The sequence below is a fragment of the Streptomyces sp. NPDC002588 genome (assembly GCF_040295925.1).
GTDB lineage: Bacteria > Actinomycetota > Actinomycetes > Streptomycetales > Streptomycetaceae > Streptomyces.
The window spans coordinates 114,528-169,264 of sequence record NZ_JBEOWF010000013.1 but is presented as its reverse complement, the minus strand read 5'-3'; the positions used below and the strand labels follow the sequence as shown (position 1 = coordinate 169,264).

57 protein-coding genes, 1 tRNA gene and 2 pseudogenes (1 of these 60 only partly in view) are annotated in these 54,737 nt (G+C 70.0%); 29 read left to right on the top strand and 31 right to left on the bottom strand.

Annotated features, from left to right (window positions below):
* Positions 1-138: 138 nt before the first annotated feature.
* Positions 139-987 carry a helix-turn-helix domain-containing protein gene (locus ABT057_RS17305; RefSeq protein WP_352343893.1) on the top strand — a complete coding sequence of 283 codons (849 nt, stop codon included), beginning with the start codon at positions 139-141 and terminating at the stop codon, positions 985-987.
* Positions 984-1,187, top strand: a complete 204-nt coding sequence (locus ABT057_RS17300) for a DUF397 domain-containing protein (RefSeq protein WP_352343892.1) — start codon at positions 984-986, stop codon at positions 1,185-1,187. The genes ABT057_RS17305 and ABT057_RS17300 overlap by 4 nt, the downstream gene beginning before the upstream one ends.
* On the opposite strand, the gene ABT057_RS17295 is transcribed toward ABT057_RS17300, so the two are convergent.
* On the bottom strand, positions 1,184-1,759 hold the full coding sequence (locus tag ABT057_RS17295; protein ID WP_352343891.1) for a hypothetical protein: 576 nt from the start codon (positions 1,757-1,759) through the stop codon (positions 1,184-1,186). The two genes, ABT057_RS17300 and ABT057_RS17295, sit on opposite strands and share 4 nt — an antisense overlap.
* A 103-nt stretch (positions 1,760-1,862) precedes the next feature.
* On the opposite strand from ABT057_RS17295, the gene ABT057_RS17290 reads away from it, so the two are divergent.
* Both ABT057_RS17290 and ABT057_RS17285 read left to right on the top strand, forming a co-directional pair.
* Positions 1,863-2,897: an SRA domain-containing endonuclease gene (locus tag ABT057_RS17290; RefSeq protein ID WP_352343890.1), complete on the top strand. Its 1,035-nt coding sequence runs from the start codon at positions 1,863-1,865 to the stop codon at positions 2,895-2,897.
* Positions 2,898-3,041: 144 nt separating this feature from the next.
* Entirely contained in the window at positions 3,042-3,611 is a 570-nt protein-coding gene (locus ABT057_RS17285) for a GNAT family N-acetyltransferase (protein WP_352343889.1), read from the top strand.
* 191 nt (positions 3,612-3,802) lie between these two features.
* Here ABT057_RS17285 and ABT057_RS17280 read toward each other — a convergent pair whose 3' ends face one another.
* A complete protein-coding gene (locus tag ABT057_RS17280) occupies positions 3,803-4,264 on the bottom strand; it encodes a hypothetical protein (RefSeq protein WP_352343888.1) in 462 nt (153 codons plus the stop codon).
* Positions 4,265-4,789: 525 nt separating this feature from the next.
* Between ABT057_RS17280 and ABT057_RS17275 the strand changes: the two genes are divergently transcribed.
* The 5 genes from ABT057_RS17275 to ABT057_RS17255 all read left to right on the top strand — a co-directional run bounded on the left by ABT057_RS17275 (position 4,790) and on the right by ABT057_RS17255 (position 9,606).
* Positions 4,790-5,695: a helix-turn-helix transcriptional regulator gene (locus tag ABT057_RS17275; RefSeq protein WP_352343887.1), complete on the top strand. Its 906-nt coding sequence runs from the start codon at positions 4,790-4,792 to the stop codon at positions 5,693-5,695.
* Positions 5,696-5,830: 135 nt separating this feature from the next.
* On the top strand, positions 5,831-6,472 hold the full coding sequence (locus ABT057_RS17270; RefSeq protein WP_352343954.1) for an RNA polymerase sigma factor: 642 nt from the start codon (positions 5,831-5,833) through the stop codon (positions 6,470-6,472).
* Positions 6,469-7,569 carry a CU044_5270 family protein gene (locus tag ABT057_RS17265; protein ID WP_352343886.1) on the top strand — a complete coding sequence of 367 codons (1,101 nt, stop codon included), beginning with the start codon at positions 6,469-6,471 and terminating at the stop codon, positions 7,567-7,569. The genes ABT057_RS17270 and ABT057_RS17265 overlap by 4 nt, the downstream gene beginning before the upstream one ends.
* Before the next feature lie 90 nt (positions 7,570-7,659).
* A complete protein-coding gene (locus ABT057_RS17260; RefSeq protein WP_352343885.1) occupies positions 7,660-7,962 on the top strand; it encodes a hypothetical protein in 303 nt (100 codons plus the stop codon).
* A gap of 156 nt (positions 7,963-8,118) precedes the next feature.
* Positions 8,119-9,606 carry an alginate lyase family protein gene (locus ABT057_RS17255; protein ID WP_352343884.1) on the top strand — a complete coding sequence of 496 codons (1,488 nt, stop codon included), beginning with the start codon at positions 8,119-8,121 and terminating at the stop codon, positions 9,604-9,606.
* A gap of 103 nt (positions 9,607-9,709) precedes the next feature.
* Here the strand turns inward: ABT057_RS17255 and ABT057_RS17250 are convergent, their stop codons facing one another.
* Both ABT057_RS17250 and ABT057_RS17245 read right to left on the bottom strand, forming a co-directional pair.
* A complete protein-coding gene (locus ABT057_RS17250; RefSeq protein ID WP_352343883.1) occupies positions 9,710-11,227 on the bottom strand; it encodes an MFS transporter in 1,518 nt (505 codons plus the stop codon).
* 39 nt (positions 11,228-11,266) lie between these two features.
* Positions 11,267-12,577: a DUF445 domain-containing protein gene (locus tag ABT057_RS17245; protein ID WP_352343953.1), complete on the bottom strand. Its 1,311-nt coding sequence runs from the start codon at positions 12,575-12,577 to the stop codon at positions 11,267-11,269.
* Between the two features lie 174 nt (positions 12,578-12,751).
* Here ABT057_RS17245 and ABT057_RS17240 point away from each other — a divergent pair, with 174 nt between their 5' ends.
* Positions 12,752-14,086, top strand: coding sequence for an SGNH/GDSL hydrolase family protein (locus ABT057_RS17240; protein WP_352343952.1), 1,335 nt, complete (start codon positions 12,752-12,754; stop codon positions 14,084-14,086).
* A 70-nt stretch (positions 14,087-14,156) separates the two neighbouring features.
* Here ABT057_RS17240 and ABT057_RS17235 read toward each other — a convergent pair.
* The 4 genes and pseudogenes from ABT057_RS17235 to ABT057_RS17220 all read right to left on the bottom strand — a co-directional run.
* Positions 14,157-14,828: pseudogene (locus tag ABT057_RS17235) on the bottom strand (DUF1707 SHOCT-like domain-containing protein); the annotation flags it as partial.
* A gap of 9 nt (positions 14,829-14,837) precedes the next feature.
* Entirely contained in the window at positions 14,838-15,839 is a 1,002-nt protein-coding gene (locus ABT057_RS17230; RefSeq protein ID WP_352343882.1) for an ABC transporter ATP-binding protein, read from the bottom strand.
* 11 nt (positions 15,840-15,850) lie between these two features.
* Entirely contained in the window at positions 15,851-16,516 is a 666-nt protein-coding gene (locus ABT057_RS17225; protein ID WP_502973930.1) for an ABC transporter permease, read from the bottom strand.
* A gap of 148 nt (positions 16,517-16,664) precedes the next feature.
* Positions 16,665-17,465: an ABC transporter permease gene (locus tag ABT057_RS17220; protein WP_352343880.1), complete on the bottom strand. Its 801-nt coding sequence runs from the start codon at positions 17,463-17,465 to the stop codon at positions 16,665-16,667.
* Between the two features lie 247 nt (positions 17,466-17,712).
* Between ABT057_RS17220 and ABT057_RS17215 the strand changes: the two genes are divergently transcribed.
* Positions 17,713-20,079 carry a transglycosylase domain-containing protein gene (locus ABT057_RS17215; protein ID WP_352343878.1) on the top strand — a complete coding sequence of 789 codons (2,367 nt, stop codon included), beginning with the start codon at positions 17,713-17,715 and terminating at the stop codon, positions 20,077-20,079.
* A gap of 56 nt (positions 20,080-20,135) precedes the next feature.
* Here ABT057_RS17215 and ABT057_RS17210 read toward each other — a convergent pair whose 3' ends face one another.
* Positions 20,136-20,438, bottom strand: a complete 303-nt coding sequence (locus tag ABT057_RS17210; protein WP_179123375.1) for a GroES family chaperonin — start codon at positions 20,436-20,438, stop codon at positions 20,136-20,138.
* Positions 20,439-20,557: 119 nt separating this feature from the next.
* Positions 20,558-20,890, bottom strand: a complete 333-nt coding sequence (locus ABT057_RS17205) for a DUF3618 domain-containing protein (protein WP_352343876.1) — start codon at positions 20,888-20,890, stop codon at positions 20,558-20,560.
* A gap of 93 nt (positions 20,891-20,983) precedes the next feature.
* On the opposite strand from ABT057_RS17205, the gene bcp reads away from it, so the two are divergent.
* The 4 genes from bcp to ABT057_RS17185 all read left to right on the top strand — a co-directional run bounded on the left by bcp (position 20,984) and on the right by ABT057_RS17185 (position 23,024).
* Positions 20,984-21,451, top strand: coding sequence for a thioredoxin-dependent thiol peroxidase (bcp, locus tag ABT057_RS17200; protein ID WP_352343874.1), 468 nt, complete (start codon positions 20,984-20,986; stop codon positions 21,449-21,451).
* Between the two features lie 147 nt (positions 21,452-21,598).
* Entirely contained in the window at positions 21,599-22,240 is a 642-nt protein-coding gene (locus tag ABT057_RS17195) for an HNH endonuclease signature motif containing protein (RefSeq protein WP_352343872.1), read from the top strand.
* Positions 22,237-22,920, top strand: a complete 684-nt coding sequence (locus ABT057_RS17190) for an HNH endonuclease signature motif containing protein (protein WP_352343871.1) — start codon at positions 22,237-22,239, stop codon at positions 22,918-22,920. The genes ABT057_RS17195 and ABT057_RS17190 overlap by 4 nt, the downstream gene beginning before the upstream one ends.
* Before the next feature lie 20 nt (positions 22,921-22,940).
* Positions 22,941-23,024: transfer RNA gene (locus ABT057_RS17185), tRNA-Leu, on the top strand.
* A 43-nt stretch (positions 23,025-23,067) separates the two neighbouring features.
* On the opposite strand, the gene rdgB is transcribed toward ABT057_RS17185, so the two are convergent.
* The 4 genes from rdgB to ABT057_RS17165 all read right to left on the bottom strand — a co-directional run bounded on the left by rdgB (position 23,068) and on the right by ABT057_RS17165 (position 25,270).
* Complete coding sequence (rdgB, locus tag ABT057_RS17180) at positions 23,068-23,670, bottom strand: RdgB/HAM1 family non-canonical purine NTP pyrophosphatase (protein WP_352343870.1); 603 nt, start codon at positions 23,668-23,670, stop codon at positions 23,068-23,070.
* A 34-nt stretch (positions 23,671-23,704) separates the two neighbouring features.
* A complete protein-coding gene (locus tag ABT057_RS17175) occupies positions 23,705-24,118 on the bottom strand; it encodes a hypothetical protein (RefSeq protein WP_352343951.1) in 414 nt (137 codons plus the stop codon).
* Positions 24,119-24,220: 102 nt separating this feature from the next.
* On the bottom strand, positions 24,221-24,958 hold the full coding sequence (rph, locus tag ABT057_RS17170; RefSeq protein WP_352343868.1) for a ribonuclease PH: 738 nt from the start codon (positions 24,956-24,958) through the stop codon (positions 24,221-24,223).
* A 78-nt stretch (positions 24,959-25,036) separates the two neighbouring features.
* Positions 25,037-25,270, bottom strand: a complete 234-nt coding sequence (locus tag ABT057_RS17165) for a PTS sugar transporter subunit IIB (protein ID WP_352343867.1) — start codon at positions 25,268-25,270, stop codon at positions 25,037-25,039.
* 129 nt (positions 25,271-25,399) lie between these two features.
* Between ABT057_RS17165 and ABT057_RS17160 the strand changes: the two are divergent.
* Positions 25,400-25,615: pseudogene (locus ABT057_RS17160) on the top strand (PTS transporter subunit EIIC); the annotation flags it as partial.
* 196 nt (positions 25,616-25,811) lie between these two features.
* Entirely contained in the window at positions 25,812-27,062 is a 1,251-nt protein-coding gene (locus tag ABT057_RS17155; RefSeq protein ID WP_352343865.1) for a PTS transporter subunit EIIC, read from the top strand.
* Positions 27,063-27,175: 113 nt separating this feature from the next.
* Here ABT057_RS17155 and ABT057_RS17150 read toward each other — a convergent pair whose 3' ends face one another.
* Positions 27,176-27,928 (bottom strand): MBL fold metallo-hydrolase, encoded by a 753-nt coding sequence (locus tag ABT057_RS17150; RefSeq protein ID WP_352343864.1) that lies wholly within the window; start codon positions 27,926-27,928, stop codon positions 27,176-27,178.
* Positions 27,929-28,200: 272 nt separating this feature from the next.
* Between ABT057_RS17150 and ABT057_RS17145 the strand changes: the two genes are divergently transcribed.
* Positions 28,201-28,659 (top strand): type II toxin-antitoxin system PemK/MazF family toxin, encoded by a 459-nt coding sequence (locus tag ABT057_RS17145; RefSeq protein WP_352343862.1) that lies wholly within the window; start codon positions 28,201-28,203, stop codon positions 28,657-28,659.
* A 102-nt stretch (positions 28,660-28,761) separates the two neighbouring features.
* Here the strand turns inward: ABT057_RS17145 and ABT057_RS17140 are convergent, their stop codons facing one another.
* The 10 genes from ABT057_RS17140 to clpS form a co-directional block, all read right to left on the bottom strand.
* Positions 28,762-29,244 (bottom strand): hypothetical protein, encoded by a 483-nt coding sequence (locus ABT057_RS17140; RefSeq protein WP_352343861.1) that lies wholly within the window; start codon positions 29,242-29,244, stop codon positions 28,762-28,764.
* A gap of 79 nt (positions 29,245-29,323) precedes the next feature.
* On the bottom strand, positions 29,324-31,381 hold the full coding sequence (locus tag ABT057_RS17135) for a putative Ig domain-containing protein (RefSeq protein WP_352343859.1): 2,058 nt from the start codon (positions 31,379-31,381) through the stop codon (positions 29,324-29,326).
* Between the two features lie 261 nt (positions 31,382-31,642).
* Complete coding sequence (locus ABT057_RS17130; protein ID WP_352343858.1) at positions 31,643-32,593, bottom strand: PLP-dependent cysteine synthase family protein; 951 nt, start codon at positions 32,591-32,593, stop codon at positions 31,643-31,645.
* Between the two features lie 15 nt (positions 32,594-32,608).
* The gene (locus ABT057_RS17125; protein ID WP_352343857.1) at positions 32,609-32,887 is read right to left on the bottom strand and encodes a MoaD/ThiS family protein; all 279 of its coding nucleotides are present in this window, start codon (positions 32,885-32,887) and stop codon (positions 32,609-32,611) included.
* A 101-nt stretch (positions 32,888-32,988) separates the two neighbouring features.
* Positions 32,989-33,084 carry a putative leader peptide gene (locus ABT057_RS17120; protein ID WP_020132206.1) on the bottom strand — a complete coding sequence of 32 codons (96 nt, stop codon included), beginning with the start codon at positions 33,082-33,084 and terminating at the stop codon, positions 32,989-32,991.
* Between the two features lie 87 nt (positions 33,085-33,171).
* Entirely contained in the window at positions 33,172-34,206 is a 1,035-nt protein-coding gene (locus ABT057_RS17115; RefSeq protein ID WP_352343855.1) for a LacI family DNA-binding transcriptional regulator, read from the bottom strand.
* A gap of 28 nt (positions 34,207-34,234) precedes the next feature.
* Positions 34,235-34,657, bottom strand: a complete 423-nt coding sequence (locus tag ABT057_RS17110; RefSeq protein WP_352343854.1) for a M67 family metallopeptidase — start codon at positions 34,655-34,657, stop codon at positions 34,235-34,237.
* Positions 34,658-34,794: 137 nt separating this feature from the next.
* Complete coding sequence (locus ABT057_RS17105) at positions 34,795-36,225, bottom strand: amino acid permease (protein WP_352343853.1); 1,431 nt, start codon at positions 36,223-36,225, stop codon at positions 34,795-34,797.
* 345 nt (positions 36,226-36,570) lie between these two features.
* A complete protein-coding gene (locus ABT057_RS17100) occupies positions 36,571-37,179 on the bottom strand; it encodes a DUF2017 domain-containing protein (RefSeq protein ID WP_352343852.1) in 609 nt (202 codons plus the stop codon).
* 11 nt (positions 37,180-37,190) lie between these two features.
* Positions 37,191-37,508, bottom strand: coding sequence for an ATP-dependent Clp protease adapter ClpS (gene clpS / locus ABT057_RS17095; protein WP_352343950.1), 318 nt, complete (start codon positions 37,506-37,508; stop codon positions 37,191-37,193).
* A 57-nt stretch (positions 37,509-37,565) separates the two neighbouring features.
* On the opposite strand from clpS, the gene ABT057_RS17090 reads away from it, so the two are divergent.
* Both ABT057_RS17090 and ABT057_RS17085 read left to right on the top strand, forming a co-directional pair.
* Positions 37,566-38,912, top strand: a complete 1,347-nt coding sequence (locus ABT057_RS17090; protein ID WP_352343851.1) for a nicotinate phosphoribosyltransferase — start codon at positions 37,566-37,568, stop codon at positions 38,910-38,912.
* Between the two features lie 115 nt (positions 38,913-39,027).
* Positions 39,028-39,615, top strand: coding sequence for an isochorismatase family protein (locus ABT057_RS17085; protein WP_352343850.1), 588 nt, complete (start codon positions 39,028-39,030; stop codon positions 39,613-39,615).
* Positions 39,616-39,634: 19 nt separating this feature from the next.
* On the opposite strand, the gene ABT057_RS17080 is transcribed toward ABT057_RS17085, so the two are convergent.
* Together ABT057_RS17080 and ABT057_RS17075 are read right to left on the bottom strand one after the other, a co-directional pair.
* The gene (locus ABT057_RS17080) at positions 39,635-39,952 is read right to left on the bottom strand and encodes a hypothetical protein (protein ID WP_352343849.1); all 318 of its coding nucleotides are present in this window, start codon (positions 39,950-39,952) and stop codon (positions 39,635-39,637) included.
* Positions 39,953-40,085: 133 nt separating this feature from the next.
* Complete coding sequence (locus tag ABT057_RS17075) at positions 40,086-42,434, bottom strand: immune inhibitor A domain-containing protein (protein WP_352343847.1); 2,349 nt, start codon at positions 42,432-42,434, stop codon at positions 40,086-40,088.
* A 431-nt stretch (positions 42,435-42,865) separates the two neighbouring features.
* Here ABT057_RS17075 and ABT057_RS17070 point away from each other — a divergent pair, with 431 nt between their 5' ends.
* Positions 42,866-43,165, top strand: a complete 300-nt coding sequence (locus tag ABT057_RS17070; RefSeq protein ID WP_352343845.1) for a hypothetical protein — start codon at positions 42,866-42,868, stop codon at positions 43,163-43,165.
* Between the two features lie 64 nt (positions 43,166-43,229).
* On the opposite strand, the gene ABT057_RS17065 is transcribed toward ABT057_RS17070, so the two are convergent.
* The gene (locus ABT057_RS17065) at positions 43,230-43,886 is read right to left on the bottom strand and encodes an RDD family protein (protein ID WP_352343844.1); all 657 of its coding nucleotides are present in this window, start codon (positions 43,884-43,886) and stop codon (positions 43,230-43,232) included.
* Positions 43,887-43,962: 76 nt separating this feature from the next.
* The gene (locus ABT057_RS17060; RefSeq protein WP_352343842.1) at positions 43,963-45,405 is read right to left on the bottom strand and encodes an RDD family protein; all 1,443 of its coding nucleotides are present in this window, start codon (positions 45,403-45,405) and stop codon (positions 43,963-43,965) included.
* 232 nt (positions 45,406-45,637) lie between these two features.
* Here ABT057_RS17060 and ABT057_RS17055 point away from each other — a divergent pair, with 232 nt between their 5' ends.
* Positions 45,638-46,114 (top strand): SsgA family sporulation/cell division regulator, encoded by a 477-nt coding sequence (locus ABT057_RS17055; protein ID WP_352343840.1) that lies wholly within the window; start codon positions 45,638-45,640, stop codon positions 46,112-46,114.
* A gap of 11 nt (positions 46,115-46,125) precedes the next feature.
* On the opposite strand, the gene ABT057_RS17050 is transcribed toward ABT057_RS17055, so the two are convergent.
* Positions 46,126-47,532: an FAD-binding oxidoreductase gene (locus ABT057_RS17050; protein ID WP_352343838.1), complete on the bottom strand. Its 1,407-nt coding sequence runs from the start codon at positions 47,530-47,532 to the stop codon at positions 46,126-46,128.
* Between the two features lie 92 nt (positions 47,533-47,624).
* On the opposite strand from ABT057_RS17050, the gene ABT057_RS17045 reads away from it, so the two are divergent.
* On the top strand, positions 47,625-49,025 hold the full coding sequence (locus ABT057_RS17045; protein WP_352343836.1) for a tetratricopeptide repeat protein: 1,401 nt from the start codon (positions 47,625-47,627) through the stop codon (positions 49,023-49,025).
* A gap of 2 nt (positions 49,026-49,027) precedes the next feature.
* On the opposite strand, the gene hppD is transcribed toward ABT057_RS17045, so the two are convergent.
* Entirely contained in the window at positions 49,028-50,176 is a 1,149-nt protein-coding gene (gene hppD / locus ABT057_RS17040; RefSeq protein WP_352343834.1) for a 4-hydroxyphenylpyruvate dioxygenase, read from the bottom strand.
* A 123-nt stretch (positions 50,177-50,299) separates the two neighbouring features.
* Between hppD and ABT057_RS17035 the strand changes: the two genes are divergently transcribed.
* The 6 genes from ABT057_RS17035 to ABT057_RS17010 all read left to right on the top strand — a co-directional run.
* Positions 50,300-50,776, top strand: coding sequence for an Lrp/AsnC family transcriptional regulator (locus tag ABT057_RS17035; protein WP_352343832.1), 477 nt, complete (start codon positions 50,300-50,302; stop codon positions 50,774-50,776).
* Between the two features lie 14 nt (positions 50,777-50,790).
* Positions 50,791-51,438 (top strand): ABC transporter permease, encoded by a 648-nt coding sequence (locus ABT057_RS17030; protein ID WP_352343830.1) that lies wholly within the window; start codon positions 50,791-50,793, stop codon positions 51,436-51,438.
* Positions 51,431-52,600, top strand: coding sequence for an ATP-binding cassette domain-containing protein (locus ABT057_RS17025; RefSeq protein ID WP_352343828.1), 1,170 nt, complete (start codon positions 51,431-51,433; stop codon positions 52,598-52,600). Before ABT057_RS17030 ends, ABT057_RS17025 begins: the two co-directional genes overlap by 8 nt.
* Positions 52,597-53,409, top strand: coding sequence for an ABC transporter permease (locus ABT057_RS17020; protein ID WP_502973929.1), 813 nt, complete (start codon positions 52,597-52,599; stop codon positions 53,407-53,409). The genes ABT057_RS17025 and ABT057_RS17020 overlap by 4 nt, the downstream gene beginning before the upstream one ends.
* Before the next feature lie 30 nt (positions 53,410-53,439).
* Positions 53,440-54,390 carry a glycine betaine ABC transporter substrate-binding protein gene (locus ABT057_RS17015; protein ID WP_352343826.1) on the top strand — a complete coding sequence of 317 codons (951 nt, stop codon included), beginning with the start codon at positions 53,440-53,442 and terminating at the stop codon, positions 54,388-54,390.
* 64 nt (positions 54,391-54,454) lie between these two features.
* Positions 54,455-54,737 carry the start of an ArsR/SmtB family transcription factor gene (locus tag ABT057_RS17010; protein WP_352343824.1) on the top strand. Its footprint extends 311 nt past the window's final position, so the window shows 283 of its 594 coding nt (coding positions 1-283); it begins with the start codon at positions 54,455-54,457; the stop codon falls past the right edge of the window.

Sequence of the window (54,737 nt, the reverse complement as noted above, 5' to 3'; positions counted from 1 at the left end):
AGTGGTGACTGCCAGTGACAGAGTTGCAGCGACTGTCCCTTCCTGCAACATGCACGAAGGGATTCCCTCGTTAGGGTGATTGGTCTTTCGTGCCCCTTCCGATGGGATGGACCTGCCACCAATCCCCGAGGAGTTGACATGGCTGGATCCCCCACGGCTCGCCGTCGCCGGCTTGCGATTGAGCTCAAGCGACTACGCGAGGAGAGTGGCCTAACCTGCAGCCAAGTAGGCAAGGAGCTGGACTGGAGCAGCTCCAAGGTCAGCCGCATGGAGACGGGACAGGGGCGAGTCCAAGCCTCAGACGTCGACGCTCTAAGCCGCTTCTACGGCATCCCTGAACAGCTACGCGACCTCCTGAAGTCGCTGGCCAAGGACTCCAAGACGAAGGGATGGTGGCATGCCCACAGCCATGCAATCCCCGCCTGGTTCTCTGTGTATGTCGGCCTCGAGCAGGCCGCTTCCACCTTGCGCAACTACCAAGCAGAGTTCATCCCAGGCCTGCTTCAGACCGATGAGTACGCAGCCGAGCAGTGCCGCGCCTGGGTCGACCACACCCCAGAGGATATCCAGCGCATGGTCGACGTCCGGATGCGTCGCCAAGAGCTGCTCACCAGGGAGGGCGCACCCGATCTGTGGGCCGTTATGCATCAAAGTGCACTACAGCACCTGGTCGGCAGCCGCCAGGTCATGTCCCGCCAGCTCGAACGTATGCTGGAAATCAGTAAGTTGAAGAACGTGACCGTCCAGGTCCTGCCGCTCGACGCAGGCGCCTACCCCACCACCGGGTCATACACGATCCTCGGCTTTCCGGAGCAGGAGGCCCCTGACGTGGTCTATCGAGAGGGGCTTACCGATTCGGTCTACCTCGAAGAGCCCAAAGATGTGACCCTCTACACGAAGGCGTTCGACCATCTCAGAGCCTTGGCGCTGAGCCCCCAACGCTCAACCCTGCTGATCACGAAACTCTTGGAGGAGCACTCCCGATGATGCCGTCATCCAGCGTCCAGTGGCGTAAGAGCAGCTATAGCAACGGCATGGGGGGTGAGTGCTTGGAGGTAGCGATACTCACCGAGGCAATCGCGGTGCGCGACTCCAAAGTTGCCCCGGGGCCCCAAGTTACGTTGAGCAATGCGGCGTGGCAGAGCTTCATAGGGGCTCTTGCCTCAATACAGGCAGGAACCTGCTAGCTGACCGGCTGTCGCGGATCGCGGATGATCTCACCAGCTCGCTGGAGGAAGGCGGCGTGCGCCTCCATCATCTCGCCTCTTATCCGACTGAAACTGGACCAATCCATGCTCGGACCCGAAGAGCTCACATCCTCAACATGTAGCAGGGCCCGCACCGCCTCGACCGACTTTCCCGTGAGCGCATAAGCCAGCGAACTTGCCTCACTCGGTCCCCATAGTGCTAATTGACTAGTTTTTTCCTGAAGTTCGAGGGTGCGCTCTCGCACCTCACTCCCCGTTGACCCATCAAGTCGGCGCCCATTTCGGACCTCGGGCGTGATACGGGAAAATACCTCATCCAGAGCCGCATACGCCGCGATGAGGGCAGCAAAGGACTGATGCCGCTGGCTACGCACCCATTGCCAGTGCTCCGCCGCCGCCTGACCGTGCACCTGCGCCAGTGCTGCCTCAACCGCTTTATGCCCGCCGACCTCTGCTCCATGCTTGGCGTACCTACCAGCGATCACAGCCCCGATAACCGCGGCCACGAAAGCGATAACGCCCGAGACGACTGTGCCAGTTGCATCGCTCATCGGGCCATCCTCGCCTGGGCCCAGCACAGACACAACATCCCTCTCGGCCGCCTCTGCCGCTCCCCCCGCACGCCGTGAGCACCGCAACCATTAATCTCGACTCATGACAACGCCCACGCCCGGGTTTCAGCCCGGCGCCATCCTCACGCGTGACGAAATCCATCCCGTACTCGGCGGAAGCAGCTACGCCGGAATCTGCCCAGCAGTGGAGAAACGGAACGTTCTCCTGTTCTCGGACAGCAAGATTGGCGAGCGCTATGGATATCGCGATGGATGGCTCGCCGAGGACGACACCATGGGCCCAATATTTACCTACACCGGAGTCGGCAAGCGGGGCGATCAGGTCCTTAGCGGTGGAAATGCCGCAATCCTAGAACATGCCGACAAGAGGCGCACTCTACATCTTTTCATCGCGGTAGGAAAGGTCCCGGGAAGCGACACGCGAACGCATAGATATATAGGAAGATTCAAGGTTGACGAACGCAAGCCATTCGAGATACGGGAGGCCAAAGACGAATTAGGCCAAGACCGCAATGTCATCGTCTTTCGATTGCGCCCCATTGGCCCTCACATACGTGAAACTTCCGACACTCTCCCACCGGCACCCAGCTCGAGGTTTCGATTCCATCGCACTGCAGGTCGCCTCGCCCGGACATACCGCCGCCAGAGGCGCCAGCACCAGCAGCCAACCGACGTCGACCAGGTAGAAGCGACCCGCGACGCTCTGGCAGACGCCTTCGAGGAGCGAGAAACCACAACTGGAGAAAATATAGTTCAAATGGAGTTGTCAATGCGAAATTCGACGACTCGACTCTTATTCGACCTATACAACCAAACGAACAATACACTGTATGAGCCGACGGGTAGTGCAGCAAGCGAGTCGATCACCCAGGCCCTTGCTCAACTCCTCCACGCCCGGCACCACTTGAGAAATCTCATCCACGATCAGCCTCTCCACCTTATGGTGCTCACACCAACGCTGCCCGGCGAAGATCTCCGTGATCTGCTCGCTGAACACGGGATTGGCATCGTGTATCAAAACGACACCGGCGGTTTCTCCGAGTTCGAGGGAAACCCCGCCGCCTCGAACGGCACTCCCCGAAGCTTTCGCTGCGCGGATTGCCCTGTGCCTGCCTAGAACTCCAGTTGGTGCGCTGCTGACCGTTGAGCATCACCCTGCTGTTGGCAACGCCCTTGCTCCCTGTGAGAGTTGGGCATGATGGGCAACGCATGATGAAGAGTCATGAAATGTAGCTCGGCTGGGACTTGAAACGGAGCTTCTGTGACCCTTGAGCTGCGGCATTACGACGACCTCGAGCGGGTGCGGCAGACGCTCGTGGACATTCATGTCGAGGTCCGGCGGCGGGACTTCGGGCTCACCGGCCCGTTCCACTCCGCCGAACGCTTCGACGAGCGGCTGGGCAGGCACAGGGGGGTGTCCGGCTGGGAGGCGGTCGTCGCGTACGACGGGGTCGAGCCCGCCGGCTTCGTGTACGCCACTCCGCTTCTGCCCGGCACACGCTGGTGGACGACGATGACCGCCCCGCTGCCCGACGGGTACACCGCGGAGACGGGCGAGCGCACGCTCGCGCTGAACGAGATCGTGGTCCGGCGGCCCTGGCGCGGGACCGGGCTCGCGCGGCGCATCCACGACGATCTCCTGGCGGGCAGGTCGGAATCCCGGGTCACCCTGCTGGTCAACCCCAAGGCGGGCGACGGCAGAGTCCAGGCCGTCTACGAGCGTTGGGGGTACGAGAAGATCGGCGAACAGCAGCCGTTCCCGGACTCTCCGGTCTTCGCCGCGATGATGCGCGACCCACTCGTCCTCGACGGACCAGGAAGTCCTGCGTGATCCGGGGGGGGGGACGGTGGGTCCTACGCCAACGAGCGTCCCATCGCCTCCCCCGCTCCCTCGCCCGGGGGTTCTCCGCGCCCTCGATGATGTGGTTCATGAGGTAGCCGGAGGCGCGGTCGTGGTCCGGGGCGGCGAAGGCCAGGGAGCCGCCTCGGCCGGAGTGGCCGAGGGCGGCCGGGTCGGCCCGGTCAGTCGATCCGGGCGGAGCCGCCCAGGTTCCAGGCGGGGAGTGCGCCCTTGCCGTCACGGTCGATGTCGTACGTGACGGTCCCGTCGGCGCTCCAGGTGAGCGCTCTGCTGTGGCTGTACCACTTCCCGCAGGTGCCGCTCCAGGCGCTTGACGTGTTGATGTCGTATCTCAGGTCACAGACACGCGACGCCTTGACGATGTCGCCGAGGTCGGGGTCGTGCTGTTCGACCCGCACCTGGAGGTCGAACTGGTCGAACTTCCGGTTGTCGTCGAGATCCGTGCCGCCGCCTCCCGACCACGTGTAGTAGGCGGTGGCCTCGTACCCGCCCTCGGAGTAGTGCTCGATGCACAGATTGACCGCGAAGTGCACGTCGCTGCCAGGGGTGGAGAAGGTCTTGTCCTGGTAGCCGCTGCAGGCGGAGTCCACCGCGTAGGCGGGGCCGACCGTCAAGGCGGTCATTCCTCCGAAGGCGAGCAGGAACGCCGCCCCCGCTGTTGCTGCACGCCGGACGTCAACCATCATGCGAGTGCCTTCCGTTGTTGCGATATCGAGGTGGGACTCGGGAGGTTCCGGCCGATGGGGCGCTTCGCGCTCGGATCGTGTTCCGGTCCGGCGAGAGGCAGCCGCTTCGAGGGCATCGCCGTCTTCTCGGTGTGGCACCGCTGACGGTCACCGCGGCAAGGCCCGCCATAGCCGGCGGGGCAGGTCGCGTACGGGAATGTCCCGCCGACGGAATCCGGCCTTCGTGCTGTTCCTCGGTTCCTCTCCGGGCAACTGGTCCAACGCGCCGCCGACCCGCATCCCCCGAACGGGCCGCGCGGCGCGTGGACCCAGCCTCCCGGGTCGTCCGGGCGGATGGGAGGGGTCCAGCGGGCCCCTGGCTCACGGTGTTGCGCCGTGCCTCCGCCCTCGGTCACGCGGTCACAGCCGGCCTGTCTACGATTCCAGCCAAACTGAATTCGGCCAGAAGGGCCATGACCGGCCATGAACAGACGCACCGAACTCCGCGCCTTTCTCCAGTCCAGACGCGCCCGGCTGAGCCCGTCCGAGGTGGGTCTGCCGACGTTCGGAGGGGTTCGCCGGGTGCCGGGGTTGCGACGTGAGGAACTGGCACAGCTGGCCGGGGTCGGGATCGACTACTACGTCCGACTGGAACAGGGACGCAACGACAAGGTCTCCGCTTCCGTACTCGACGCGGTAGCCCGCGCGCTGCGTCTGGACGAGCTGGAGCGTGTCCATCTGCACAATCTCGCCCGCCCCGACCGGAACCGGAGACATCCGCCCGCCGCGGACAGCGTCTCGGAGGGCACCCAATGGCTGCTGGACAACATGCCGGACACCGCGGTGTTCGCCATGGGGCGCCGGACGCAGGTACTGGCGTGGAACCGCCCCGCCTCGAAGATCTTCCTCGACTTCGACCCCGTACCGGAGCGCAACCTGGCCCTCCTGGTGTACCGGCAACCCGCCATCCGGCAGCTGGTGCTCGACTGGCAGGTCATGGCACGGCACATCGTCGCCTGGCTGCGTCTGGAAGTGGGCCGCCATCCCGAGAACCCGGAGACGAACGCGTTCATCGCGGAACTCGCCGCGACTGACCCCGACTTCCTGCGGCTGTGGAACGAACAGGACGTCGTCGACCCCATGCACGGCACCTACCGCCTCCGGCACCCGCTGCTCGGTTCGCTCACCTCCACCTTCCGGACGCTGCTGCTTCCCGAGGACCCGGACCAGCTGCTGATCGTCTACGCCCTCGAGCCGACCCCTTCCGGACCGGGGGAAGCGGAGAGCGCGATCTGGAGCACACCACCGGATCACGGACCGGTCCTGCAGGGGTGCTGCCCCACCCACGACATCGCCACTTTCATCGTGCGCGGCAGCGGTCTGACATGACCTGACGTGACGGGAGGTGTGAGCCAGGCCACGGGAACTCCTCCGAGGGGGCGGAGAGGTAGGGGTGTGAGGTCCAACGAGAACCGTGCCGACGGCGGCGATGACGGAGATGACGGCGACGGCCGCGACAGGCTGCTGCGGGGGCGGGTGCGGGATGGGGAGCGGGCGGCGTTCGGTGAGCTGTACGAGCTCTACGCCACGGCCGTCTATCACCATGCCCTGCGGCTGACCGGCGACTGGTCGGTGGCGGAGGAGGTCATGTCGGAGACGTTCCTCGCCGCTTGGCGGGGGCGGGGGGACGTGGAGGGTGAAGGGGGGTCGCTGCGGCCCTGGTTGTTCGGGATCGCCACCAACAAGGCACGCAACGCCGATCGGAGTCTGCGGCGGCGGCTGGCCTTCCTGGCCCGGCGGACGCAGGACGAGGAGGTCGGTGACTTCGCCGAGGAGGTCGCCGGGCGGGTCGACGACGCGCGACGGCTGGCGGAGGTACGGCGGGTGCTCGGCCGGCTGAGACGGCACGAGCGGGAGGTCATCGCGCTGTGCGTGTGGGCGGGGCTCGACTACGCGCAGGCTGCGGAGGCGCTCGGGGTGCCCGTCGGGACCGTACGGTCGCGGTTGTCGCGGGCGCGGGCCCGGCTGCGGGGGTTCGTCGAGGAGGGCGAGGAGCGTGGTGCGCATAACTCGCCTATGGGATTTATGGAACCGCGTGCCCGTCGCGGAGAGGTAGGGAGTGAGGCCGCGTTCGTGGCCCTGCCCATTCAGGAGGAAGCCCGATGAACCCCAACCCGACGGCAGGTGCCGAGCAGGAGGGTCATGACGAACTCGGGGAACTGGCGGAACTGGCGCGGTTGCTGCCGGCCGGTTCGCTCGGGACGGGGCTGCCTTCCGGGCGTCACTCCCAGCACAAGGATGTTCTGATGCAGCTCATCGACCGTGACAGCGGCCGTGGCGGAGAGAACAGTCGCTCCATGCCCCGGGTCCGCAGGTATCTGCGGCCCGCGCTCGTCGTCGGTGCCGCCGCCGTCGCCGTCTCACTGGCCGTCGGGGTGACCGTGGGGGTCGGTACGGGGGACGGCGGTACGGCGGCCCGGGGCGGCGCGAGCGGCACGCCCACGGGAGGCAGCCCCAGCGCGGCCGTCACGCTCGACCGGATCGCCGCCGTCGCGATGCGCACCGATGTCGCGGCGGTGCAGGACGGCCAGTGGGTGTACGTGCGCACCCGGTCCGTCGACAACGAGGCGGACTGGGGGCAGCCGGTGAAGCACAGCGCGCCGCAGGACCGGGAGGTGTGGTTCTCGCAGGAACCCGGGCCGCTGATCAAGTACGGGCTGATCCGCGACGAGAACGGCGACAGCCCGATCAGGATCCTGGTGCCGAAGGGCTCCCCCGGCGAACGCGCCGGGATCGACCGGCCCACCTACGCCTGGCTGGCCTCCCTGCCCACCGATCCGGACGCGCTGCTGAAGCGGCTCTACGCCGAGACGCCAGTCTCCGACGGGGACGACAAGGACCAGGCCGTCTTCGAGCGGATCGGCGAACTCGTCCAGGAGCAGATCCTGCCGTCCGCCACCGCCTCGGCGATCTACCGGGCCACCGCGCGGATTCCCGGCGTGGCCGAGGTGGACGACGCGGTGGACGCCGTGGGGCGGCGCGGCATCGCCATCGCCCGCACCAACACGGCGATGGGCCTGCGCACCGAGTGGATCTTCGATCCGGAGACCCTCGGTTATCTCGGCGAACGGTCCGTCCTCACCCGGGACTCCGCGATGGGCGAGGCGGGGACCGTGTTCGACACCCGTGCCGTACTGGAGCGTGCCGTCGTCGACAAGCAGGGGGAGGAGCCGGGCGGGCGGCGGCGGACGGAGCGGAGTTAGACGACGGCTCCCCCCTTCCCCCCTGCTTTCCCGTGATCGTCGCCACGCTAGCCTCGTAGGTGAGCGACAGGTCAGGGCGAGGAGGCAGGCATGCGCAAGGTGCCCAGTTCGGTGGTTGCGGCGAGTGGGCTCGTCGGCGGGTACGGCGTGGCCCGGTGGACGAGGAGGCGGGAGCTCGGCGGGGCCGTGCTGGCCGTCGCGGGGGCCGCGGCCGCGCAGCAGTGGCGGCAGCGGGCGGGCGGGAAGGCCGCGGGGGCGCTGAGCGCCGCGTACGTCGCCGCCTTCGCCGGGTCGCACCCGCTGGCCAAGAAGGTGGGCGCCTGGCCGGCCGTCTTCGGGGTGGCGGGTGCCGTCGCGCTGGCCTCCTGGGCGGTGGCCGACCGGCGGGGCTGAGCCGCCCCGGCAGGAGGTACCGGGCGGGGGCGGGGGCGCGCACCGGACCACCGTCCCCCATGATCGTGCGGCCGGGGTCGACGACCGGAGCGTGGGCGGCCGGAGCGCCGGGGCCGGGTTTTCGTTATCCCCGTGGTCCCCGGCCGTCTCCGGTGCATGCACCTGACTCGACCTCGACAGATCAGCCGGCGGAGTGTGCTGAAGGCGGCGGGCGTGACGGCCGGAGCCGTCGGTGTGGCCGCCGCCGTCCCCACGACCCCCGCCGCCGCGGCCGGATACGCCCACCCCGGCCTCCTGCACGCCCGCGCCGACCTGGACCGGATGGCCGCCAAGGTGAAGGCGGGCGCAGCGCCCTACACGGCCGGGTACGCCAGGCTGACCGCCAACCGGCACGCCCAGAGCGGGTGGACGGCGAACCCGCAGCAGACCGTGGTCCGGGGCGGCGCCGGGCAGAACTACGCGATCCTCTACAACGACCTGCACGCCGCCTACCAGAACGGCCTGCGCTACCACGTCGGCGGCGACACCGCGCACGCCGACACCGCCGTCGCGATCCTCAACGCCTGGTCGGCGAAGCTGACTTCGCTCGCGGGCAACGCCGACCGGTTCCTGGCCGCCGGGCTGTACGGCTACCAGGCCGCCAACGCCGCCGAACTCGTCCGCGACCGGCCGGACTTCGAGCTCGAACGCTTCCAGAAGATGCTGAGCACCGTCTTCTCCCCGCTCAGCGAGAGCTTCCTGGTCAAGCACAACGACGCCGTCGTCACCAACTACTGGCCCAACTGGGACCTCACCGCCCTGGCCTGCGTCCTCGCCACCGGCATCTTCTGCGACGACACCGCGAAGGTCGAGCAGGCCGTCGAGTACTTCAAGAACGGCTCCGGGCTCGGTGCGGTGAAGCACGCCATACCCGTCGTCCAGGACGACGGCCTCGCCGAGTGGCTGGAGGCCGGGCGCGACCAGGGGCACGCGCTGCTCGGGGTCGGGCTGATGGGCACGGTCTGCGAGATGGCGTGGAACCAGGGCATCGACCTGTACGGCTACGACGACAGCCGTTTCCTCAAGGGCGCCCAGTACGTGGCCAAGTGGAGCCTGGGCGGCGAGGTGTCCTACACCGCCAACACCCGTAAGAAGGGGGCGATCGGGGGCTGGTCCGGGACCGAGACGGCGTCCGACGCGGCCGGGGTCGATCCGACGATGACCCGGCCCATCTGGGCGATGATCGCCAACCACTACACCAAGCGGCGGGGACTGTCGGCGCCCTACCTCACCCGGATCGCCGCGAAGGCGGCACCCGAGGGCGGGGGCGGGGACTACGGACCCGACAGCGGGGGGTACGACCAGCTGGGGTTCGGGACGCTGGCGTTCACGCGGGACAAGGTTTCGGCGGCGGCCGGTTCCGCGGCGGCGGGCTCTTCCGCGGCGCCGTCCCCCGCCGGGGGGCGTTCGGCCACGGCAGTGGATCCGTCGGCCACGCCCTCCGCCGGTGCGACTGCGGCCTCCGCCAGGAGTGACGATCTCGCGGCCACCGGGTCCACCGACCTCGTCGCCTGGTCTGCGGCGACGGGGCTCACGGCGCTTGCGGGGGGTTTGCTGTTGCTGCGGCGGCGGGACCGGGCGGGGCGGAAGGTGTCGGCGGAATAGGCGGGCTCGCCGGGGCCGGCCGGGGTGGGTCGAGGCGCTGCCCGCTGAGGGGTGCCGCCGCGCCCACCCTCCCCCATCGCCCCGGCGGCACGACTGCCCGCAGCTACGCGGGTTTCGCGGGTGACGACTGCTTCAGTTTGCCTGTTGTTGCTCCCCTTGCCTTTGATGCCGCCGCCGTCAGTGGGCGGGCGATGTCCTCCAGGGAGCGGCGTTCCGCGTTCACCGCCAGGAATGCCGCCACCAGGCCCGCCGCGCACATCAGGGTCGCGCCGATGGAGAAGGCGAGGACCGTGTCGCCGACCTTGCCCGTGTCGGTGAGGTCGGCGAACAGCAGGGGGCCGCTGATGCCGCCGGCCGCGGTGCCGAGGGCGTAGAAGAAGGCGATGGACATGGCGCGGGTCTCCATCGGGAAGACCTCGGAGACCGTGAGGTACGCGCTGGAGGCGCCGGCCGACGCGAAGAACAGGACCGCGCACCAGCAGGCCGTCATCGTGGTCGCGCTCAGCGAACCCCGGTCGAACAGCCAGGCCGTGCCGAACAGCAGCAGACCTGACAGCAGGTACGTCGACGAGATCATCACCCTGCGGCCGACCGTGTCGAACAGCCTGCCCAGCAGCAGCGGGCCGCAGAAGTTGCCGATCGCGATGACGGCGAAGTAGTAGCCGGTGTCGCCGCTCGGCACGTCGAAGAACGTGGTCAGGATCGCGCCGAAGCCGAAGGTGATCGCGTTGTAGAGGAAGGCCTGGCCGATGAAGAGGGCGAAGCCGAGGATCGAGCGGCGGCGGTATTGGGAGAACACCGTGCGGGCGATCTCGACGAAGGAGACGCTGCGGCGCTGGTGGATGGTGAGTTCGCCCTCCGGGCGGGCCAGCTCGGTATCGCCGTTCTCGGCCTCGATGCGGCGCTCGATCGACGTCACGATGTCCTCCGCCTCCCGGTCCCGGCCGTGGATCAGCAGCCACCGCGGGCTCTCGGGGACATGGCGGCGGACGAGGAGGATGACCAGGGCGAGGACCGCGCCGAGCGCGAAGGTCAGCCGCCAGCCGACGTCCGCGGCGAAGATGTCCGTGTTCAGCGCGACGATCGACAGCAGTGAACCGGCGACGGCGCCCAGCCAGAAGCTGCCGTTGATGATCAGGTCGACCCGGCCCCGGTACTGGGCCGGGATCAGCTCGTCGATCGCCGAGTTGATCGCCGCGTACTCGCCGCCGATGCCGAAGCCGGTGAGGAAGCGGAAGAGCAGGAACCACCAGGTGTCGAAGGAGACCGCGGTGAGGGCGGTGGCTGCCAGATAGACCGCGAGGGTGATCATGAAGAGCCGTTTACGGCCCCAGCGGTCGGTCAGCCGGCCCCAGAAGAGGGCTCCGGCGCAGGCACCCGCGACATAGAGGGCGGCCGCGACACCGGTGACCTGGCCGGAGGTGATCGGCAGGCCGGAACCGGGCTCGGAGAGGCGGCTCGCGATGTTGCCGACGACCGTGACCTCGAGGCCGTCCAGGATCCACACCGTGCCGAGCCCGATGACGATCGTCCAGTGCCAGCGCGACCAGGGCAGCCGGTCCAGGCGCGCGGGGATGTTGCTGGTGATGGTGCGGCCGGTCGCCGCCTGAGCGGTGGTCATGGCGCTGCGGGTTCCCCCGGCCTTCCCGATTACGCCCGCTCACGCCCCCAGCGCCCTCGCCACCGTGTAGATCAGCAGGCCCGCCAGCGAACCCACCACCGTGCCGTTGATCCGGATGAACTGCAGGTCACGGCCGATGTTCGCCTCGATCTTGCGGGTGGTGTGCTCGGCGTCCCAGCTCGCGACGGTGTCCGTGATCAGGGAAGTGATCTCCTTGCGGTAGGTGGTCACGACGTGCACCGCCGCGCCCTCGACCCAGCTGTCGACCTTCTGCTGCACCTTGGGCTCGGTGGCCATCCGGGCGCCCAGCGAGAGCAGCGAGGCCCGTACGCGCAGCCGCAGCTCGCTGCGCTCGTCCTCCGCAGCCGCGACGATCATGGAGCGGACGGCGGTCCAGGCGGACGCGATCAGGTCCTGCACCTCGCCCCGGCCCAGCACCTCGCCCTTGAGCCGCTCCACCCGCACCCGTGTGTCGGTGTCGGACTGCAGGTCGGAGGCGAAGTCGGTGAGGAAGCGGTCGAGGGCGCCGCGCGCCGGGTGGGAGGGCATGTCCCGGATCTCGGCGCAGAAGCGCAGCAGTTCCTTGTAGACGCGCTCACCGATCCGCTTGTCGACGAAGCGCGGGGTCCAGCCGGGCGCGCCGCCCTCCACCGCGTCCATCACGGATTCGGCGTGCAGCACCAGCCAGTCGTAGGCCCGGGCCACCACCAGGTCCACGGCCCGCCGGTGGCCGCCGTCCGCGACGATCTTCTCCAGCAGTTTGCCCATGCCGGGCGCGATCTCCTGGGCGTCGGCCCGCCGGGTGATCGCCTCCCCGACCACCGCCTGGACGTCCGAGTCGCGCAGCACGGTCAGGGCGCCGCGCAGCGCGGTCGCCAGCTCCGCCGTCACCCGGTCGGCGTGGGCCGGTTCGGCCAGCCAGGCACCGAGCCGGGTGCCGATGCCGACGGCCCGCAGCCGCTGCCGTACGACGTCCTCGGAGAGGAAGTTCTCCCCGACGAACTCGCCGAGCGAGACGCCCAGCTGGTCCTTCTTGTGCGGGATGATCGCGGTGTGCGGGATGGGCAGGCCGAGAGGGTGGCGGAAGAGGGCGGTGACCGCGAACCAGTCGGCGAGCGCGCCCACCATGCCCGCCTCCGCGGCCGCCGCCACATACCCCGCCCAGGCCCCCGCGCCGCGGTGGCCGGCCCACTCGGCCAGCACGTACACCACGGCCACGAACAGCAGCAGACCGGCCGCGGTGAGCTTCATGCGCCGCACCCCGCGCTGCTTCTCCTCGTCGGCGGCGCTGAAGACGGTCATCTGCCGCGCCGGACCCTGCCCGCTCGGTACTGCTTCCGTACGATCCATCAACTCCACCCGTTCCCCGTCCCCCGAGTCCCGCACGCAGACATTGTCCCTACTTGACCGACTCCTGGAACGAAACAAGAGTTCCCGGCGTCCTACGAACGGGGGAGCTCAACGGTGAGACTCCTGCATGATCCGGAGCCGCACGGCTCCCTCACCGAGGAGAAACACACCCGCATGACCGTCAAGCGTCGTGGTTATGCCCTGCTCTGCGCCGTCGCCGCGCTGATCGTGAGCCTGTCCGCCCTGCTGTACGCGGGAGTCGCGGCCGATCACGGAGCCGCGCACGGCGAGCGCAGCGCCCTCGCCGCGTCCCAGGACCGGGCCGGTTCCGCCGCCCCCGTCTCCACCGGCGTCTGGGTCGGCACCTGGGCCGCCGCCCCGGCCGGCGCCGAGCCCGGCACCGCCGCCACCGGCACGGCGGGCCGCACGGTCCGCAACGTCGTGCACACCAGCGTCGGCGGTACGAGTGCCCGGATCACGCTCTCCAACCTCTACGGCACCCGCCCGCTGACCGTCACCCACGCCACGCTCGCCGTCGCCGCGCACGACGGCGGCCCGGCCGCGGTCACCGGCACCCTGCGCCGGCTCACGTTCGGCGGCGCCACCGCGGTCACGGTCCCGGCCGGCGGACAGACGGTCAGCGACGCCGCCGCCCTGGCCGTCCCGCCCGACACCGACCTCCTGGTCAGCGCCTTCACCCCCACCTCCGCGGGGCCCGTCACCTTCCACACCCACGCCCAGCAGACCAGCTACCTCGCCGTCGGCGAGTACGCCGAGGACGTCACCGGCACCGCGTACACCGGGACCAGCCGGTCCTGGCGCTATCTCACGGCCGTCGACGTGCTCAGCGACGAGGCGAACGGCACGGTCGTCGCCTTCGGCGACTCGATCACCGACGGGTACGCCTCCACCCCGGGTGCCGACCGCCGCTGGCCCGATGTCCTCGCCGACCGTCTCCGCGACGCCGTACGGCCGGGGACGGACACACCCCGCTACAGCGTCGTCAACGCCGGCATCAGCGGCAACCGGCTCCTCTCCGACGGCCCCCTGCGCGGCGCCGCCGGCCTGAACCGCTTCGAGGGGGACGTCCTCTCCCGCCCGGACGTCCGGGTCGTCGTCCTCGACCTCGGCATCAACGACATCCTGCGCGCCCCGCGGCTCGCCGACCCCGACGCGATCATCGCGGGCCTGCGCACCCTCGCCGACCGCGCCCACGCCCGCGGTGTCAGGGTCGTCGGCGCCACCCTCATGCCGTTCGGCGGCCACCCCGGCTACAGCGCGGGCCGCGAGGCGGTAAGGCAGCGGATCAACGCGGCGATCAGGACGGGCAAGGTGTTCGACGCCGTCGTCGACTTCGACAAGGCGCTGCGCGACCCGTACGACCCGCGCAGTCTCGCCCCTGACTACGACTCCGGCGACCACCTCCACCCGAGCGACCGCGGGTACCGGGAGATGGCGGAAACGCTCGACCTGGCGGACCTGAAGGGCTCGACACCGGCACGGCTGTAGCACCGCTCCAACAGCCCCGGGCAGCATGGCTCCAACGGCCGCGGGCAGCACCGCTTCAGCTGCCCCCGTCGCGGAGTTCCCGCCTGGCCTCCCGCCGTTCCAGCTTCTCCCGCTGCCGCGCCGCCCGGGTCTGCTTGCGCTCCACCCCGACCCCGCCCCAGAACGCGAACCCGCTCACCACCACCCGGGGCGCCCCCGGATCACCCGGCACCCCCGTCTCCCGCTGGTCGAACCCGCCCATGATCCCGACCCCCCGCACCACGACCTCGACCCCGGGCGGCACCACGATCTGCACCCCGCCCATGATCGCCACACAGTTGATCTCGACCTCGGCCGCCGCGAAGTCCGCCTCGCGCAGATCGATCTCCCCGCCGCCCCAGAACGCGACGCAGTGCAAGCGCCGCGGCACGATCCAGCGGCCCCTGCGCTGGAAGCCGGACATCACCGCCACGGCCCGGTCCGACGAACCCTCGCCGCCCACGATCCGCCCCGCCCACGGCCCGTCCACCGCCGGGTCCTTGCGCAGTGACACGACGGGCGGCGGCGCCACCCCGGCGACCGGCAGATCGCGGGTGATCGGCGTCAACTCGCCGTACGTCCGCGCCGCGTACGTCTGCTCCAGCCGCTCCTCGAACTCCGCCATGTCGAGCCGGCCCTCGGCGAGGGCGTCCCGCAGGACCTCGGCGACCCGCTCACGATCGGCGTCGGAGGCTCGCAGGTCCGGGACTGCGTCGTCGGTCATACCGGCAGCCTACGAGCTCTGGGCGCCGGGCACTACGGTCTCCCGGACCTCCCGCTCGCCGTACATCTCCGCGATGACGGCCTCGATGTCCGGCTCACGGACGGAGAGGTCCACCAACGGATACTCCGCCGCGATCCGCGCCACCAGCGGAGCCGCCGACTCCGACGCCGGGAACGCCAGCCACTGCCGCGGCCCCTCCACCCGCACCACCCGCGCCGCCGGACCCGCCTCGATCGGCGGCAGCTCCCGCTCCAGGTCCACGACCAGGGTGCGCTCACTGCCACCCGCCTCGTGCAGACCGGCGAGCGCACCGTCGTAGACCAGACGCCCGTGGTCGATCACCATCACCCGGGAACACAACTGCTCGATGTCCTGCAGATCATGGGTGGTGAGCAGGACCGTCGTACCGCGCTCGGTGTTCAGCTCGCGCAGGAACTCCCGCACCCGCGCCTTCGACACGACGTCCAGGCCGATCGTCGGCTCGTCGAGGTAGAGCACCTCCGGGTCGTGCAGCAGGGCCGCCGCGATGTCGCCGCGCATCCGCTGCCCCAGGGAGAGCTGCCGCACCGGCACATCCAACAGGTCGGCCAAATCGAGGAGTTCGACGAGACGATCGAGGTTCTCGCGGTAACGGGCGTCCGGGATGCGGTACATGCGGTGCATCAACCGGTAGGAGTCGATCAGAGGCAGGTCCCACCAGAGCGTCGTGCGCTGCCCGAACACGACCCCGATGCGGTGCGCGAGACGGGTGCGCTCGCGGGACGGATCGATGCCCGCGACCCTCAGCCTGCCCCCGCTCGGCGTCAGAATGCCGGTCAGCATCTTGATCGTCGTCGACTTCCCCGCCCCGTTCGGCCCGATGTAGCCGACCATCTCGCCACGCGCCACGGTGAAGGAGATCGCGTCGACCGCCCGCACCCGCCGCACCTCCCGCTTCAGGAACCCGGTCTTCTTCCGCACCTCGAAGACCTTCTCGACACGCTCAAGTTCGATGAAAGCAGTCACATCCATGTCGGCCACGCTCAACTCCCGGTACTCCGATACGACCTGAGACCCGCCCGCCACGCCAGCCCCGCCAGCACACAGCACACCGCCGCCACCAGCGGCGGCGCGAACGCCGTCCACACCGGCAGATCGAGCGGATACGGGCGCCCCAGCACATAGGACGCCGGAACCCAGTTGACGAAGGCCAGCGGGAACACGAACGTCACCCCGCGCACCAGGTCCCTGCCGAACACCGTCGGCGGATACTGCAACAGCGTCTGGCCACCGAACGTGAAAGCGTTCTGCACCTCCGCCGCGTCCTGCGTCACGAACTGGAACGCCGCGCCCACCACGAACACCGCCGAAAAGATCACCCCGCCGGACAACACCGTCACCGGCACCAGCAGCACCTTCAGCGGCGTCCAGGCGACGTCGAGGGCGACCAGCGCATAGCCCAGCACCAGCGTCCCCTGCGTGATGCGGCTGATCCGGCGCAGCGCGAAACGGTCCGCGGCGGCCTGGGCCAGCACCGGCGCGGGACGCACCAGCAGCGTGTCCAGCGTGCCGTCACGCACCCGCGTGCCGAGCCGCCCTGCCGAGCCCATGGTCAGATCCGCGATCCCGAAGGCCGTCGCCGACAGGCCGTACAGGAACGCCACCTCGGGCAACCGGTAGCCGCCGAGCGTGTCGACCTGCGAGAACATGAGCAAGATCGCGACAAAGTCCAGACCCGTGACCACCACACCGCCCAACGCCGTCATCGCGAAGGACATCCGGTACGCGAGCGTGGAGCGGATCCACATCGCGGAGATCAGGACGTAGGCCCGCAGACCCTCCGCCAGACGGCCCCGATCACCCACCCTGAACCACCACCCGGCGCATCGCGGCCGACTGCACCAGCCGCCCCGCCCCCAACAGCACCACCGCCCACACCGCCTGGAAAGCGAACACCGGCAGCGGATCGGCCCGCCCGAACAGCAGATCCGCGGGCATCTGGAGCTGCGCCGCCCACGGCAGCGCACTCACGACATCGCCGTACGGCTCCGGAAACGCGTTCAACGGCAGCGTCATCCCCGAACAGAAGATCCCCGTGACCATCATGACCTGCAGCGCGCCCGTGCCGTCCAGCAGCCAGAACCCGCTCAGCGCCACCAGGAACCGGATCCCGAAGCTCACCAGCATCGCCAACACCAGCGCCACCAGGAAGGTCAGCCAGACCACCGGATCGGACGGCAGCGCCGTGGGGAAGAACAGCGCCCCGAAGACGAACGGAACCACCCCCCGCCCGAGCAACTGGAACATCGCCCGCCCCATGTCGTTCGCCAGCCACCACACCTGCAGATCCGCCGGCCGGTACAGATCGATCGCCACCGCACCACTGCGGATCCGCTCCATGAACTCCATCTCGAAACCGCCGCCCTGGATCGCCAGCGTCGCGTAGAACGCCTGCCCCAGCCACACGAACGTCACCGCCTGCGCCTGGTCGTAACCCCCCAGGTGCGGCCGCTCGTCCCACAACGCCAGGTATGTGTAGACGAGGATCAGGCCGAAAACGGTATTGGTGAACACCCCCGCGGCAGTGGCCGCCCGATACGTCGCGTACCGTCTGAAACCCCCCGCTGCGACGGCCGCGTACAACCGCGCCGATCCCACGGCAACCTTCCTCCTCGCCCGTTCGTCTCCCACTGCGACCACTTCGGCACCGAAGCGCGATGGGAAGCGCGACACCGAAGCGCAGGAGCCTAGTGCGCGAGCACAGTGACCTGCCACGCGTTTTCCCCCGCAACGCGTGCCGATTGCCGGGAACGGAACGCTCGGTGCGAGAGTCTTCGACAGAGGGCGCAGAAGGCGTACGAGGCGTACGGAAACGTACGACGCGAAACAGGAGTCCGAGCAACACATGAGTAGCGAGCCACAGCCCCAGCAGCCGAACGACGGCTGGGCACCGAGCGAACCCCTGGGGGACGGCCCCGTGCCGAAGCGACCCAAACGCACCGGCTGGCGGCGCCTGGTCCCCACCTGGAAGATGGTGCTCGCCACATTCGTCGTCGGCGGCGCGCTCCTCGTCGGCCTGTTCTTCCTCGGCTACTCGATGGTCAAGATCCCGCCGGCCAACGCCCTCGCCACCAAGCAGTCCAACGTCTACCTGTACGCCGACGGCACCGAGATCGCCCGCGACGGCGAGATCAACCGGGAGAACGTCACCCTCGCGCAGATCTCCAAGGACGCCCAGCACGCCGTCCTGGCCGCCGAGGACCGCGACTTCTACAACGAGTCCGCCATCGACCCCAAGGCGATGCTGCGCGCCGGCTGGAACACCGCCACCGGCAAGGGCAAGCAGTCCGGCTCCACGATCACCCAGCAGTACGTCAAGAACTACTACCTCGCGCAGGAACAGACCGCCAAGCGCAAGGTGAAGGAGTTCTTCATCTCGATCAAGCTCGACCGCGAGAAGTCCAAGGACGCCATCCTCGAGGGCTACCTCAACACCAGCTTCTTCGGCCGCAACGCCTACGGCATCCAGGCCGCCGCCAAGGCCTACTACGGCATCGACGCCGCCGAACTCAGCCCCGAACAGGGCGCCTACCTCGCCGCACTGGTCAACGCGCCCAGCGAGTACGACGTGATCGCCCACCCCGAGAACAAGAAGGCCGCCGAAGCCCGCTGGAACTACGTCCTCGACGGCATGGTCACCAAGGGCTGGCTCACCGAGTCCAAACGCGAGGGCATGAAGTTCCCCACGCCCAGGGAGAACTCCGGCGCCTCCACCGGCATGTCCGGACAGCGCGGCTACCTCGTCAACGCGATCAAGGACTACCTGCGCGAGAACAAGATCGTCACCTCGGACGAGCTCGACACCGGCGGCTACCGCATCACCACCACCCTGCAGAAGAAGAAGCAGGACGCCTTCGTCGACGCCGTCAACGACAACCTGATGGACAAGCTCGACAAGAAGAACCGCAAGGTCGACACCTACGTCCGCGCAGGCGGCGCCGCCGTCGACCCCAAGACCGGCGAAGTCCTCGCCCTCTACGGCGGCATCGACTACGTCAAGCAGTACACCAACAACGCCACCCGCCGGGACTTCCAGGTCGGCTCCACCTTCAAACCGTTCGTCCTCGCCTCCGCCATCCAGAACGACTCCAACACCCAGGACGGCCGCGAGATCACCCCGAACACCGTCTACGACGGCACCAACAAACGCCCCGTACAAGGCTGGAGCGGCGGCACCTACGCCCCCGAGAACGAGGACTACGCCAGCTACGGCAACATCACCGTGCGCGAGGCCACCGACAAGTCGGTGAACTCCGTGTACGCACAGATGGCCGTCGACGTCGGCCCCACCAAGGTCAAGCAGACCGCGATCAACCTCGGCCTGCCCTCCAACACCCCCGACCTCCAGCCCTACCCGTCCATCGCCCTCGGCACGGCCACCGCAAGCGTCCTCGACATGGCCGAGGCCTACGCCACCCTCGCCAACCACGGCAAACACGGCACGTACACGATCGTCCAGAAGATCACCAAGAACGGCAAGACCATCATCGACCTGCCCAAACCCAAAGCAGAGCAGGCCGTCAGCCGCACCGCCGCCGACACCACCACCTCCGTCCTGCGCAGCGTCGTCCAGAACGGCACCGCCACCGCCGCCCTCAACGCCGGCCGCCCCGCCGCCGGCAAGACCGGCACGGCCGAGGAGGACCAGGCCGCCTGGTTCGCCGGCTACACCCCCGACCTCGCCACCGTCGTCGCCGTCATGGGCCAGGACCCCGAGACCGCCAAGCACAAGTCACTCAAGGGCGCCCTGGGCCTCCCCCGCATCAACGGCGGCGGCGCGCCCACCGAGATCTGGGCCCAGTTCACCAAGGAAGCCCTGAAGGGCACCCCCGCCCACGACTTCGACCTCAACGTCCGCGAGGGCTCCGTGGAGGCCGCGCCCCCGTCCAGCTCCTCCTCGGACGAACCCACCGGCAGCCCCGACGACGACACCTCGGGCAGCCCGGACGACCAGGCCACCACACAGGGCCAGACCCAGGGCACCGACGGCGGCACACCGACCGGCAGCACGCCCACCAGCGGCACGTCCGCCGGCAACACCGACGCCGGCACCACCGACGCCGGCACCACCGCGGGCAACACCGACGCCGGCAACACCAACGCCGGCACCACCGCGGGCAACACCGACGCCGGGAACACCGACGCCGGCACCGGAGACGGCAGCACCCCGGGCAGCGGCTCCGCGGGCACGACGACGGGCACCGGCACCTAGAACGGACGAGAGAGGGGCCCGGCGACCGTCGTCACCGGGCCCCTCTCACCGTCCTCCTACAGATACAGGCCCGTCGTGTCCTCAGAACCCTCGAACCGGTCCGCGGCCACCGCGTGCAGATCACGCTCACGCATCAGCACATAGGCCACGCCCCGCACCTCCACCTCGGCCCGGTCCTCCGGGTCGTACAGGACCCGGTCACCCGGCTCCACGGTCCGTACGTTCTGCCCCACCGCGACGACCTCCGCCCACGCCAGCCGACGGCCCACGGCCGCCGTCGCCGGGATCAGAATGCCTCCACCGGAACGCCGCTCACCCTCGCTCGCGTCCTGCCGCACGAGGACTCGGTCGTGGAGCATCCGGATGGGCAGCTTGTCGTGCTGGGGACCGCTGTGGTCGCTTCTGTTACCGCTCACGCCTCGAACCTACCTGCCATAGCCGTACGGGGCAGCCGCCGGGTGGGCCCTCACGACCCGCCCTACGCCTTCCGGCGCCTGGAGGAGCCGAACGCGAGCAGCCCCACCAACCCGACCACGACGACCACCACGGGCACGACCCGCTCCAGCCGCGGCGCCCCCTCCTCGTCCACGAACTGCGCCTTCACATCGGTCACGACCCGGTTGACCTGGACATAGGCCTTCCCGAGGGTGTGGTCGACATTGGCGACGACCTTTGCCTTGGCGTCACCGACGATGGTCTTCGGGTGCACCCGCACCCCGATCTCGTCCAGCGTCTCGGCCAGGACTGCACGGCGGGCCTTGATGTCCGCCTCGATCTGCGCCGGGGTTCTGGTGTCCGACGTGTCCGCCACGGTGAGGCCTCCGAAGTCAACTGTGTCTGTTCTGGACAGTCTGTCAGTTCCGCTCGCCGCCGCACTGCCAGGACCCCCCGTTACGCTGGACCGATGAGCGAGCGACTCCAGCCCGGGGACGTGGCCCCCGCCTTCACCCTCCCGGACGCCGACGGCAACGAGGTGTCCCTTTCCTCCCACAAGGGCCGCAAGGTCATCGTGTACTTCTACCCGGCGGCCCTGACACCCGGCTGCACCAAGCAGGCCTGCGACTTCACGGACAACCTCGACCTCCTGGCCGGCGCGGGGTACGACGTCATCGGCATCTCCCCGGACTCCCCCGAGAAGCTCGGCAAATTCCGCGAGAAGGAGTCCCTGAAGGTCACCCTCCTGGCCGACCAGGACAAGTCCGTCCTCGACGCGTACGGCGCCTTCGGCGAGAAGAAGAACTACGGCAAGACGTACATGGGCGTCATCCGCTCCACGATCGTTGTCGACGAGGAGGGCAAGGTCGAACACGCCCTGTACAACGTCCGCGCGACCGGCCACGTAGCCAAGATCATCAAGGACCTGGGCATCTGAGGACCCCCTCTTCCGCTCTTCCGCGGCCTGTGCCGGGGGTGACCCCCGCCACAGGCCGCTTTCACATTCCGGGCGTGACTGTCCGATAAACGGTTCGTTACTCCGTACGAAGCCACGAACGGGTGGGCGGGGACGGAGGGGGTTTGCGTGGGCGCGAGTGCGTACACGAGGGAGCGGCTGGAAGAGGCGGCCCGGGGAGCTCGGACACTGTCCGAGGCACTGGAGAGGCTGGGGGTGGAGCCGGAGAGTTCGACGCGGGGCTACATCCGGGAGCGGATGAGGAAGCTGGGCGTGGACACGTCGCACTTCGAGCGGGAGGGGGTGAAGTGGACGAAGGAGATCCTGGAGTCGGCGGTGGCGTCCTCGACGAACATGTGCGAGGTGTTGCGGCGGCTCGGAGTGGAGGTTGTCGGGGGACAGCACACGCACATCAGCCGCCGGATCAGGGCGTACGGGATCGACACGTCGCATTTTCAGGTACCGACCCGGAGGGGCAAACCGTGGCGGCCTCGGACACCTGAGGGCCTGCTCGTGGAGCAGCCGGCCGGTCAGGCCAGACGCATCCCGAGCGACCGCCTGAGGTGGGCGATGACAGTCTCGGGGATGTCCGAGCAGTGCGCCCTCTGCGGGATCGGCGCCGCCTGGCGAGGACATCCGCTGCCGATGGAAGTCGACCACATCGACGGCAACTGGCGCGACAACCGGATCGAGAACCTGCGATTCTTGTGCCCAAACTGCCACTCAACCACGGACAGTTATCGAGGTCGCGGCAAGGGGCGCAGGCCGTGAGCCGCGGGGAGCCGTACACCCGGGAGCGACTTGCCCAGGCCGCCGCACAGTGTTCCGGTATCGACGAGGTTATCGCCTTCTTCGGTACACGGCCTTACGGCAACCTCCGCCAGCACCTCTTCCGGCGCTTTGACCACTTCGGAATCGACGTCTCTCATATGCCCCGCAGGAGGCGGACGACGGTGGCGCCCACCAGACCCGCCACGGACGAGTTGCGCCGCGCAGTCGAGGACGCGACTTCCGTCGCGGACACGCTCCGCGCCCTGGGAATGGAGCCGTACAACAGCAGACTGCGCAGCCTGCTCGGCCAATGGGTCGCGGAGGTCGGCCTCGACACCTCCCACTTCCTGGGACAGGCGCATCAGAGGGGCAGACAAGGCACAACCCCGCTGAAGCGCGCAGCGGACATTCTCATCCAGCACGATGGCGAGCGACGGACGAGAACACATCTGCTGCGCAGGGCGCTCCTGGAAGTGGGCGAACCGGAACTGTGCGCCGGCTGCGGCGTCGGCCCCGAGTGGCTCGGCAAGCCCATGACCCTGGAGGTCGATCACATCAACGGGGACCGGAGCGACGACCGGCGGGAGAATTTGCGGTTGCTGTGTCCCAACTGTCATGCGGTCACAAGTACCTGGTGCCGAGGGGGCCGCCGACGTTCCCCTCAGGCAAACGCAACATGACCGGTAGCATGGCCGTACACGCGGCCGTGTTGTAACTGGCAGCCAAGCGGCGCTTAGAACGCCGTGGGCGAAAGCCCGTGTGGGTTCGAGTCCCACCGGCCGCACGCAAAGAGGGGTCGCCCAGCCGGGCGGCCCCTCCTTCTTGGTTCAGCCCACCAACTCCCGAATCACCGCCACCAACCCCCTGAACGCCTGCCCCCGATGACTGATCGCGTTTTTCTCGTCGGCGCTCAGCTCGGCGCAGGTGCGCGTCTCGCCCTTCGGCTGGAGGATCGGGTCGTAGCCGAAGCCGTTCGTGCCCGAAGGGGTGTGGCGGAGGACGCCGGTCAGGCGGCCCTCGACCACGCGTTCCGTGCCGTCCGGGAGGGCCAGGGCGGCGGCGCAGGCGAAGTGGGCGCCGCGGTGTTCGTCGGCGATGTCCGAGAGCTGGGCCAGGAGGAGTTCCAGGTTGGCGCGGTCGTCGCCGTGTCTGCCCGCCCAGCGGGCCGAGAAGATGCCCGGGGCGCCGTTGAGGACGTCGACGCAGAGGCCGGAGTCGTCGGCCACCGCGGGGAGGCCCGTGGCCTGGGCGAGGGCGTGGGCCTTGAGGAGGGCGTTCTCGGCGAAGGTGACGCCGGTTTCCTTGACGTCGGGGATGTCGGGGTAGGCGTCCGCGCCGAGCAGGTCGTGGGGGAGCCCTGCGTCGGCGAGGATCGACCTCAGTTCGGTGATCTTTCCGGTGTTGCGGGTGGCGAGGATCAGGCGGGTCATGCCCATCAGTATCCCGAGTCCCTCAACCGGCTGCTTACGGCGTGCAGACCTTGGTCAGTTCGCCCGCCGCGTCGGTGACGGGGCTGAGGTCGGGTGTGTTGTCGCCGTTGTCGACCGCCGTACGGACGTTGGTGACGGCTTTCTGGAGGTCGTCGACGGCCTTGTTGACGTCGGCGTTGTCGGTCTTGTCGCCGATCTTGTCGAGGTTGTTGTCGATGGAGGTGAGGGACTCGTCCAGTTGCGTCGGGTCGTTCGAGGCGTTCTCCACGGCCTGTTGGAGGTCGGTGACGCTGTCGGCGATGGCGTCGGCGGTCTGGACGCAGTCCAGTGCCTTGTTCACGGCGTCGCAGCCGGTGGCCGTGAGGCCGATGGTGAGGGCGACGGCCGCGGTGCCGGCGGTGATGGTGATACGGCGGCCCAGGCCTCGGTGTCGGCGGCTCGCGGACATGGCCATTGCTGTGTTCCTCCCCGTTGGTGTCCTGCGTACTGGCGAAGACGCCGGGGCGCGCGGTGGGGTTGCCACCGCGCGCCGTCGTTCTTGGCGTGCTCTTTACTTTTCGAGGACCGTATCAAGTGCGGCGCGCTGGATGCGCGCGAGTTCCGTGCAGCCGGAAACGGCCAGGTCCAGCAGGGAGTTGAGTTCTTCGCGGGCGAAGGGTTCGGCTTCCGCGGTGCCCTGGACCTCGACGAAGCGGCCGTCGCCGGTGCAGACGACGTTCATGTCGGTGTCGGCTTTGACGTCTTCCTCGTAGCAGAGGTCGAGGAGGGGGATGCCGCCGACGATGCCGACGGAGACGGCGGAGACGGTGCCGGTCAGGGGCTGGCGGCCGGCCTTGATCAGTTTCTTGCCCTGGGCCCAGGTGATGGCGTCGGCGAGGGCGACGTAGGCGCCGGTGATGGCCGCGGTGCGGGTGCCGCCGTCGGCCTGGAGGACGTCGCAGTCGAGGACGATGGTGTTCTCGCCGAGCGCCTTGTAGTCGATGACGGCGCGGAGGGAGCGGCCGATGAGGCGGGAGATCTCGTGGGTGCGGCCGCCGATCTTGCCGCGGACGGACTCGCGGTCGCCGCGGGTGTTGGTGGCGCGGGGCAGCATGGAGTATTCGGCGGTGACCCAGCCCTCGCCGCTTCCCTTGCGCCAGCGGGGGACGCCTTCGGTGACGGAGGCGGTGCAGAAGACCCTGGTGTCGCCGAAGGAGACGAGGACGGAGCCTTCGGCGTGCTTGCTCCAGCCGCGTTCGATGGTTACGGGGCGGAGCTGGGCGGGGGTGCGGCCGTCGATGCGTGACATGGCGCCGAGCCTAGCGGGACATGCGGGAGGGGCTCCTCCCGCATGGGGAGGAGCCTCTGCCGGGGGGAGCCGGGCGGTTCACATCATGTCTTCGATTTCCGCGGCGATCGGGTCGGCGTCGGTGCCGATGACGACCTGGATGGCGGTGCCCATCTTGACGACGCCGTGGGCGCCGGCGGCCTTGAGGGCGGCGTCGTCGACGAGTGTGGGGTCGGAGACCTCGGTGCGGAGGCGGGTGATGCAGCCCTCGATCTCTTCGATGTTCTCGATGCCGCCGAGCCCTGCGACGATCTTCTCTGCCTTGGTGGCCATGTCGGTCTCCTCACGCACGGTTGGCCCAGTTTCGCGAGCGATTGTGTCGTGCGTACCGAAGGATGACGTCACAGCAACCCAATCGTCGGTAACTGGTCTACACCACATGGCAGGCGGTCGCCAACCCTCGATCCGGGTGCGGGGCGGTTCACCTCGGGTTTCTTCTCGATCATGATGTCCGCGCGGCCGGCCCGTCGTAAGGAGGTCGGGGGTCTGATGCTCTCTGTCGCACTGACCGCGTTCGCCATCGGGATCGCCGAGCCGATCGAGTACGCGTTCCTGTTCGTCGCTCCCCTCCTCCATGCGGTGCACGCGCTGTTGACGGGTGCGTCTATGTCGTCAACTGGAATCCGGCGACGACCGCGGATTCCGGGCGGGGAGCCGGAGGAGGAGCACGAGGACGTCACCCAGGCGTAGTTCAGGCCATAGCCGAAAGTAGCCCTACGATTACTGGAACCGCGGGTTCCTTATGCCATCTTCATCTGCTACAACATGGTCTACACCACTGAGTGGTGTAGACCATCACCCAGATGGAGGAACCATGAGCACCGCCACCGCGCCTACGGCGGCCCCCGCGAAGAAGTGGGGATCCAGCCTGATCCAAGGCCTGCAGAAGGTCGGCCGCAGCCTTCAGCTTCCCATCGCCGTCCTGCCGGCGGCGGGCATTCTGCTCCGCCTCGGCCAGCAGGACGTGCAGGACAAACTCCACCTGCCGGCCAAGGTCACGGCGGTGTTCGCCACCGCCGGCGGCGCCCTCTTCGACAACCTGCCGATGCTGTTCTGCATCGGCGTCGCGATCGGCTTCGCCAAGAAGGCGGACGGTTCGACGGCCCTCGCCGCGCTGGTCGGCTTCCTGGTCTACAGCAACGTCCTGAAGGCGTTCCCGGTCACCGAGGCCAAGGTCCAGGCCGGCGCAGACATAGCCGCGACCTACAACAACCCGGGCGTCCTCGGCGGCATCCTGATGGGTCTGCTGTCCGCCGTACTGTGGCAGCGCTACCACCGCAAGAAGCTGGTGGACTGGCTCGGCTTCTTCAACGGCCGCCGTCTGGTGCCGATCGTCATGGCCTTCGTCGGCACGCTCATGGGCGTCTTCTTCGGCCTGGTCTGGAAGCCGATCGGCGAGGGCATCTCCAACCTCGGCGAGTGGATCACCGGCCTCGGGGCCTTCGGAGCCGCTCTGTTCGGTCTGATCAACCGTGGTCTCATCCCGGTCGGCATGCACCAGTTCGTGAACTCCGTCGCCTGGTTCCAGATCGGCGACTTCAAGGAGGCCTCCGGTGACATCGTCCACGGCGACCTGACCCGCTTCTTCGCCGGTGACCCGACCGCCGGACAGTTCATGTCGGGCTTCTTCCCGATCATGATGTTCGGCCTGCCGGCCGCCGCGCTCGCCATCGCCCACACCGCCCGCCCGGAGCGCCGCAAGGCCGTGATGGGCATGATGATCTCGGTGGCACTGACCTCCTTCGTGACCGGTGTGACCGAGCCGATCGAGTTCTCGTTCATGTTCATCGCCCCGCTGCTGTACGTCATCCACATGGTGCTCACCGCGCTCTCCATGGCGGTCACCTGGGCGCTCGGGGTGCACGCGGGCTTCACCTTCTCCGCCGGCTTCATCGACTACGCCCTGAACTGGAACCTCGCCACCAAGCCCTGGCTGATCATCCCCATCGGCCTGGCGTTCGGCGCGATCTACTACTTCGTGTTCCGCTTCGCGATCACCAAGTTCAACCTCGCCACCCCGGGCCGTGAGCCCGAGGAGGAGATCGAGGACCTCACCAAGGCGTAGCCACCCGCGCCGAGCACGACGAAGGCCCCCGGAGGACTCCGGGGGCCTTTCGTGTGCCGGGCTCTCGCACGCCGTCCGCCTGAACCTCGTACGGCAGTGCTGTGCGGGCGCGGTCAGATCTCGTACGACACTCTCGGCGCCGCCAGTTCCACCGGTCCGGCGTAGGCGGCGCGGGCGTCGGCGAGGTTGGCCCGCGGGTCGGTCCACGGCGGGATGTGGGTCAGCACGAGCCTGCGCACGCCGGCCCGGCTGGCCGTCTCGCCCGCCTCGCGGCCGTTGAGGTGCAGGTCGGGGATGTTCTCCTTGCCGTGGGTGAAGGCGGCCTCGCACAGGAAGAGATCGGAGTCCCGGGCGAGTTCCTCCAGCACCGGGGTGACACCGGTGTCGCCGGAGTAGGTGAGCGACCGGCCGCCGTGCTCGATCCGGATGCCGTAGGCCTCCACCGGGTGCGCGACCCGTTCGGTGTGGACGGTGAACGGGCCGATGTCGAAGGTGGAGGGCTTGACCGTGTGGAAGTCGAAGACCTCGCTCATCGAGGAGGCGGAGGGGGTGTCGGCGTAGGCCGTGGTGAGCCGGTGTTCGGTGCCTTCGGGGCCGTAGACCGGGATGGGGTCGCAGCGCCCGCCGTCGTGGCGGTAGTAGCGTGCGACGAAGTAGGCGCACATGTCGATGCAGTGGTCGGCGTGCAGATGGCTGAGGAAGATCGCGTCGAGGTCGTAGAGACCGCAGTGGCGCTGCAGCTCGCCCAGGGCGCCGTTGCCCATGTCGAGAAGCAGCCGGAAGCCGTCGGCCTCGACGAGGTAGCTCGAGCAGGCCGATTCCGCGGACGGGAACGACCCCGAGCAGCCGACGACGGTGAGCTTCATAAAGCAGAAACCTCCGCTGGCGGGAACCGAATCGAGAGATTCGGGAGAATCGGGAAACAGGGGGCGACGGGGGTCGTGCGGTTTGTCGAGCGTAAGGCGCAAAACCTCGGGTCGCTCCTCCACCAGGGGCCGTTGTGGGCGAACTCACCTGCGCTGTCACCGGTTCGGCTGGAAGGTGGGGTGTGTGCGCCCGCGACCCGGCCGCTGACTGATAGTGGACGGACATGCGCAGAGGGCGCGCGTTGTCGTGCGCGCGCCGGTAACGTCTTCGTATGGACACGTCCTGGTGGCTGGCGCTCGCCGCGGTGGTACTGCTGGCGCTCGTCGCCACGCTCGTGGACGGCTGGGGGCGCGGCCACCGTCCGGCGGGGCGCAGGTCCCGGCCGCCGGGGCGGCCGGCCCGGGTGCGCGGCGCCGGGGCGAAGCCGCGGCCCGCGGAGATCTGGTGGGCCGACGTGCCGTTCGAGGACGGGCCGGGTGCAAAGGACCGGCCCTGTCTGGTGCTGGGGGTGCGGGGGAACCGGGTGACCGTCGCGAAGATCACCAGCAGGTACCGCGACGAGCGGGCCGGGGTGATCCCGCTGCCGCCGGGCGCGGTCGGGGACGCGCAGGGGCGGCCGAGCTTCCTGGAGACGGACGAGCTGCGGCAGGTCCCGGTGTGGGACTTCCGGCGCCGGGTGGGCGTGGTGGACCCGGTCCTGTGGGACCAGGTCCGCCATCTCGCGGGCTGAGTCCCGTCAACCCGTCACCCTGTCACTCCTTCGTCCCGTCACCCTTTCGCCCTGTCACCCTTTCGTCCTGTCACCCCTTCACTTCTTCGTCGTGTCTCCCTTTCATCCCGTCACGCGGACGGTGACCGTCCACTCCTGGATGGCCTTGCAGGAGACCTGGCCGGGGGCGGTGGGCTGGGCGCACAGCGGGCGGGTGGCGGTCAGGCGGGCGGTGCCGGCCGCGACCGCGTCGTAGGCGGCGACGGCGTCACCGGGCAGGAGGACCGCGCCGGCGTTGGTGGCCTTCAGGGCGTCGTCGCCCGTGGTGGCGACGGTCGACCAGGGGCGGGCGGTGGTGCCGTCGAGTTTCAGCCGGAGCTGTCCGCCCACGGCCAGACAGACGGTGCGGCCGCTGTCCGCGGCGGTGAGTTCGCCGGGTGCGGAGCAGGTCGTGCCGGTGGCGGACGGGGACGCGGGGAGGGACGAGGACGAGGGCGGGGACGGTGCTTCCTTGGCGCTGTCGCTGTCGTTTTCGGTGCCGCAGGCGGTGAGGGCGAGTGTGAGCACCGCGAGGGCGAGGGTCGTGGAACGGGTCGTACGGCGCATGGGGGCCTCCTCTCCCCCTTCGACGTACCACCCGTACGTCCGGATCCGTGCCCGGACGTACGGGTGGCACACGGGTGGATCAGCTGGTCGTCACGGCGGTGTCGTCGAGGACGAAGCTGGTCTGGAGCGAGGAGTCCTCGACCCCGCTGAACTTCAGGGTGACCGTGGAGCCCGCGTAGGAGGACAGGTCGAAGGACTTCTGGGTGTAGCCGGTGGCGGCGTTGAGGTTGGAGTAGGTGGCCAGGGTGGTCGAGCCCGCGGTGACCGTCAGCTTGTCGTAGGCGGTGCTGGTGGAGGTCTCGGCGGTGTCGACGTGCAGGTAGAAGGTGAAGGTCGCCTTGCAGCCGCTCGGGACGGTCACCGACTGGGACAGGGTGTCGGTGTGCGAGGAGCCGTAGCCGTCCAGCCAGGCGTAGTAGGAGCCGGCGTGCGCGGTCTCGTCACTGCCGTTGGTGATGACGCCCGAGCTGGCGGTCCAGGTGGTGTTGCCGGACTCGAAGCCGGGGTTGCCGAGCAGCTGGGCGGAGGTGCAGGTGCTGCTGGACGAGCCGACGGTCCAGGTGAAGGACGCCGAGCCGGAGGCGCCGGTCGAGTCCGTCGCGGTGACGGTGACCTGGTAGGTGCCCGCGGTGGACGCCGTGCCGGAGATCAGGCCGGTGGAGGCGGCGATCGACAGGCCGGTGGGCAGGCCGGAGGCGCTGTAGGTGAGGGTGGCGCCCGCGCTGTCGGTGGCCTTGATCTGCAGGCTGGCCGAGCCGCCGGTCGTCGTCGACTGGCTGCCGGGGTTGGTGACGGTCACCGTGTTGCCGGTGCTGGTGCCGGAGGTGAAGGCGGTGGTGCCGTTGGGGGTGCCCCAGCCGGTCGGGCCGTCGTAGCCGGTGGTCGCGGTGCAGAAGTAGGAGGTGGAGCAGGAGCCGTTGTTGCCGCTGGTGACGTCGTACAGGTTGCCGGTGTGGCTGTAGGGGTACTTCGCCGGGTAGTCGCTGGAGCCGGGGGTGCCGGCGAGGGCGTAGACGCCGGCGATGATCGGCGCCGAGGCGCTCGTGCCGCCGTAGACCGCCCAGCCGGAGCCGCCGTAGGTGTCGTAGACCGCGACGCCGGTGGCGGGGTCGGCGACCGCGGAGACGTCGGCCTCCATGCGCTTGGTGCAGCCGGTGTCGGTCTGCCAGCTCGGCTTGGGGTCGTAGGCGGAGCAGCCGGAGCCGGTGCCCTCGGTGCTGGAGGTCTTCCAGACGGACTCGGTCCAGCCGCGGGAGTTGGAGGAGGTGGAGAGGGCGGTGCCGCCGACGGCGGTCACGTACTGGGAGGTCGCCGGGTACTCGGCGCCGTACGCGGAGTCGCCGGAGGAGACGGTGATGGCGACGCCGGGGTGCTTGAAGTAGGACGTGTCCTCGCTGGTCTGGGAGGAGGACTCGTCGCCGCCCCAGCTGTTGGAGACGAACTTGGCGCCGAGGGCGACCGCCTCGTTCTCGGCGGTGCCGAGGTCGGAGTCGGTGGCGGAGTTGGCCTCGACGAGGGTGATGTTGCAGTTGGGGCAGACGGCGCTGACCATGTCGATGTCGAGCGCCTCTTCGCCGGCCCAGCCGCTGTCGTTGGTGGGCAGCGAGGTGGTGGAGCCGGTCTGGCTGACCTGCTTGAAGCAGCCGTTGGCCTTGGTGCAGGCGGACAGGCCGTAGGTGGAGCGGTAGGTGGCGAGGTCGGACTCGGCGTTGGGGTCGTTGTAGGCGTCGACGACGGCGACGGTCAGTCCGGAGCCGCCGGTGGAGGGCAGGTTGTAGGCGCTGTGCAGGTTGGCCGGGCTCAGGCCGGAGGGTGCGGCGGCCGCGGCCGCGAGGGCGGAGGCGAGGCGCTGCTTGATGTCGGTGCGGCGCTGGGCGAAGCAGGAGACGTGGCCGGGGGTGGCGTCGCCGCAGAGGTGGGTGGTGGGGACCTTCTCGCCGGCCTTGCCGGTGGAGTGGAAGGTCTGCCGGTCGGGGGCGGTGAGGGCGTGGGCGTTCTGGGTGGTGCGGGAGGTGGCGGCGGTGGCGGCGGCCGCGGGCTGGGCGCCGGCGGCGGGGGCCGTGAGGAGTCCGGCGACCGTGAGGGTGAGGGCGGGGAGGGCGACGCTCAGGAGTCTTCGCAGACGTGACTCACGCATGGGGTACTGCCTCCATCGGGACTGGCTCCATCGGGAGTGGGGTTCTCGTATGGGGTGCAGGCACGTGACGCGCGTAGCGGCGGACGGAGGCGCGGTCATGGGCATGACACTTCGGGGGTTCATTGATGACTGAGCGCAGAACCTAGCCCCCCGAAGGGAGTTACCGGCAGTACCATCCGGCGTTCTTTGCCGCCCCATAGGAAGCGTTTAGCCCCCTCATAGGAGGGGGCTGGGACGTAGATGGACGGTAGTTGGCAGACCTTAGGCCCAGAGCTGACCCTGGAGGGTCTCGATGGCTTCCTCGGTGGTGGCCGCCGTGTAGACACCCGTCGAGAGGTACTTCCAGCCGCCGTCCGCGACGACGAACGCGATGTCCGCGCTCTCCCCCGCGTTGACGGCCTTCTTCCCGACGCCGATCGCGGCGTGCAGCGCGGCGCCGGTGGAGACGCCCGCGAAGATGCCCTCCTGCTGGAGGAGTTCCCGGGTGCGGGTCACCGCGTCCGCCGAGCCGACCGAGAAGCGGGTGGTGAGGACGGAGGAGTCGTACAGCTCCGGTACGAAGCCCTCGTCGAGGTTGCGCAGGCCGTACACCAGGTCGTCGTAGCGCGGTTCGGCGGCGACGATCTTCACGTCCGGCTTGTGCTCGCGGAGGTAACGGCCGACGCCCATGAGGGTGCCCGTGGTCCCGAGGCCCGCGACGAAGTGGGTGATGGAGGGGAGGTCGGCGAGGATCTCCGGGCCGGTGGTCGCGTAGTGGGCGCCGGCGTTGTCCGGGTTGCCGTACTGGTAGAGCATCACCCAGTCGGGGTGCTCGGCGGCGAGTTCCTTGGCGACGCGCACGGCGGTGTTGGAGCCGCCGGCGGCCGGGGAGGAGATGATCTCGGCGCCCCACATGGCGAGCAGGTCCCGGCGTTCCTGCGAGGTGTTCTCCGGCATCACGCACACGATCCGGTAGCCCTTGAGCTTGGCGGCCATGGCGAGGGAGATGCCGGTGTTGCCCGAGGTGGGCTCGAGGATGGTGCAGCCGGGGGTGAGGCGGCCGTCCTTCTCCGCCTGCTCGACCATGTGCAGCGCGGGGCGGTCCTTGACCGAGCCGGTGGGGTTGCGGTCCTCCAGCTTCGCCCAGATGCGGACGTCGGCGGACGGCGAGAGCCGCGGCAGGCGCACCAGAGGGGTGTTGCCCACCGCGGCCAGCGGGGAGTCGTAACGCATGACCGGTCGGCCGGCCTAGGCCATGCCGCCGGCCACGGCCGGCAGGATCGTCACGGTGTCTCCGTCGGTCAGCTTGGTGTTGATGCCCTCGACGAAGCGGACGTCCTCGTCGTTGAGGTAGACGTTGACGAAGCGGCGCAGGGCCCCGTCGTCCACGATGCGGGCGTGGATGCCCGCGTGCCGGGTCTCGAGGTCGTTGAACAGGTCGGCGAGGGTGTCGCCGCTGCCCTCCACCGCCTTCTGACCGTCGGTGTACTGGCGGAGGATGGTGGGGATGCGGACCTCGATGGCCATGGCTCAGGGCTCCTGTCGGAAGGAAGGTGTGGGCAGCGCGGGATACGTGCGTGTGAGGCGGCGCCGCGGCTCACGGCCGTACGGCGGCAGGGCGGCCGGCGTCAACAGATGGCGCTGGCGAGCCTGCACAGGTCGACGTGCAGCCGCGCCACGAGCAGTGCGCCCGGCGTCTTCTCGCTCACGTCGTTCAAAACCATGGGCTCATCGTATCGATTCCCGTCCCGGCTTCCGGAATGTGATCCCACATGGTGGACGGAATCGGGCCGAGGGGCGAGACCGGCTCGTCAGGCGGACCGCCGGCGGACCAGCCGGGTGGGCACGATCACGGAGGTCCTGTGGTCGGTGCGCTCGAAGAGCAGCCGGGCCATGAGACGGCCCATCTCCTCGACGTCCTGGTGGACGGTGGTCAGTGGCGGGTCGGTGCTCTCGGCGATGGAGGTGAGGTCGTCGAAGCCGACGACGGCCACGTCCTCGGGGATCCGGCGGCCGCGCTCGCGCAGCGTCTGCAGGGCTCCGGAGGCCATGAAGTCGGAGGCGACGAAGACGGCGTCCAGGTCGGGGCGGCGGTCCAGCAGCGCGGCCATGGCGTCGGCGCCGCCCTGCCGGCTGTAGTCGGCCCGTTCGATCAGCTCCTGCGGGGCGTCGGGGAGGACGTCGCGGTAGCCGGCGAGGCGGTCCGCGGCGGAGTTCTCCTGGTCGTAGGGGCCGGTGACGGTGGCGATGCGGCGGCGGCCGAGGGACACCAGGTGCCGGACGGCGAGCCGGGCGCCGCCCCGGTTGTCGCCGTCGACGTGGGCGCGGTCGTGGCGGGCGGCGCCCGTGTGCGGGAGGGGGCGGCCGCCGAAGACGGCGGGGATGTCGAGCCGGTCGGTCATCTCGTGCAGCGGCGCTTCCGGGCGCAGCGAGAACAGCACGGCGCCGTCGACATGGCCGCCGCCGAGGTAGTCGGCCACACGCGCGTGGTCGTCCGGTTCCTCCACGAAGAGCAGCACCGCCTGGGCGTCGCGCCCGGCGAGCTCCCGGCGCACTCCGCGCAGCAGGAGGTCGAAGAACGGGTCGAGGAAGAGCCTGCCCTCGGGCGGGGCGGCGACGACGGCGACCGCGCCGGTGCGGTGGGTGACCAGCCCCCGGGCGGCCTGGTTGGGAACGTAGCCGAGCTCGGCGATCACCTCGCGGACCCGCTCGACGGCCTCCGCGCTCACCCGGGCCTCGCCGTTGACCACCCGCGACACGGTCGACCTCGACACGCCGGCCTGTCGTGCCACGTCCTCCAGGGTGGGCCGCCGTGCGTTCGTCCGTTGCGTCAACACCGTCTCCATCGGGGGGAGTTGCCGGGGCGTACGACGCTCAGTATGCCTCCACGACGGTGACCTCCTCCTCGGTCACCTCGCCCTCCACGATCCGGAACGAGCGGAACTGGAACTCGCCCAGGCCGTCCGTGTCGGCGGTGGAGACCAGGACGTAGTGGGCGCCGGGCTCGTTCGCGTAGGAGATGTCCGTGCGGGACGGGTAGGCCTCGGTGGCCGTGTGGGAGTGGTAGACGACCACCGGCTCCTCGTCGCGGTCGTCCATCTCGCGGTAGAGCTTGAGCAGGTCGCCCGAGTCGAACTCGTAGAACGTGGGCGACATCGCCGCGTTCAGCATCGGGATGAAGCGCTCGGGGCGGTCCGAACCGGCCGGGCCCGCCACGACGCCGCACGCCTCGTCCGGGTGGTCCTTGCGCGCGTGCGCGACGATCCGGTCGACGAGGTCCTGGGTAATGGTCAGCATGGTCGTCAGGATAAGCAGAGGGCCGTCCCGTACCGGCGTGCGGTACGGGACGGCCCACATGGCGGACGTCCCGAGCGGCCGCCGCGGGGGGGGCGCCACGAGTGCTCCCCGCGGCCGGACGTCCGGGGAGGGGACGGTCAGCCGATCTTTTCCAGCTCCGGGTCGCGGCGGGCGGTGACCTCGGGGTTGCGGCCCTTGAGGACGGCCCAGCCGATGCCGAGGGCGGCGGCCCAGCCGGCCATCACGTACAGGCAGACGCGCGAGTCGGCGTCGTAGGCGATGAGGCCGGTGACGAAGAGGAGGAACACGATCGCGATCCAGCTGCACACCGCGCCGCCCGGGGCGGGGAAGGAGGAGGCGGGCAGCCGGCCCGCGACGACCGCGCGGCGGTAGAGGACATGGCTGATCAGGATCATCAGCCAGGTCCAGATGCCGGCCGCGGTGGCCACCGAGGTGACGTAGCCGAAGGCCTTCTCCGGGACGACGTAGTTCAGGACCACACCGATGCCCATGAAGAGCACGGAGACCGTGATGCCGAAGGCCGGGGTCCTGGAGGAGGACAGCTTCCTGAAGGCGGCGGGGGCCTCGCCGCTCTCGGCCAGGTTCCGCAGCATGCGGCCCGTGGAGTACATCCCCGAGTTGCAGGAGGACAGGGCCGCGGTGAGGACGACGAAGTTGACGATGCCGGCGCCCGCCGGGATGCCGATCTTCGCGAAGGCCTCGACGAACGGCGAGACGCCCGGGGCGAACTCGGTCCACTTCACGACGCAGAGGATGACGGTGAGCGCGCCGACGTAGAACAGCGCGATGCGCCAGGGGAGCGTGTTGATCGCCTTGGGGAGGGTCTTCTCCGGGTTCTCGGACTCGCCCGCGGTGACGCCGACCAGTTCGACGGCGAGGTAGGCGAACATCACACCCTGCAGGGTCATCAGGGAGGAGCCGACGCCCTTGGGGAAGAAGCCGTCGAAGGCCCAGAGGTTGGAGACGGCGGCCGTGTCACCGGCGGAGCTGAAGCCGAAGGTGAGGACGCCGAGACCGATGACGATCATGCCGATCAGGGCGGTGACCTTGACCATCGAGAACCAGAACTCGAGCTCGCCGAAGACCTTCACCGAGATCAGGTTGACCCCGAAGAGGATCACCAGGAAGGCCAGGGCCGTCACCCACTGGGGGATGGACGGGAACCAGTAGTTGACGTAGATCGCGGCGGCCGTCAGCTCGGCCATGCCGGTGACGACCCACATCAGCCAGTACGTCCAGCCGGTGAAGTAGCCGAAGAACGGGCCGAGGAACTCGCGGGAGTACTCCGCGAAGGAGCCCGAGACCGGGCGGTACAGGAGCAGTTCGCCGAGCGCCCGCATGATGAAGAAGACGATCGCGCCCGCGAGCGCGTACATGAGGATGAGGCTGGGGCCGGCCTTGGCGATGTTCGCCCCGGCCCCCAGGAAGAGGCCGACGCCGATGGCGCCGCCGATCGCGATCATCTGGACCTGACGGCTGCCGAGTCCGCGCTCGTACCCCTCTTCGGAGGTCTTCTCCGAGTCTGTTCCGACCTGAGCGGAGGTCATGAGTGTGGTGCGCCTTTCTCCATGCCGAACCGGGCCTCTCGTCGGCCTCGGACCGGGTTTCGATCCCCCCCGGATTGATGGAGCGGTGCCTGGCCGGCGATGGCCGGCTCGGTGGCGCACCCGGCGGAACATACGGGTGGTGTTCGCCGGGCGGTCGTGAAGATCTATCACGCCCGCAATCTTGATCGCCCAGGGCAGCTGTGGCGCACGACACAGGGAAAAGGGGATGAACAGGACACAAAGAGGACACTCCCGGCCGTCACGGTGATGTGATCGTTATCCGGATTTGAGCGTCCTCTGAGCGAACGGAAAATCGGCAGAAATCGAACACGAAAGCCCCGCACATCAGGGCAAGAGGGTCGCCACCAGGGTCTCCTGGAGTTCGCCCAGCCACAGGTACGCCAGCACCATCGGCTTGCGCGGATCGTCGGCCGAAAGCCGGTAGAGGAGGTTGATGTCCTCCTCCTCGGTGATCTCCAGACGGGAGCCGATCGCCAGCCGCAGATCGTTGAGCGCGCGCAGCCACTGCTGGGACTCCTGCGCCGACAGCTTCAGCACCGCCCCGCCCTCGCGGCCCGCCTCGGAGGCGAGGGCGTCCAGCGAGCGGACCACCGCGAGGGCGTTCTCCCGCTTGCCGGCCCGCAGGTCGTTCTCGGTGTAGCGGCGGAACTCGGCGGAGTGCGCCTTCTGCTCGTCCGCACCGGCAGGCCCCGGGGTGCCCTCCGGGTCCGTGTACGCGTCCGGGAAGAGACGCCGCAGCACCGGATCGGCGGGGGGCTCGCTCGGACCCTCGGCGAAGAGCTCGGCGAGGGGGTCGTCGGGGGCCTCCTCGGCGGGGCCGGGACCGATCAGCTCCAGGAGCTGGACGGCCAGTGACCGGATGATGGAGATCTCGACGTCGTCGAGCGCGACGGCCGCGCCGCCGCCGGGGAGCGGTTCGAAGTGTCCAGACATATGAGGGGAGGCTACTTCCGGTCCTGCTGGAGGGTGGCCCACAGGCCGTAGCCGTGCATCGCCTGCACGTCGCGCTCCATCTCCTCGCGGGATCCGCTGGAGACGACCGCGCGGCCCTTGTGGTGGACGTCGAGCATGAGCTTGGTGGCCTTGTCCTTGCTGTAGCCGAAGTACGTCTGGAAGACGTACGTCACATAGCTCATCAGGTTGACCGGGTCGTTGTGCACGATCGTGACCCAGGGAACGTCGGGCTCGGGTACGGCGAAGACCTCCTCCGCCGACTCGGTACGTTCGATCTCAAGGGGAGCGGGTGACGTCACAGGCCCCATGCTGCCACGCATCCCACAAATCGTCACACCGACGAAAAGGGGGTACCATCTGTCGTCATGAACACAGCGGACCTTGGGCTGCCGGTGGACGTTCCCTCTACGGCGCTCTTCACGGACCAGTACGAGCTGACGATGCTGCAGGCCGCGCTGGCGGCCGGTACGGCCGAACGGCGCAGCGTGTTCGAGGTCTTCACCCGGCGGCTGCCGGAAGGCCGGCGCTACGGCGTCGTCGCGGGCACCGGCCGGGTCCTGGACACCGTCGAGAACTTCCGGTTCGACGCGGACGTCGTCGGCTTCCTGCGGGAGCGCGGGATCGTGGACGCGAAGACCTTGGACTGGCTCGCCGGATACCGCTTCTCGGGTGACATATGGGGCTACCCGGAGGGCGAGGTCTACTTCCCCGGCTCCCCGGTCATGCGCGTCGAGGGCTCCTTCGCCGAGTGCGTGCTCCTCGAGACCGTGATCCTTTCCATCCTCAACCACGACTCCGCGATCGCGGCCGCCGCCTCCCGGATGTCCTCGGCCGCCGGGGACCGCCCGCTGATCGAGATGGGCGCCCGGCGCACCCACGAGCTGGCCGCCGTCGCCGCCGCCCGCGCCGCCTACGTCGGCGGCTTCACCACCACCTCGGACCTGGCCGCCGGCTTCCGCTACGGCATCCCGACCGTGGGCACCAGCGCCCACGCCTTCACCCTGCTGCACGACACCGAGCGGGACGCCTTCCGGGCCCAGGTGGACTCGCTCGGCCGGGGCACCACCCTGCTGGTGGACACCTACGACGTCGCCGAGGCCGTCCGGCTGGCCGTGGAGGTGGCCGGGCCCGAGCTGGGCGCGGTCCGCATCGACTCCGGCGACCTGCTGCTCGTCGCCCACCGGGTGCGCCAGCAGCTGGACGAGCTCGGCGCCACGGACACCCGGATCATCGTCACCTCCGACCTCGACGAGTACGCCATCGCCTCCCTCGCCGCCGCCCCCGTGGACGCGTACGGCGTCGGCACGCAGCTGGTCACCGGCTCCGGGCACCCCACCTGCTCCATGGTCTACAAGCTGGTCGCCCGCGCCGAGTCCGCCGATCCGAAGGCGCCGCTGGTGCCGGTGGCGAAGAAGTCGACCGGCGGCAAGACGTCCATCGGCGGCCGCAAGTGGGCGGCGCGGCGGCTGGACCGGTTCGGGGCCGCGGAGGCCGAGGTCGTCGGCACCGGACCGGTGCCCGCCGAGCTGGCCGACCGGCAGCTGCTGGTGGAGCTCGTCAAGGGCGGCGAGGTCGTGGCCCGCGAGCCGCTGGACGTCGTACGCGACCGCCACGCGGCGGCCCGCGCGGGCCTGCCCCTGTCCGCCACCCAGCTCTCCCGCGGCGAACCGGTCCTGCCGACCGAGTACCTGCCCGCGCGGTCGGGTAGCTAGGGCGTGACAAGCCTGGAGGCCTGTTGCGGGACCCGTAGTTTCTCTAGGCTTGCTTACTTCATCCGGAATCGGCTTCACCCACAGTGCAAGCACACCTAGTGCAAGGACACCGACCATGCGCCGCGCCTTGATCGTCGTAGACGTGCAGAACGACTTCTGCGAGGGGGGCAGCCTCGCGGTGGCCGGGGGCGCCGAGGTGGCCGCCGCGGTCACCGAGCTGATCGGGCAGGCCCCCGCCGGATACCGCCATGTCGTGGCCACCCGCGACCACCACATCGCGCCCGGCGGCCACTTCGCCGACAACCCGGACTTCGTGCACTCCTGGCCGGCGCACTGCGTCGCCGGCACCGAGGGCGTCGGCTTCCACCCGAACTTCGCCCCCGCGGTCGCCTCCGGCGCGATCGACGCCGTGTTCGACAAGGGGGCGTACGCCGCCGCCTACAGCGGGTTCGAGGGGGCCGACGAGAACGGGGTCAAGCTGGGGGACTGGCTGCGGGCGCGGGAGATCGACGAGGTCGACGTCGTCGGGATCGCCACGGACCACTGTGTGCGGGCCACCGCGCTGGACGCGGCGCGGGAGGGTTTTCGCACGCAGGTGCTCCTCGATCTGACGGCGGGGGTCGCGGAGGAGACGACCGAGCGGGCGCTGGAGGAGCTTCGGGGCGCCGGGGTGGAGCTGAGCGGAAAGCCCGTGGTGCGCTGAGCCGGGTGGAGACGCGCGGCTACGCCGCGGCGTCTCTCAGCAGCGACCTGATCGGTCTCCACAGCTCGAGGACCTTCGTGTCCTGCGCCGTGCGCCATATCAGGCCGTCCGGGTGGTGGAGGACGGCCGTGATCTCGTCCGGGGTCGGTGGGGCCGCGTTGCCGCGGAGGTAGACCGCACGCAGGCCCAGGTTGCGGAGCCTGGTGAGGGCTCGGGCGCGGTTCTGGGCGTGCACCAGCACCCGGACCCCGGAGGTCTCCAGGGCGGTCGGGCTGGGCAGGTTCAGGGCCACCACCACTCTGCCGTTCGGCAGCTTGCAAAAGCCTCCTGCGGCCATGCGGTCATACCCCCGTGCGGTTCGGTATCGAGGTCGGCGTCAATAAGAAAGCCACAGGACGCACCTAAACACGATCGGCGGCAACCCGCCAGGGGGCTGCCGCCGATGCGCTTCTGACCTGCGATGATGCCGACTACTTCGCCGAAGGACCGACCTTCACCGTGATCGTCGAGCCGTTCTTGGGCTCGCTGACGATCTTGATCGAGGTGTTGGTGTCAGTGACCTTGACGCCCGCGAGCGGGTTCGTCGGGTCCCAGTAGGTCGACTTGCCGTCGTCGAAGACCGGGACACCCGGACGCGACTTGATCTTGGTCGCGACGTCCGCCTTGTGCAGCGTGATCGCGTCCGTCGGGTAGGTGCTGAAGGTGGAGTCGAAGGACTGAAGGCGCCCACGCATCAGGGTGCCGTCGGACCACTTCAGCGGGGCCGAGTGCGCGTCGATCGGGAGGATCAGGCCCTCACCGCCGTGCACGCTGGTGTTGTCGTCCGCCTGGGAGGTGTCCCACTTCCAGATCAGCAGGCCGTTCTGGTAGGCGTAGTGCTCCACCCAGTCGGGGCGCGACGCGAAGCCGAAGTTGTACGGGCCGACCTTGAGGACCTTGTCGTACGACACGTACTGGCGGTTCTCGGCGATGTAGTACTGCGCGTAGTCGTCCGTGATGGCGGCGCCGATGCGCGAGAAGCCGGTCGCCGTCCAGGCCGTGTCGGCCGTCTCCGCGTTGTCGGAGAAGACGGCCGCGCCGTCCGCGGTCACCGTGATCTCGTCGGCCGCGAAGCCCTTCTGGGCCACGCCGCCGTCGGTGGCGTAGCGGAAGCGCAGGCTGATCTGCTTGCCCGCGTAGGCGTCCAGCGGGAACGTCAGCTTCTGGTAGGCGTCCACCGTGCCGGTGAGGGCGGGCTTGCCGCTGCCGTCACGCGGGATGGCGGTGCCGTCGGCCAGGGTGCCGTCGATCGGCGTGTAGCTGGCGCCGCCGTCGGTGGAGACCTCGGTGTAGAGGTAGTCGTAGTCCTGCTCGATGTCCCACCAGCCGTCGAGGGTCAGGGACGCCGACGACTTGCCGGTCAGGTCGACCGTGCGGGTCAGGGTGTTGCGCAGGTCGTCGCCGCTGCCGCTCCACCACTGGGTCGCGCCCTGCGCCGGGGCGACGACGTCGGTGGTGACCGTCTTGTCCGGCAGCGTGACCACGAGGGCCTGCGGGTTCTTGGTGTTGTACTCCGCGACGCCCAGCTTGTGGGTGGACTTCTTGCCCGCCCTGGCGACGTCGTAGTCCAGCCAGCCCAGCTGGAGCTTGTCCCAGGCGTTCATGTCGCCCGGCAGGTCGCCGATGGCGTCCTTGCCGGTGCCGAGCCAGGAACCGGAGGACATCAGGGTCCAGAAACCGGTGGAGTTGTCGCCGCCGCCGGAGGTGTCGTACTCGTCGGGCAGGCCGAGGTCGTGGCCGTACTCGTGGGCGTAGACGCCCAGGCCGCCGTTCTCCGGCTGGATGGTGTAGTCGCCGACCCAGATGCCGGTGTCGCCGACCTCGGTGCCGCCGAGCTTGTTGGTGTCCGGGCCGGTGGCGCCGGCGTCGGTGGCGAAGGCGTACCAGCGGTGCGCCCAGATCGCGTCCGTACCCTGCGCGCCGCCGCCCGCGGAATCGTCCTCGCCGGCGTGCACGATCTGGAAGTGGTCGATGTAGCCGTCGGGCTCGTTGAAGTCGCCGTCGCCGTCGTAGTCGTAGCGGTCCCACTGGTCGAACTGGGCCAGCTCCGTCTTGATCTCGGCGGCCGTGTCACCGGCGGCCTCGCGCTCGGCGACCCAGGCGTTGACGCCGTCCTGGACCGCGTACCAGGCGCCCGTGGGGGCGTCGTCGGAGCCGTAACGGGCCTCGTTGTAGGGGACCTTGACCCAGTCGGTCACTTCACCCTCGACCGAGTAGCGGCCCGAGGACTGCTTCTCGTAGTACTTCTTCAGCGACTCGGTCTTCTTGCCGGTGCCGAAGTACAGGTCCTGGAAGTGCGCCTGGTTGTAGTCCGCCTGCCAGGCCGTGGAGTTGTCCGTGGCGCGGTTGGGCTGGGCTATCTGGTTGTGCAGCGGGCCGACCGTGCCGCCGTAGCGGGAGTCGATCTGGTCGCCGAACTCGACCAGGATCGTGAAGATCTTGTCGGTCTTCTCGCGGCCGAGCTCGACGTACTTGCTGTCGCCCTTCCTGCTCTTGAGCTTGACGACCTTCGAGCCGTCGCGGTCCTTGACCGACGCCTCGCCGGAGATGACCTGCTCGAGGGCCTCCTTCTTCTGGGCCTCCTGCGTCTTGCTGAGCGGGCCGTCGAAGTCGTGCTCCTTGGCCTTGGCCGGCTGCGGGTCCTGCCGGTCCACCGCTGCCGCGCCGGCCGCACCGCCCTCGGCGGCCTCCGCCACGGCGAACGTCGTGAACGTCGCCGAGGCCGCCGCGAGCGCTACCACGGTCGCGGCTGTCCTGAATGTCCAGGATCTCTTGGTCACTTGATGTCCTCCCCTAACGCGCCCGTCAGCGCGGAAGGGGGGATCCCTGTCAAGGAAAGTCCGCGCGCGGTTATACGCGTGTAGTCAAGTGACGCCATTTGACTACTGGTTTACGAGAAAAGACAGACCTTGACTTGGACAGATCAAGTGCATTATTGAGGAGCGGCGTTCGTATTACGGACACGTGACCGTAACGTGGGGAACGCGCCGGGCCGCCTGGACCCGCACTCGAACAGGCGCGCGCCCCTGTCCACTTGGTGGACCCCATGACTCCGTGCGCCCCCTGTGCACCGGTACCGTGGGTTAGGTCACGCTTACCACCGGGCCTGGTCGGGCATGCAGGCGTTGGGCCCTGTCCCGCGTCCGCGGCACGATCGGCCGGGTAGGCCCCCAGAGTCGAGATCTCCCCCGCTTCCGAGGACACGATTGCCATGCCTCGTCCGACTGTCGCACAGCTCATGTACGGTTCCTGCACCGTCGTCTTCTCGACGCTCGCCATGCTGCTGCTGTCACAGACGAGTTCGGGCGCCGGGGTCGCCGTCATCGCGGTGGCCGCGCTCGCGCTCGGTCTGCTCGTCGCCATGACGGTGCCGGTGACACGCTCGTCGCCGCCGACGCCGGCGGTGAATCAGCAGCCGGCGCCCGAGCCGGTGCCGGTACCCGTCTCCGCCGCCGCGGCGCCCGTCGCGTCCGCCGCCCCCGAGCCGGTCCGGGAGCCCACAGCCCCCTGAACGGCGTGCAGGAGGGCCCGTGCCGCGCGGCGCGGGCCCTCCTGCACGCCCGGGCGCCGTCCGCTCAGGCCGTGCCGACCACCACCGTCTTCGCCGCCTTGTCGTGCAGCCCCTGCTTGTAGGGCTTGTCGAAGTAGCTCCAGCCGCCGCACACCGCCGTCCACACACAGGCGCAGCAGAAGGCGAACGGCAGCCACAGCACCAGGGCCCGGACCAGCGAGGACTGCGCGGAGGGCGTGGAGCCGTCGTCCAGGTTGGCGACCCGCATCCGGAACCACTTCTTGGCGAGGGTCTGCCCGGTCCGCGCGGTCAGGATCGTGTCGTACGCGACATAGAGGACGGCCGTGATGACCTCGCGCCCGAAGGTCTTGCCGAACTCGAGGTCGTCCGCGTCGACGGTGTACTGGCCGACCCGGAACGCCCAGGCCAGCAACGCCACCACGATGTACACCATGACCATGTCGATGATCCGGGCGAGCGTGCGCCGTCCGCTGTCGGCGAGCGGCGGCATGCCGGCGAGCGGATCGGCGGGGTGACCGCCGTACGGGTCACCGCCCTGGCCTTCCCCGGGGCCGCCCCCACCGCTGTAGGGCGGTGGCGGCGCCCCGTCGTACGGGGTGTCGTACGGCGAGCCGCCCTGCGGGGGCTCCCGCGGCGGCTGCTTGCGGAACGGGTCGTCCTCCGGCGAGCCGCCGGAGCCGGGGGGCGGATCGGTGGTCATGGCCCGAGTGGAACCCGCGGCCCACGCCGCCGCATCCGGCGAGCGGCCGTACGGGTGTCGGCCGGCGAAACGGCCGTCAGCCGGCCACGAACGTGTGCGCCGCCTTGTCGTGCCAGCACTGCCGCCACGGCTTGTCGAACAGACCCCATACGACGCCCACGACGCCGATCGCCAGCAGCCCGGGCACGCAGTAGACGAGCCAGCGGCGCAGGGCGGCGCCGAAGGACGGCGGCTCGTGCCCCTCGATGTCCCGCACCTCCAGACCGAACAGCTTCTTGCCCAGCGTGCGCCCCCACCTGGCGGTCGGCAGCGCCTCGTACACGACCCCGAAGACGAGGAGGACGGCGAGGACGACGCCCAGATAGACGGCCGTCGTGCCGTCGAGCAGCCACACGGTGACGGTCTGTCCGGTGAGCCTGGCCTCGTCGATCTTCTCGTTGACGTGGTCGACGGCCTTCACGCCCAGCGGCACGGCCGCCGCGGAGGTGACGGCGGCCAGCACGAGCGTGTCGACCAGACGGGCGGCGAGCCGCTTCCCCATCCCGGCGGGCCGGGCCGCCGCCTGACGCCTCGCCGCCGCCTGGAAGATGTCCTCCACCGGCGGCTTCCAGGGACCGGGCTGCTCGTCGGCGCCCGCCAGCCGGTGCACCTGCTGCGCCCAGGACGGCTGCCCGCCACCGGGACCTGCGGCCATGGGGGCGGCGGCCTGGCCGGCGGCGGGCGCGGGCACCTGGGCCTGCGTGGCGGGCAGGGGCGCGGGCACCTGGGCCGGGGCGGCGGCCTGGGAAGGGACGACCGGGGCGACCTGCTGGGGGCCGGACGGCGCGGGCACCTGCCCGGCGGCGGGCGGGAACCCCGGGGCTCCCTCCGGGCCGGGGGCGCCCTGTGCCTGGGCGCCCGCCTGCGCCGCCGCGGCCCGCTCGGCGGCCGCCTTGCCGGCGGCGAAACCGGGCTTGGCGGGGGCGGGCTGCGCGGGAGCGGGGTCGTCAGGGGCCGCACCGGCACCGGAGGCGGCCGCGGACCCGGCCCTCCCGGCCGTCGGGCGGCGGAAGACGAACGTGCCCCCTGACACCACGTCACCCGCCCCGGGCTCCGGCTCCACCGGCGGGATCGTCGTCGTGCCGTCGGTGCTCGCCGACTGCCCGTCGGGCTGGGCCGGCGGAGTCTGCGGGACCCTCGGGTCTGCGCTCTGGCCGGCGCCCCAGGACACCCGGCGGTCCGGGTCGCCGCCGAAGCCGGACTGGTGGGAGCGGTCGGCGCCCCAGACCGAGGCGGGCTCGGCACGGCCGCCGCCGTACTGCTCCGCCGGGTTCGGGTCCTCGTCGAAGAAGTGCGGGCCGGTCTCCTCCACGGGGGACGCCGGCGGGGTGAGCGGCGTTCCGTCCGACGGGGCCGGGCGGCTGGTGCCCGGCACCCAGGCGGCGCCGTTCCAGTACCGGACGTAACCGGGGATGGACGGGTCCGGGTAATACCCCTCGCGGGGCCTGTCGTCGCCGGGTGCCGGGGTTGGGGCGCTCATGTCCTCGTCCCGTATCTGCTCGCGGGTGGGATGGGGGCCTCCACATCTATCAGACGCGCGCAACCCCCACCGCCAGTCCCGCCGTACCCGCCCCTTTCCGGGCAACCCCGTGCACGCCCTTCACACGTTCGGAACCCGCACCGAGAAAAAAGTTCTGCGAACCCGCGTAATGGTCCGCGTCCCTCCCGCTCTCTCTCCCTGCGTACACATGCGTACCGAGAGGAGAACGACCATGCGTCACACCGTGGTGGAGCGCGAGCTGGAGCTGAACCTCATCCTGTCGCCGGAGCGCAGCATCCCCGTCCCGGCCCGGCTGAGCTACCGCAGCGACGATCCGTTCGCCGTACACGTCACCTTCCACATCAACTCCGAGCACCCCGTGCACTGGACCTTCGCCCGCGAGCTGCTCGTGGAAGGGGTGTTCCGGGCGTGCGGGTACGGGGACGTACGGGTGTGGCCGACGAAGGCGGAGGGGCGCAGCGTCGTGCTGATGGCGCTGAGTTCACCCGCCGGTGACGCCCTTCTGGAGGCGTCGGCCGCGCAGGTCTCGACCTGGCTCGAGCGGACGCTGCGGGTGGTGCCGCCGGGGGCCGAGGGCGAACAGCTCGGTCTGGACGAGGTGCTGGCCGAGCTGCTCGCCCCCACGCCCGCGGACGACCTGCGCTCGCGCGACCCGTGGCCGGCGGACGAGGCGAAGGACGGTGAGTGAAACGGCGTGCGTCAGAACAGCTTGCCGGGGTTGAGGATGCCCAGCGGGTCGAAGACCTGCTTGATCCCGCGTTGCATCTCCACCCCGACCGGGCCGATCTCGCGCGCCAGCCACTCCTTCTTGAGGACGCCCACGCCGTGCTCGCCGGTGATCGTGCCGCCGAGTTCCAGGCCGAGCGCCATGATCTCGTCGAAGGACTCGCGGGCGCGCCGGCACTCGTCGGGGTCCTGCGCGTCGAAGCAGACGGTGGGGTGGGTGTTGCCGTCGCCCGCGTGGGCGACGACCCCGATGGTCAGCCGGTGCTTCTCCGCGATGCGCTCCACGCCCTCGATCATCTCGCCGAGGCGCGACCGGGGCACGCACACGTCGTCGATCATCGTGGTCCCCTTGACGGCCTCCAGCGCGACGAGCGACGACCGCCGGGCCTGGAGGAGGAGTTCGGACTCGGCCGCGTCGTCCGCGGGGACGACGTGGGTCGCGCCGGCCGCCTCGCACAGCGCGCCGACGGCGGCGAGGTCGGCGGCCGGGTCGGCGGTGTCGAAGGCGGCCAGCAGCAGCGCCTCGGTCGACTCGGGCAGACCCATGTGGGTGAGGTCGTTGACGGCCTTGACCGTCGTACGGTCCATCAGCTCGAGGAGCGAGGGCACATGTCCTCCCGCCATGATCCGGCACACCGCGTCGCAGGCGGCGGCCGCCGACCCGAACTCCGCCGCCAGCACCAGCTGCCGCGGCGGCTGCGGCTTGAGGGCCAGGATCGCGCGCACGACGATGCCGAGCGAGCCCTCGGAGCCGACGAAGAGGCGGGTCAGGTCGTACCCGGCGACGCCCTTCGCGGTGCGCCGGCCGGTGGACATGAGCCGGCCGTCGGCGAGGACGACGTCCAGGCCGAGGACGTACTCGGCCGTCACCCCGTACTTCACACAGCACAGGCCGCCGGAGGCCGTGCCGATGTTCCCGCCGATGGTGCACGTCTCCCAGCTGGAGGGGTCGGGCGGGTAATAGAGGCCGTGTTCGCCGACCGCGCGGGAGAGGGCCGCGTTGACGACGCCGGGTTCGACCACGGCGATACGGTCGACCGGGTCGATCTCCAGGACGCGGTCCATCTTCGTCAGGGACAGCACGATGCAGCCGTCCGTCGCGTTGGCGCCGCCGGACAGGCCGGTGCGGGCGCCCTGCGGGACGACCGGCACGCGCAGCGCGGTCGCGGTGCGCATGACGTGCCGGACCTGTTCCACCGTGCGCGGCAGCACGACCACGGCGGGGGCGCCGGCGGGACAGAAGCTCGCCATGTCGTTGGCGTAGGCGGTGGTGACGTCGGGGTCGGTGAGGACCGCCTCGGCCGGCAGGCCCGCGAGGAGCCGGTCGGTGAGGCTGCCCTGGGCTTCGTCGGGTGCGGCTTGGATACGGCTCATGATCACAGCGTCGCACCCGGGGCCATCGGTGTGAACCCCGTCCACGGCGGCCGCCACCTGCCCGGGCGGGGCCGAGGCGACGACGCACAGTGAGCGGCATGGAGGACACGGAGAACCACAGACTCCCCTGGTACCGCCGGCCGCCGCTCGTCGGCTCGCTGGTGGGGGTGCTGGTGCTGGCCGGCGGGCTGGTGCTGCTGAGTCTGCCCGGCGAGCGGGCCGGGCACGGGGCGCCCGCACCGGCGCCGGGGGCGCGGGCCGCGGTCGGGGCGGGGGTGCCGGTCGGGCTGCCCGAGCTGGCGGTGCTGATCGACGAGCGGCAGCGGCGGGTGCGGGAGCACCCGCGGGACGCGCCCTCGTGGGCGCTGCTGGGCGCGGCCTACGTCGAGCGGGGCCGGCGCACCGCCGACGCGGCCGCCCTCTACCCGCGGGCCGAGCGCGCGCTGCGCACCTCGCTGAAGGTGCGCCCGAAGGACAACGCCGAAGCCTACGAGGGCCTGGCCGCGCTGGCCGGCGCGCGCCGGGACTTCCGGGCTGCGCTGGCCTGGGCCGAGGCCGCCCGCAGGTCGGCACCGGACCGCTGGACGACGTACGCGCAGCTCATCGACGCGTACACGGGGCTCGGCGACCACAAGAACGCCCACCGGGCGCTGGAGCGGCTGCGGAAGCTGCGCTCGGGTCCGGCGGTGCTGGCGCGGGCGGCGGGCGTGTACTGGGAGCAGGGCCGGCGCGAGGACGCGCAGGCCGCGCTGGCCGACGCGGCGGCCGGGGCGGAATCGCCGGCCGAGGAGGCGGCCTGGCTTGAGCGGGCCGGGCAGCTCGCCTTCGAACGCGGCGAGCCGGACAGCGCGCTGCGGCATTTCCGGGCGGCCGTACGGCTGGATCCGGACCAGTGGGCCGCGCGGGCCGGGCAGGGGCGGGCGCTGGCCGCGTTGGGCCGGATCTCGGAGGCGGTGCACGCGTACCGGGCGGCGCTGGCCGGGCAGCCGTTGCCGCAGTACGCCCTCGAACTGGGCGAACTGTACGAGTCGTCGGGGCAGGCCCGGCCGGCCCGGGCGCAGTACGACCTGCTGCGCGCGCGGGTGCGGCGGGACGCGGCCGGCGGGGTGGACGGGGAGCTGGTGCTCGGTCTGTTCGAGGCGGACCACGGCGATCCGGCGTCGGCGGTGCGGCGGCTGCGCGCGGAGTGGCGGCGCCAGCCGGGGATCGCGGTCGCGGACGCGCTGGGCTGGGCGCTGCACCGGGCCGGGGACGACAAGGAGGCGCTGAAGTACGCCTCGATCGCCACCGACCGGGTGCACGGGGGCGCGGTGCGCAGCGCGCCGTACGTCTACCACCTGGGGATGATCGAGCTGGGCCTGAAGCGCCCCGGGCCGGGGCGCCGTCATCTCAGGGAGGCCCTGGAACTCAACCCGTACTTCTCGCGGCTGCACGTCCCGGCGGCGCGGGCGGCGCTGGGACGGCTGGGCGAGGTGCCGGACGAGGACCTCCCCGAGTAGGCCTACAGGTTGCCGCGCCTGTCCTGCTCGCGCTCGATCGCCTCGAACAGGGCCTTGAAGTTGCCCTTGCCGAAGCCCATCGAGCCGTGCCGTTCGATGATCTCGAAGAAGACGGTCGGGCGGTCCTGGACCGGCTTGGTGAAGATCTGCAGCAGATAGCCGTCCTCGTCGCGGTCGGCGAGGATCTTCAGCTCACGCAGGGTGTCGACGGGCACCCGGGTGTCGCCGACCCACTCGCCGAGGGTGTCGTAGTAGGAGTCGGGGGTGTCGAGGAACCGCACCCCGGCGGCCCGCATGGTGCGCACGGTCTCGACGATGTCGCCCGTGTTCAGCGCGACGTGCTGGACACCGGCGCCGCCGTAGAACTCCAGGTACTCGTCGATCTGGGACTTCTTCTTCGCGATGGCGGGCTCGTTGATCGGGAACTTGACCTTGAGGGTGCCGTCCGCGACGACCTTCGACATGAGGGCGGAGTACTCGGTGGCGATGTCGTCGCCGACGAACTCCTTCATGTTGGTGAAGCCCATGACCTTGTTGTAGAAGCCGACCCATTCGTCCATCCGGCCGAGTTCGACGTTGCCGACGCAGTGGTCGATCGCCTGGAAGGTGCGGTGGGCGGGCGGTTCGGTGATCGGGTCGGCGGCGGCGTAGCCCGGGAGGTAGGGGCCGTCGTAGCCGGAGCGGTCGACGAGGGTGTGGCGGGTCTCGCCGTAGGTGGCGATCGCGGCGAGGACGACGGTGCCGTGCTCGTCCTTCAGCTCGTAGGGCTCGGCGACGGAGCGGGCGCCGTGCTCGATCGCGTAGGCGTACGCGGCGCGCGCGTCCGGCACCTCGATGGCGAGGTCGATCACGCCGTCGCCGTGCTCGGCCACGTGCCGGGCGAGGAAGTGGCCCCAGGAGGTGGTGGGCCTGATGACGGAGGTGAGCACGAAGCGGGCCGAGCCGTTGGCGAGGACGTACGAGGCGGTCTCACGGCTGCCGGTCTCCGGGCCGCTGTAGGCGACCAGTTGCATGCCGAAGGCGGTGGAGTAGTAGTGCGCGGCCTGCTTGGCGTTGCCCACGGCGAAGACGACCGCGTCCATTCCCTTGACCGGGAAGGGGTCGGCCTGCCGGGCGGTCGTGACGGGAGTGTGGTGTGTGGTCTGCGTCATAGCGGAAGGGTCGCTCTCGCTTGCAAGGTGCGCAATACTTCGCCGTATCGCTGGACAACATGTTCAGCACTACGACCGTTCCGGCAGGCTTTCTGTACAGGGTGACCATCTCGGAGGCGGGACATGACGATCGATCATCTGGACGGGCGGATCATCGCGCTGCTGGCCCGGGAGCCGCGGATCGGGGTGCTGGAGATGTCCCGGCGGCTGGGTGTGGCGCGCGGGACCGCGCAGGCGCGGCTGGACCGGCTTCAGTCGAACGGAGTCATCCGGGGGTTCGGCCCCGAGGTGGATCCGGCGGCCCTCGGCTACCCGGTCACCGCCTTCGCCACGCTGCAGATCCGGCAGGGGCAAGGGGCGGACGTACGGGCGCACTTGAGAAGCGTGCCGGAGGTGCTGGAGTTGCACACCACCACGGGCAGCGGGGACATGCTGTGCCGGCTGGTGGCCCGCTCCAACGCCGATCTCCAGCGGGTCATCGACCGGGTTGTCGGTTTTGATGGCATTGTCCGGGCCTCCACCGCGATCGTGATGGAGAACCCCGTTCCGCTGCGGGTCATCCCGCTGGTGGAGCAGGCGGCGGGGCCGTCCACGGCTTGAGGCGGTGAGGGCGTGTGAGCTTCTGGGAGTACCTGAACACGCGGCACCAGCAGTTGCTCACGGACGCGTGGCAACACGCCAGTGTCGTCTTCCAGTGCATGGTCGCGGCGACCCTGATCGGAGTACTGGCCGGGGTCGTCACCTACCGCAGCGAGTGGGCCGGCGGCCTCGCCACCACGAGCACCGCCACCCTCCTCACCATCCCCTCCCTCGCCATGATCGGTCTGCTGATCCCGCTGGTGGGGCTCGGGGTGCCGCCGACGGTGATCGCGCTGACCCTGTACGGGCTGCTGCCGGTGGTGCGGAACTCGATCGTGGGGCTGCGCGGGGTCGATCCCGCCCTGGTGGACGCGGCGAAGGGCATCGGGATGTCCCGCCCGGCCCGGCTGGCCCGGGTGGAGCTGCCGCTGGCCTGGCCGCCGATCCTCACCGGGATCCGGGTCGCCACGCAGATGCTGATGGGCATCGCGGCGATCGCCGCCTACGCCTCCGGTCCCGGCCTCGGCAACGAGATCTTCCGCGGCATCGCCTCCCTGGGCAGCGCGAACGCCCTCAACCAGGTTCTCGCGGGCACGCTCGGGATCGTCGTCCTGGCGCTGCTGTTCGACGCTGCGTACGTGCTCGTCGGGCGGCTGACGATTCCGAGGGGGATCCGTGCCTGAGTCGCATGGGACCACCATCGAGCTGGAGGGCCTGACCAAGCGGTATCCGGGCAGCTCCCTGCCCTCCGTCGACAACGTGACCATGGAGATCAAGGCCGGCGAGACGGTCGTGTTCGTCGGCCCCTCCGGCTGTGGGAAGTCCACCACCCTGAAGATGATCAACCGGTTGATCGAGCCGAGCGGCGGCCGGATCCGGATGGGCGGCGAGGACGTCACCGGCATCGACGCGGTGACGCTGCGCCGAAAGGTCGGGTACGCGATCCAGTCCTCGGGCCTGTTCCCGCACATGACGGTCGCCCAGAACATCGCGCTCGTGCCGCGGATGATCGGCTGGTCCAGGGCGCGGATCGGGGAGCGGGTGGAGGAGATGCTCCACCTGGTCGGCCTCGACCCCGGCGAGTTTCACGGCCGGTACCCGCGGCAGCTGTCCGGCGGGCAGCAGCAGCGGGTGGGCGTGGCCCGGGCGCTCGCCGCCGATCCGCCCGTCCTGCTGATGGACGAGCCCTTCGGATCGGTGGACCCGGTCACCCGCGACCACCTCCAGGACGAGCTGATCCGGCTCCAGCGCGAGCTGCGCAAGACGATCGTCTTCGTCACCCACGACTTCGACGAGGCGATCAAGCTGGGCGACCGCATCGCGGTGCTGCGGGAACGCTCGCGCATCGCCCAGTTCGACACCCCGGCGGCGATCCTCACCAGCCCGGCGGACGACTTCGTGTCGGGTTTCGTCGGCGCGGGCGCCGCGTTGAAGCGGCTCAACCTCACCCGCGTACGGGATGTGGGGATCACCGGCCACCCGACGGCGACGGTCGGCGACCCCCTCCAGCTGATCTTCGACCGGCTCCGCTCCGGCGGGACGAACGAGATCCTGCTGCTGGACGAGCAGGGCCGCCCCTCCAGGTGGCTGCGGCGCGGCGACCTGATGCGGGCCAAGGGTTCGCCGGACCGCGCCGGGACGCCCGTCCACGCCACGGTGAACCGGGACGCGACACTCCGGGACGCGCTGGAGGCGGTGCTGACCGACGACACCGGGCGGGTCGCGGTGACCGGGCGGCGCGGCGAGTACACCGGGGTCGTCGACATGGAGACGCTGCTGAACTCCGTGCACGAACTGCTCGAGGCCGACCGGCCGGAGGCGCCGGCGGAACGGGAGGAGGCGTGACGGTCCGTGCGGAAGCGGTACAGGGGGTGGAAGGGACGGAGGGGGCTCAGGCGCCGCCGGTCGCCGCGCCGCCGAGGAGCCGGGTCGGCTGGCGCAAGCTGACCTTCCTGCCCGCCTTCCTGGTGGCCCTGCTGCTGGGCACCTGGCTGTGGTTCCGGCAGGCCGACCTGGACCAGGTCTCCGAGAACGCGCTGTCGGGCGGCCAGGTGTCCGAGGCGCTGTGGCAGCACGTCGAACTCACCGTGGTCTCCACCTTCTTCGTGCTGGTCATCGCGATCCCGCTGGGCATCCTGCTGACCCGGCCGGGACTGCGCGCGGCCACGCCCGTCGCGCTGGCCCTCGCGAACACCGGCCAGGCGACCCCGGCGATCGGCCTGCTCGCCCTGCTGGTGATCTGGCTGGGCACGGGCATGAAGGCGGCCCTGACCGGCATCGTGATCTACGGCATCCTGCCGGTCCTCGCCAACACGGTCGCCGGCCTCAGGGCGAACGACCCGACCCTGCTGGAGGCGGCCCGCGGGATCGGGATGTCCGCGCCGGAGGCGCTGGCGCGCGTCGAACTGCCGCTCGCCGTGCCGCTGATCCTCGCCGGGGTCCGTACGGCACTCGTCCTCGACGTGGGCACGGCGACCCTGGCCGCGTTCGGCGGGGGCGGCGGGCTGGGCGTGCTGATCACCGCCGGCATCACCAACCACCGGATGCCGGTCCTGGTCCTGGGTTCGGTCCTGACGGTCGCCCTCGCCCTGCTGGTCGACTGGCTGGCCTCGCTGGCGGAGGTGCTGCTGCGCCCGCGGGGGCTGGACGCATGAGGGAGTTCGGGCCATGAGGAGGTTCGGGGCATGAGGTGGCCTCGGTGGGCGGCGGCCCTTGTCCTGCTGTCCGGCTGCGGGCTGTCCAGCGGCTCCCCCATGGTCGACGACGTCTCGCCCGGCTCGATCGGGAAGGGCGAACCGCTCGAGGGAGCCCGGCTCACCGTCACCTCGAAGGCGTTCACCGAGAACCTGATCCTCGGCGCGATGATGGGCATCGCCTTCCAGGCGGCCGGCGCGGACGTGCTGGACCGCACCGGCATCCAGGGCTCCATCGGCTCGCGCGAGGCCGTACGCAAGGGGGACGCCGACGCCATCTACGAGTACACCGGCACCGCCTGGATGACGTACCTGGGCAACACCGACCCCGTCACCGACCCGCGGGCGCAGTGGCAGGCCGTGCACGACGCGGACCTGGGGAACGGGCTGACCTGGCTGCCGCAGTCCCGGCTGGACAACACCTACGCGCTGGCGATGAACCGGGCGGCCTTCGAGAAGTACGGCACCCGCAGCCTCTCGGACGTGGCCGCGCTGGCGAGGTCGGATCCGGACGCGGTGACGCTGTGCGTGGAGGGCGAGTTCGCCAACCGGGCGGACGGGCTGCGGGGCATGGAGAAAAGGTACGGGATGTCCGTGCCGGCGTCCCGGATCACCCAGATGGACAGCGGGATCATCTACACGCAGGTGAGGAAGGGGAGCTGCACGTACGGGGAGGTGTACACCACGGACGGGCGGATCAGGTCCATGGACCTGGTGGTGATGACCGACGACCGCGGGTTCTTCCCCCACTACAACGCGGCCCCCGAGATCAACTCCGCCGCCCTGAGGAGGTGGCCGGCGATCGCGGACGTCCTGAACCCGGTCACGGCGAAGCTGGACAACACGGTGGCGCGGCAGCTGAACGCCAAGGTGGACGTGGAGGGGGAGGATCCGCACCAGGTGGCGTTGGAGTGGATGAGGGGGGAGGGGTTCGTGCGGTAGGGGGCGGACGCGAGTTGCAAAGAAACCGTTGCAAGGATTTCTTTGCAAGGATACCTTTGTACGCATGGACGAGCCCCGGGAACCACAGGTTCGGCAGCTTGACGCGCGGTCGCTGCGCGGGCTGGCGCACCCCTTGCGGATGCAGCTCCTCGACGCCCTGCGCTTCGACGGGCCGGCCACCGCGTCCCGACTCGCCGAGAAGTTGGGCGAGTCCAGCGGAGCCACCAGCTACCACCTGCGGCAGCTGGCCGCCCACGGCTTCATCGAGGACGACCCCGAGCGGGGCAAGGGCAAGGAGCGGTGGTGGAAGGCGGCCCACAAAGGCCTGCGCTTCGACGACTCGCTCC

Bases quoted from the DNA above. Each gene is read 5' to 3' on its own strand.
- ABT057_RS17150 (WP_352343864.1), bottom strand. From the start codon at position 27,928: ATGAAGCTCACCGTCGTCGGCTGCTCGGGGTCGTTCCCGTCCGCGGAA.
- ABT057_RS17305 (WP_352343893.1), top strand. From the start codon at position 139: ATGGCTGGATCCCCCACGGCTCGCCGTCGCCGGCTTGCGATTGAGCTC.
- ABT057_RS17015 (WP_352343826.1), top strand. From the start codon at position 53,440: ATGAGGTGGCCTCGGTGGGCGGCGGCCCTTGTCCTGCTGTCCGGCTGC.
- ABT057_RS17280 (WP_352343888.1), bottom strand. From the start codon at position 4,264: ATGACCGCCTTGACGGTCGGCCCCGCCTACGCGGTGGACTCCGCCTGC.
- ABT057_RS17135 (WP_352343859.1), bottom strand. From the start codon at position 31,381: ATGCGTGAGTCACGTCTGCGAAGACTCCTGAGCGTCGCCCTCCCCGCC.
- ABT057_RS17115 (WP_352343855.1), bottom strand. From the start codon at position 34,206: ATGGAGACGGTGTTGACGCAACGGACGAACGCACGGCGGCCCACCCTG.
- ABT057_RS17065 (WP_352343844.1), bottom strand. From the start codon at position 43,886: ATGACCACCGATCCGCCCCCCGGCTCCGGCGGCTCGCCGGAGGACGAC.
- ABT057_RS17120 (WP_020132206.1), bottom strand. From the start codon at position 33,084: ATGGTTTTGAACGACGTGAGCGAGAAGACGCCGGGCGCACTGCTCGTG.
- ABT057_RS17085 (WP_352343850.1), top strand. From the start codon at position 39,028: ATGCGCCGCGCCTTGATCGTCGTAGACGTGCAGAACGACTTCTGCGAG.
- ABT057_RS17210 (WP_179123375.1), bottom strand. From the start codon at position 20,438: ATGCTCCACGACCGAGTCCTCGTGCGGCAGGACGCGAGCGAGGGTGAG.
- ABT057_RS17155 (WP_352343865.1), top strand. From the start codon at position 25,812: ATGAGCACCGCCACCGCGCCTACGGCGGCCCCCGCGAAGAAGTGGGGA.
- ABT057_RS17300 (WP_352343892.1), top strand. From the start codon at position 984: ATGATGCCGTCATCCAGCGTCCAGTGGCGTAAGAGCAGCTATAGCAAC.
- ABT057_RS17080 (WP_352343849.1), bottom strand. From the start codon at position 39,952: ATGGCCGCAGGAGGCTTTTGCAAGCTGCCGAACGGCAGAGTGGTGGTG.
- ABT057_RS17250 (WP_352343883.1), bottom strand. From the start codon at position 11,227: ATGACCACCGCTCAGGCGGCGACCGGCCGCACCATCACCAGCAACATC.
- ABT057_RS17105 (WP_352343853.1), bottom strand. From the start codon at position 36,225: ATGACCTCCGCTCAGGTCGGAACAGACTCGGAGAAGACCTCCGAAGAG.
- bcp (WP_352343874.1), top strand. From the start codon at position 20,984: ATGAGCGAGCGACTCCAGCCCGGGGACGTGGCCCCCGCCTTCACCCTC.
- ABT057_RS17070 (WP_352343845.1), top strand. From the start codon at position 42,866: ATGCCTCGTCCGACTGTCGCACAGCTCATGTACGGTTCCTGCACCGTC.
- ABT057_RS17230 (WP_352343882.1), bottom strand. From the start codon at position 15,839: ATGGATGTGACTGCTTTCATCGAACTTGAGCGTGTCGAGAAGGTCTTC.
- ABT057_RS17245 (WP_352343953.1), bottom strand. From the start codon at position 12,577: ATGGATCGTACGGAAGCAGTACCGAGCGGGCAGGGTCCGGCGCGGCAG.
- rph (WP_352343868.1), bottom strand. From the start codon at position 24,958: ATGTCACGCATCGACGGCCGCACCCCCGCCCAGCTCCGCCCCGTAACC.
- ABT057_RS17130 (WP_352343858.1), bottom strand. From the start codon at position 32,593: ATGCGTTACGACTCCCCGCTGGCCGCGGTGGGCAACACCCCTCTGGTG.
- ABT057_RS17175 (WP_352343951.1), bottom strand. From the start codon at position 24,118: ATGTCCGCGAGCCGCCGACACCGAGGCCTGGGCCGCCGTATCACCATC.
- ABT057_RS17125 (WP_352343857.1), bottom strand. From the start codon at position 32,887: ATGGCCATCGAGGTCCGCATCCCCACCATCCTCCGCCAGTACACCGAC.
- ABT057_RS17275 (WP_352343887.1), top strand. From the start codon at position 4,790: ATGAACAGACGCACCGAACTCCGCGCCTTTCTCCAGTCCAGACGCGCC.
- ABT057_RS17100 (WP_352343852.1), bottom strand. From the start codon at position 37,179: ATGTCTGGACACTTCGAACCGCTCCCCGGCGGCGGCGCGGCCGTCGCG.
- ABT057_RS17145 (WP_352343862.1), top strand. From the start codon at position 28,201: ATGGACACGTCCTGGTGGCTGGCGCTCGCCGCGGTGGTACTGCTGGCG.
- ABT057_RS17045 (WP_352343836.1), top strand. From the start codon at position 47,625: ATGGAGGACACGGAGAACCACAGACTCCCCTGGTACCGCCGGCCGCCG.
- ABT057_RS17255 (WP_352343884.1), top strand. From the start codon at position 8,119: ATGCACCTGACTCGACCTCGACAGATCAGCCGGCGGAGTGTGCTGAAG.
- ABT057_RS17295 (WP_352343891.1), bottom strand. From the start codon at position 1,759: ATGAGCGATGCAACTGGCACAGTCGTCTCGGGCGTTATCGCTTTCGTG.
- rdgB (WP_352343870.1), bottom strand. From the start codon at position 23,670: ATGACCCGCCTGATCCTCGCCACCCGCAACACCGGAAAGATCACCGAA.
- ABT057_RS17290 (WP_352343890.1), top strand. From the start codon at position 1,863: ATGACAACGCCCACGCCCGGGTTTCAGCCCGGCGCCATCCTCACGCGT.
- ABT057_RS17055 (WP_352343840.1), top strand. From the start codon at position 45,638: ATGCGTCACACCGTGGTGGAGCGCGAGCTGGAGCTGAACCTCATCCTG.
- ABT057_RS17215 (WP_352343878.1), top strand. From the start codon at position 17,713: ATGAGTAGCGAGCCACAGCCCCAGCAGCCGAACGACGGCTGGGCACCG.
- ABT057_RS17140 (WP_352343861.1), bottom strand. From the start codon at position 29,244: ATGCGCCGTACGACCCGTTCCACGACCCTCGCCCTCGCGGTGCTCACA.
- clpS (WP_352343950.1), bottom strand. From the start codon at position 37,508: ATGGGGCCTGTGACGTCACCCGCTCCCCTTGAGATCGAACGTACCGAG.
- ABT057_RS17090 (WP_352343851.1), top strand. From the start codon at position 37,566: ATGAACACAGCGGACCTTGGGCTGCCGGTGGACGTTCCCTCTACGGCG.
- ABT057_RS17240 (WP_352343952.1), top strand. From the start codon at position 12,752: ATGACCGTCAAGCGTCGTGGTTATGCCCTGCTCTGCGCCGTCGCCGCG.
- ABT057_RS17265 (WP_352343886.1), top strand. From the start codon at position 6,469: ATGAACCCCAACCCGACGGCAGGTGCCGAGCAGGAGGGTCATGACGAA.
- ABT057_RS17225 (WP_502973930.1), bottom strand. From the start codon at position 16,516: ATGTTCTCGCAGGTCGACACGCTCGGCGGCTACCGGTTGCCCGAGGTG.
- ABT057_RS17035 (WP_352343832.1), top strand. From the start codon at position 50,300: ATGACGATCGATCATCTGGACGGGCGGATCATCGCGCTGCTGGCCCGG.
- ABT057_RS17260 (WP_352343885.1), top strand. From the start codon at position 7,660: ATGCGCAAGGTGCCCAGTTCGGTGGTTGCGGCGAGTGGGCTCGTCGGC.
- hppD (WP_352343834.1), bottom strand. From the start codon at position 50,176: ATGACGCAGACCACACACCACACTCCCGTCACGACCGCCCGGCAGGCC.
- ABT057_RS17060 (WP_352343842.1), bottom strand. From the start codon at position 45,405: ATGAGCGCCCCAACCCCGGCACCCGGCGACGACAGGCCCCGCGAGGGG.
- ABT057_RS17110 (WP_352343854.1), bottom strand. From the start codon at position 34,657: ATGCTGACCATTACCCAGGACCTCGTCGACCGGATCGTCGCGCACGCG.
- ABT057_RS17165 (WP_352343867.1), bottom strand. From the start codon at position 25,270: ATGGCCACCAAGGCAGAGAAGATCGTCGCAGGGCTCGGCGGCATCGAG.